Raw genomic sequence first — 57,671 nt, forward strand, 5'->3', positions numbered from 1 at the left:
GATGCTCGACGACGGCATCTTCTGGAAGTCGTTGCAGCACAGCCTGCTGTTCGCCCTGCTGCTACCGCTGGTGACGATCGGCCTGGCGCTGTTCTTCTCCTTCATGATCAATGTGGGTGGGCGGCGCCGCCGGGGAGGTCCGGCGATCTCCGGCGTCCGCGGCTCCTCGTTCTACAAGATCGTCTACTTCTTCCCACAGGTACTGTCGATCGCGATCGTGGCCCTGCTGTTCGCGTTCGCGTACAACCCGGACAGCGGCGCGATCAACTCCGTGCTGCGCGGGATCGGGCTCGGCAGCGTCCAGCCGCTGTGGCTGGGCGACCCGGGCCTGGCGCTGTGGTGCGTGATGGCGGTGCTGGTCTGGTCCACGGTCGGCTTCTTCGTGGTCCTGTTCTCCGCCGGCATGGCCTCCATCCCGGCGGACCTGTACGAGGCCGCGCTGCTGGACGGCGCCAGCCGGTTCACCACCTTCTTCCGGATCACCCTGCCGCTGCTGTGGGACACCGTGCAGTCCGGCTGGGTGTACATGGGCATCCTCGCCCTCGGGGCGGAGTCGTTCGCGGTCGTGGGGATCATGACGACCGGGCCGGGCGGCCCCGACTACTCGACCACCGTCATGGTCCTGTACGTGTACCAGAAGGCGTTCCGTGACGGTCAGGCCGCCTACGCCACCACGATCGGCGTCGCCCTGCTCGTCGTCACGCTGGCCTTCGCCGCCGCCGTGATGCGGCTGGGCCGGCGCGAGCGGCTGGAGTTCTGACGATGAAAACGACCGACACCCCCGCCCCCGTTCCGGCCGAGTCCGGAATCGGCCTCGCCACGGCCGGCGCGCCGGCCGAGAAGCCGGGCGGACGGAAGAAGGACGGCTCCGTCCTCAACGTCTTCTCGCACGGCATTCTGATCATCTGGGCGATCATGGTGGTCATGCCGCTGGTATGGGCGGTGATGACGTCCTTCAAGGACGACAACTCCATCTTCAGCTCGCCCTGGGCGCTGCCCGACAAACTCCACTTCGACAACTGGGCGCGGGCCTGGACCGACGCCAACATGAGCGAATACTTCCTCAACACCGTTCTGGTGGTGGGTGGTTCGCTCATCGGCACGCTGGTGCTCGGTTCGATGGCGGCGTATGTGCTGGCCCGTTTCGACTTTCCGGGCAACCGCTTCATCTACTACCTCTTCATCGGCGGTATGAGTTTCCCGATCATGCTGGCCCTGGTCCCGCTGTTCTACGTCGTGAACAACATGGGACTGCTGAACACCATTCACGGCCTGATCCTGGTCTACATCGCCTATTCGCTGCCGTTCACGGTGTTCTTCCTGACCGCGTTCTTCCGGACCCTGCCGACCTCGGTGGCGGAGGCAGCCTTCGTGGACGGGGCCTCGCACACCCGGACGTTCTTCCAGATCATGCTGCCGATGGCCAAGCCCGGCCTGATCAGCGTCGGGATCTTCAACTTCCTGGGGCAGTGGAACCAGTACATGCTGCCGACGGTGCTCAACACCGACCCGGACAAGCACGTGCTCACCCAGGGCCTGGTGCAGCTGGCCGTGAGCCAGGGCTACAAGGGCGACTGGTCCGGTCTCTTCGCCGGACTGGTGATGGCGATGCTGCCGGTGCTCGCCGCGTACATCGTCTTCCAGCGCCAGGTGGTGCAGGGGCTCACGGCGGGCGCCCTGAAGTAGCCCCCGGCGCTCCACCGCCGGCGCGCGCCGTCCCGTGCGTCCTGGCCGCTCCCGCTCGCCGCGCCCGGGCGTCCTGCGGCCCACGCGCGCCGTCCCGTGCGTCCTGCCGCTCCCGTGAGCCGCCTTCCGGTGCCCTGGCCGCCGGCCCGCCCCTCGCGTGCCGCGCTTGGGCCCGGCCGCCCGTGTACGCCGCTCTCGCCGCCCCCTCCGGGGCGTGCGGGGGCGGCTCACGCATGTCTGCACACGTACGCGTGCCACGGCTCCATCAGCGTGTCCAAGGACCCGGATACTGTTCAACCTCTTGACGGGAGGGGACCCGAACAGCTCAGCTTAGAGTTCACTAGTTGGACATGGACGGGGCCCCGCCGAAGCGGCCCCGCGCTCAGGAGGTCGTCGTGGAGACTCCAGGGTCGCAGTCGTCGCTGCACCGAGCCAACCTGGAGCGGGTCGTACGTGCCGTGCGTCTTGCCGGATCACTCACGCAGGCGGAGATCGCGCGGACCACGGGCCTGTCCGCGGCGACGGTCTCCAACATCGTGCGCGAGCTCAAGGACGGTGGAACGGTCCAGGTCACGCCCACTTCCGCAGGTGGGCGCCGGGCCCGCAGCGTGTCCCTGAGCGGGGACGCCGGCATCGTGATCGGCGTGGACTTCGGGCACACGCACCTGCGGGTGGCGATCGGCAACCTCGCCCACCAGGTGCTGGCCGAGGAGTCCGAGCCGCTGGACGTGGACGCCTCCTCGACGCAGGGCTTCGACCGGGCGGAGGAGCTGGTCAACCGCCTGATCACGGCCACGGGCGTCGACCGTTCCAAGATCGCCGGCGTGGGTGTCGGCGTACCCGGCCCGATCGACGTCGAGTCCGGCACCCTGGGCTCCACGGCCATCCTGCCGGGCTGGAGGGGCGTCAGGCCCGCCGAGGAGCTGCGGGGGCGCCTCGGCGTGCCGGTGCACGTGGACAACGACGCCAACCTGGGCGCTCTGGGCGAGCTGGTCTGGGGCAGCGGCCGGGGCGTGCGCGACCTGGCGTACATCAAGATCGCCAGCGGGGTCGGCGCGGGCCTGGTGATCAGCGGCAGGATCTACCGCGGCCCCGGCGGTACGGCGGGCGAGATCGGGCACATCACGCTCGACGAGTCCGGCCCGGTCTGCCGCTGCGGGAACCGCGGCTGCCTGGAGACCTTCACCGCCGCCGGGTACGTCCTCCCGCTGCTCCGGCCCAGTCACGGCACCGACCTGACCATGGAGGGCGTCGTACGGCTGGCGCGGGACGGCGATCCGGGCTGCCGCCGGGTGATCGCCGACGTCGGCCGCCACATCGGCAGCGGGGTCGCCAATCTCTGCAACCTGCTCAACCCCAGCCGAGTGGTGCTCGGTGGCGACCTCGCCGAGGCCGGTGAGCTGGTGCTGGGCCCGATCAGGGAGTCGGTCGGACGGTACGCCATCCCCAGTGCCGCGCGCCAACTCACCATTCTCCCCGGGGCACTTGGCGGCCGCGCCGAAGTGCTCGGGGCGCTCGCCCTGGCGCTCAACGAGATGGGCGATTCAACCCTTTTGGACGGCACGTTGCACGCGGCGACGCCTGCCTTCACTTAGAGAACGGATGGCACCGTTGCCATCTCGTTAAGGATTTACTTCTTGACGTCGCACGCGCGGCCGAGTTGACTTCCAGCCACCTCGGCCGCAACGACGCGGCCTCGTCAGGGAGGTTTGAAGAAGTGAACACGCGTATGCGTCGGGCGGCTTTCGCCGTTGCTGCTGGTGCCATGGCCGTCTCGCTCGCCGCCTGTGGCAGCGCCAAGGAGTCCGGTGGCGACTCCTCCAAGTCGGCCGGCAGCGAGAAGAAGGGCGACGACATCAAGGTCGGCCTGCTGCTGCCGGAGAACCAGACCGCTCGTTACGAGAAGTTCGACCGCCCGCTGATCGACAAGAAGGTCGCGGAGCTGACGAACAACAAGGGCAAGGTCGTCTACGCCAACGCCAAGCAGGACGCCACCCTGCAGAGCCAGCAGGTCGAGACCATGATCACCAACAAGGTGGACGTGCTGATCCTCGACGCCGTGGACGCCGCCGCCATCAAGAACTCGGTACAGAAGGCCAAGGACGCCGGCATCCCGGTCGTCGCCTACGACCGCCTGGCCCAGGGCCCGATCGACGCCTACACCTCGTTCGACAACGTGACGGTCGGCAAGACCCAGGGCGATGCGCTGCTCAAGGCGCTGGGCGGCAAGGCCAAGTCCGGCAAGATCGTCATGATGAACGGTTCCTCCACCGACCCGAACGCCGCGCAGTTCAAGCAGGGCGCCCACGAGGTGCTGGACGGCAAGGTGAACATCGGCAAGGAGTACGACACCAAGGAGTGGAAGCCGGAGAACGCCAACTCCAACATGGAGGGCGCCATCTCCGCCATCGGCAAGAAGAACATCGTCGGCGTCTACTCCGCCAACGACGGCATGGCCGGCGGCATCATCACCGCCCTGAAGGCCGCCGGCATCTCCGTCCCGGTCACCGGCCAGGACGCCGAACTCGCGGGTGTGCAGCGCATCGTCGCCGGTGAGCAGTACATGAGCGTCTACAAGCCGTACGCCCCCGAGGCCGACGCCGCCGCCGAGATGGCCGTCGCCCTGGCCCAGGGCAAGTCGCTGGACTCGATCGCCAAGGACAAGGTCGACAGCCCCACCACCAAGGGCGTCCCCTCGGTCCTGGTCGAGGTCACCTCGCTGACCAAGGACAACATCCAGGACACCGTCGTCAAGGACGGCGTCTACACCGTCGCCGAGATCTGCACCGCCCAGTACAAGGCGGCCTGCGACAAGATCGGTCTGAAGTAACCGGACCGGTCGGCGGCAACGCGACGCAAGCGCCTCCGGCGTCGGGGGAGTTCAGGCGAGTTCACCCCTGAATCCCCTGACGGGACGCGCCCCCAGGCTCCGCCGGCGCCCCGCGTGTCCAAGCCCCGCAAGCTCGTGCGGGGCGCCGGACGGAACAACCCCCAAACTTCTGCACAACCTCCCGCCGGGTCAGGCGGCGAAGGAGATGGTTCACTTGTCCGCTACGCCCGTGCTGGCGTTGCGCGGGGTCTCCAAGCGGTTCGGTGCCGTCCAGGCGCTCACCGACGTAGAGCTTGAGGTCCACGCCGGTGAGGTGGTCGCCCTGGTGGGCGACAACGGCGCCGGAAAGTCCACGCTGGTCAAGACGATCGCCGGCGTGCACCCCATCGATGAGGGCCGCATCGAGTGGGAAGGCCGCGCAGTCCAGATCAACAAGCCGCACGACGCCCAGAACCTCGGCATCGCGACCGTCTATCAGGACCTCGCGCTGTGCGACAACATCGACGTGGTCGGCAACCTCTACCTGGGCCGGGAGATCCGCCGCCGCGGCGTCCTGGACGAGGTCGAGATGGAGCGCCGCTCCCGCGAACTGCTGGACACGCTGTCGATTCGCATCCCCAGCGTCCGCATCCCGATCGCCTCGCTCTCCGGCGGCCAGCGCCAGGTCGTGGCCATTGCCCGTTCCATGCTCGGCGAGCCGAAGCTGGTCATCCTCGACGAGCCCACCGCCGCCCTCGGCGTGGAGCAGACCGCGCAGGTCCTCGACCTGGTCGAGCGGCTGCGTGAGCGCGGTCACGCGGTGATCCTCATCAGCCACAACATGGCCGACGTCAAAGCCGTCGCGGACAAGGTGGCCGTTCTGCGCCTGGGCCGCAACAACGGTGTGTTCGAGGTCAAGTCGACCTCCCAGGAAGAGATCATCTCCGCCATCACCGGCGCCACGGACAACGCCGTCACCCGCCGTGCGGCGCGCACCAATGGAGAGATCAAGAAGTGAGCATCGACAAGACCTCCACGCCCCCCGAGAGCAGCGCGCTGGAGAACACCGAGGCGGCGGCAGGCGCGGCGACCGTCGTGGACCCCCGGCTGCTGGTGCGCGAACAGGGCTTCGCGGGCTATGTCACCGAGTTCAAGCGCAAGATGAAGGCCGGTGACCTGGGCTCCGTCCCGGTCGTCCTCGGTCTCGTGGTCATCTGGATCATCTTCCAGAGCCTGAACTCCAACTTCCTGACCGCGGGCAACCTCTCCGACATCTCCGTCGCCATGGTCGGCACGGGCATGATCGCCGTCGGTATCGTGTTCGTCCTGCTGCTGGGCGAGATCGACCTGTCGGTCGGCTCGGTCTCCGGTGTCGCGGGCGCCACCTTCGCGGTGCTGAACATCACACACGGGATGAACGAGGTGCTGGCCCTGGTGCTGGCCATCCTCACCGGTACGGTGGCCGGCGCCCTCCACGGCTTCTTCTTCGCGCGTGTCGGAGTCCCCGCCTTCGCCGTGACCCTGGCCGGACTGCTGTTCTGGCAGGGCTTCATGCTCCAGATCCTCGGCAGCAACGGCACCATCAACCTCGACGACGGCATCGTCACCAAGCTCACCAGCTACTACTTCACCGACGTCGCCGCCGCCTACGGGCTCGCCGTCGTGGCCGTCGCCGGGTACTTCCTGACCGCGTTCCTGGGCAACCGCCGCCGGGAGGCCGCCGGGATCCCGTCCCGCCCGCTCAGCGACATCGTGGTGCGCACCGTGCTCCTGGCGGTCGTCTCCTTCGCCGTGGCGATCGTCTACAACCAGTACAAGGGTCTGCCCCTCGCCGTGGTGATCTTCCTCGCCGTGCTGGTGATCACCGACTTCGTGCTCCGCCGCACCGCCTACGGCCGCAAGGTCTTCGCGCTCGGCGGCAGCGTCGAGGCCTCGCGGCGGGCCGGCATCAACGTGGAACTGGTCCGGATCTCGGTCTTCGCGATCGCCGGCACCTTCGCCGCGATCGGCGGTCTCTTCGTCGCCTCGAAGATCGCATCGGCCAACCAGGGCGCGGGCACCGGCGAGTTCCTGATGAACGTCATCGCGGCGGCCGTGATCGGCGGTACGTCCCTGTTCGGCGGCCGCGGCCGCACCTGGAACGCGCTTCTCGGTGTGCTGGTCATCGTCTCGATCCAGTACGGCCTCGCCCTGGAGGGCATCGCCTCCCCGGTCCAGTACATGATCACCGGTGGCGTCCTGCTGGCAACGGTCGTCATCGACGCCGTGACCCGGAAGACGCAGAAGACGGCGGGCCGCGCGTAAGTTCGCCCGACCCAGGCTGTGCCCGGCACCCATGGCGGTGCTGGGCACAGTCGTGTCATGCCGGGCGCGACAGTGGGTACCGCCGTTCGCGTGACGTACGACCCCCGGCCCGGACACCGGCGGCCCGGGCGGAACATTAGACTCGACGAGCCCGGCAACAGCTCGATCAGCTCTACGCAAGGAGGCACGGGTGCCGCTGCTGACCCGCATCAGGGGACCGCGCGATCTGGACCGGCTCAGCCTGGAGGAGCTGGACCAGCTGGCGCAGGAGATCCGGACCTTCCTCGTCACCGAGGTCTCCAAAACCGGCGGCCACCTCGGCCCCAACCTCGGCGTGGTGGAGCTGACCATCGCCCTGCACCGGGTCTTCCAGTCGCCGAAGGACAAGGTGCTGTGGGACACCGGCCACCAGTCCTACGTGCACAAGCTGCTCACCGGCCGCCAGGACTTCTCCAGGCTGAAGATGAAGGGCGGCCTGTCCGGCTACCCCTCGCAGGCCGAGTCCGAGCACGACGTCATCGAGAACAGCCACGCCTCCACCGTGCTGGGCTGGGCAGACGGCATCGCCAAGGCCAACCAGCTGCTCGAGCGGGACAGCCACGTCGCCGCGGTCATCGGCGACGGCGCGCTGACCGGCGGCATGGCCTGGGAGGCGCTGAACAACATCGCCGACGCCAAGGACCGCCCGCTCGTCATCGTCGTCAACGACAACGAGCGCTCCTACGCGCCCACCATCGGCGGCCTCGCCAACCACCTGGCGACCCTGCGCACCACCGACGGCTACGAACGCTTCCTGACCCGCACCCGGGAGGTGCTGGAGCGGACCCCGGTCGTCGGCCGGCCGCTGTACGAGACCCTGCACGGCGCCAAGAAGGGCCTGAAGGACTTCATCGCCCCGCAGGGCATGTTCGAGGACCTGGGCCTGAAGTACGTCGGCCCCATCGACGGTCACGACATCGAGGCCCTGGAGTCGGCGCTGGCCCGCGCCAAGCGGTTCGGCGGTCCCGTCATCGTGCACTGCCTCACCGAGAAGGGCCGCGGCTACCAGCCCGCCCTCCAGGACGAGGCCGACCGCTTCCACGCCGTCGGCAAGATCCACCCCGACACCGGACTGCCGATCGCCACCTCCGGCGCCGACTGGACCTCCGTCTTCGGCGACGAGATGGTCAGGCTCGGCAAGGAGCGCAAGGACGTCGTCGCCATCACCGCGGCCATGCTCCAGCCGGTCGGCCTGGACAAGTTCGCCAAGGCCTTCCCCGACCGGGTCTACGACGTCGGCATCGCCGAGCAGCACGGCGCGGTCTCCGCGGCCGGCCTCGCCCACGCCGGCGTGCACCCCGTCTTCGCCGTCTACGCCACCTTCCTCAACCGCGCCTTCGACCAGGTCCTGATGGACGTGGCCCTGCACAAGTGCGGAGTCACCTTCGTCCTGGACCGGGCCGGTGTCACCGGCACCGACGGCGCCTCCCACAACGGCATGTGGGACATGTCGATCCTTCAGGTCGTCCCGGGTCTGCGGCTGGCCGCCCCGCGCGACGCCGACCAGGTCCGCGCCCAGCTGCGCGAGGCCGTCGAGGTCGACGACGCGCCGACCGTGGTCCGCTTCTCCAAGGGCGCCGTCGGTCCCGCCGTACCCGCGGTGGGCCGGGTCGGCGGCATGGACGTCCTGCGCGAGCCCGGCACCGACACCCCGGACGTCCTCCTCGTCTCCGTCGGCGCCCTCGCCCCGATGTGCCTGGAGGTGGCCACGCTCCTCGACAAGCAGGGCATCACCACGACCGTCGTCGACCCGCGCTGGGTCAAGCCCGTCGACGAGGCCATGGCGCCGCTCGCCGCACGACACCGCGTGGTCGTCACCGTCGAGGACAACTCCCGCGTCGGCGGCGTCGGCTCGGCGGTCTCCCAGGCCCTGCGGGACGCGGGCGTGGACGTGCCGCTGCGCGACTTCGGCATCCCGCCGCGCTTCCTCGACCACGCCTCCCGCGCCGAGGTGCTGGCGGAGATCGGCCTGACCGCGCCGGACATCGCCCGTCAGGTAACGGGCCTGGTCTCCAAGCTGGACGGCCGGTTCGAGCGGCCGGAGGCGGAGGTCGACGCGGAGGTCGACGCGGGGATCGACGCGGGGATCGACGCGGGGATCGACGCGGGGATCGACGCGGCGGTGCAGCCCGCGCGCGACTGAGCCGGCGGACCGCGCGGATGACGACACGGGCCGGTCGTGCCCCCTCTTACGGGTGGCGCAATCGGCCCGTCTGCGTGAACCTGCGAGTGCCGGGGCATACGCATCCCCAGCTCTCTCGATCATGTCGAGCCAATTCGGACCATGTCGAGGACGACAAGCAGGGGAGGTCACGCCGTGAGCAGCACGCTATTCAGGACAAAGAACGTCGAGCAGTCGATTCAGGACACCGAGGAACCCGAGCACGCGCTCAGAAAATCCCTGTCGGCCCTCGATCTGACCGTGTTCGGCGTCGGTGTCATCATCGGTACCGGCATCTTCGTCCTCACCGGTACGGCGGCCAGGAACAGCGCCGGCCCCGCCGTCTCCCTGTCCTTCGTCGTGGCCGGGGTGGTCTGCGCGCTCGCCGCGCTCTGCTACGCGGAGTTCGCCTCCACGGTCCCGGTGGCCGGCTCCGCCTACACCTTCTCCTACGCCTCGCTCGGCGAGTTCCCCGCCTGGATCATCGGCTGGGACCTGGTGCTGGAACTCGCGCTCGGCACCGCGGTGGTCGCCGTCGGATGGTCCGGTTACATCCACTCGCTGCTCGACAACGCGGGCTGGCACCTGCCCGAGTATCTCAGCGGCCGTGGCACCGCGACCGGCTTCGGCTTCGACATCCTCGCCGCCCTCCTGGTCCTGGCCCTCACCGTCATCCTCGTCCTCGGCATGAAGCTCTCCGCGCGGGTCACCTCGATCGTCGTCGCCGTCAAGGTGGCCGTGGTGCTCGTCGTGATCATCGCGGGCGCCTTCTTCATCAAGAGCGGCAACTACGACCCGTTCATCCCGAAGGCCCAGCCGGTGCCCGCGGGCGGCAACCTCAAGGCGCCGCTCATCCAGCTGATGTTCGGCTGGGCGCCCTCGAACTTCGGCGTCATGGGCATCTTCACCGCCGCGTCCGTCGTCTTCTTCGCCTTCATCGGCTTCGACGTCGTGGCCACCGCGGCCGAGGAGACCCGCAACCCCCAGCGCGACGTGCCGCGCGGCATCCTCGGTTCGCTGATCATCTGCACCGTGCTGTACGTCGCCGTGTCGATCGTCGTCACCGGGATGCAGAAGTACAGCGCGCTGTCCGTGGACGCGCCGCTCGCCGACGCGTTCAAGGCCACCGGGCATCCGTGGTACGCGGGGCTGATCAGCTTCGGCGCGGCCGTCGGCCTGACCACGGTGTGCATGATCCTGCTCCTGGGCCAGGCCCGGGTCTTCTTCGCGATGAGCCGGGACGGGCTGCTGCCCCGGTTCTTCTCGCACACCCACCCGCGGTTCCGCACCCCGTACCGGCCGACCATCCTGCTCGGCGTGGTCATCGCCGTCGTCGCCGGCTTCACCAGTCTGAGCGAACTCGCCGAACTCGTGAACATCGGCACCCTGTTCGCGTTCGTGGTCGTCGCGATCAGCGTGATCATCCTGCGCAACACCCGGCCCGACCTGCCCCGCGCCTTCCGCACCCCCTGGGTCCCGGTGATCCCCGTCCTCTCCGTCTGCGCCTCCCTCTGGCTGATGGTCAACCTCCCCGCCGAGACCTGGCTCCGCTTCGCCATCTGGATGGTCATCGGCTTCGTCGTGTACTTCCTCTACGGCCGCACGCACAGCAGGCTCGGCGAGCGCCAGGCCCGGCCGCGACCCCAGGGAGAGGGGCAGGGCCAGGGCTAGGGCCTCTCGTTTGATCATGCCGGGCTCGCGGGCCTTTGATCCGGCCTGATCCGAACGAAAGACCCTGGGCGTGGTGGTCCAGGGCCCCTGGGCGATCGGCGATCGCTCCGGTCGGTAATGTGCGGGGGGAGAACGGGGACGGACGGGCCACCCCGGCGGAAGTGGGCCGGAGAGGTGCACGTGACGACGACCCTGATCGCCGAGGTGGCGCTGGTCACGACGCTGGCGTCGTTCGCGCAGGCACTGAGCGGCTTCGGGTTCGCGCTGGTGGCGGTGCCGCTGCTGACCCTGCTGACCAGCCCTCAGAACGCCATCGTCGTGGTCACAGCGCTGGGCGGGGTCCTCTCGCTGGCGGTCTGCGTCCACCAGAGGGAGCACGTCAGTGTGCGCACCGCGGGGCTGGTGAGCGGAGCGGGACTTGTGGGCATGCCGCTCGGGCTGCTCGCGGTGACGTTGCTCGGCGCCCGCGCGCTGTCGGCCCTCATCGCCTGTGTGGTGCTGCTGTTCGCCGTCCTGATCGGCCGCGGCCTGACCTTCCGGCGCGGGACGGGCCCCACCATCGCGTCGGGTTTCGCCAGCGGGGCGCTGCTGACCGCGACCGGTATGAACGGACCGCCGCTGGTCGCCACCTTCCAGGCCATGGGACTGGCGCCCCGGGAGTTCCGGGCCACGCTCCAGGCCACGTTCTGCGTCCAGGACGCCCTGGCCCTCGCCGGTTTCCTCGCCGTCGGCCGGCTGACCACGGACAGCCTGCTGCTGACCGGCGCCGGTCTTCCCGGCCTGCTGGTGGGCTGGTGGCTCGGCGACCGCCTCTTCGCCCGCACGCATCCCACCCGCTTCAAACGGATCGTCCTGGGCGTCCTGGTGGCCAGCGCCTGTGTAGCGCTGTACCAGGCCACACTGAACTGAGGCAGCCCGGCCGCGGCTTTCAGTCCTGGCCGAGTCCGAGATCAACGCCCCTGTCCGGAGGCGTCCCGGTCGCCGGAGCCGGGCCGGAGCCGGAACTGGGTCCCGGGCTGGAGCCGGACTCGGAGCCGCAGCCAGGACCGGACTTGGACTCGAACCGGCTCCGGGCCGGAGGCATCCTGGTCGCCGGAGCCGGAGCCGGAGCCGGAGCCGGAGCCGGAGCCGGAGCCGGAGCCGGAGCCGGAGCCGGAGCCGGAGTCGGAGCCGGAGCCGGAGTTTGAGACGGAGTTGGAACCGGAGCTCGTGCCGGGTGCGGGGCTGTCGCCGGGCTCGGAGCGGAGCCGGGCTCGGAGCGTAGCCGGAGTTTGAGACGGAGTTGGAACCGGAGCTCGTGCCGGGTGCGGGGCTGTCGCCGGGCTCGGAGTCGGAGCCGGAGTTTGAGACGGAGTTGGAACCGGAGCTCGTGCCGGGTGCGGGGCTGTCGCCGGACTAGGAGCCGGAGCCAAACTCGGAACCGGAGCCAAACTCGGAACCGGGTCCCGAGACGGGGCCATACACAGTGCGTGGGCCCACGGTGGTGGCGCCTGTTGCGGTGACCCGTTGGCGCAGTTCGCGGTCGGCGGTGACGACCACCCGGATCCGGTCCACCGCGGCGGCGGCCAGCCGGACGATGTGGTCGTCGCCGCTGCCGGAGGCCTCCTCGACCCGTACGCCGGGCACGGACGGTACCCCCCGCGCGGCGCCCTCCAGGACCAGCACGATCTCCAGCGGACCCGGTACGCCGGGGACGCCTCCCGCGACGTACCCGGCGAGCCGGTCACGCAGGCGTTCGGCGGCGCCCCGCCGGTCGCGCCACCACCCGTCCGGGACGGAGCCGACGACGTTGGCCCCGTCGACGATCAGCAGGGCGGGGGCACGGCCCGGGTCGTGCTCCGGGGCGGGCGGCGGGGGCGGCATCCGGGGTCCTTCCGGTCGGAATCAGACGCGGGCCCAGTCCGCGGTGAGCCGCGTCCGGAGCAGCCGGCCGGCCCGCGTCGCCGAGGCCGGAGCCGGCGCACTGCCGCCGCGAACCGGCCCACGCATGGGCGAGACCCCCAGCGGGCCCGGAAGTCGTGGCCCCGGAAGGCGTCGGCCAACCCTGGCCCTTCGCGAGCGGCTTGCTCTCGTGCTGTGCAACGATATCCGCGCGCCGGGAGGGCAGGCAGGGGCCAGGCGGGGCCGCTCCGATGACCCGTGGGTCCGGGACCGAGGTGAGGAGAGCGGAGCGGCCTGGACGCCCACCTCTCTCCGGGGGACGCCGGCCCCGTTGGCAGGGTCAGCCGCCCGTCGCCGGGGACTTCTTGGCGGACTCGGGGATGGGGGAGTCGTTGCGGAGCGCCTTCCACAGTTCGGTCGCCTGGGGCTCCGCGGCCACGACGCGGTTGGGGTCGACCTTGTCGTACCTCACCGGCAGCATGATCGTCTCCATGCTGGAGGGGTCGACTCCGTTCAGGCTGCGCCCGAACTCCGCCAGCTTGGTGAGAGAGGCGAGTTCGGAGTCGGTGGTGAGGGCCGCGGTCAGCTTGTCGGCGATCTTGTACGTCTTGGTGGGGCTGCCCAGGAGGTCCTGCTTCTTGATCTCGCTCAGCAGGGCCAGCATGAACTGCTGCTGGAGGCTGATGCGTCCGAGGTCGCTGCCGTCGCCGACGCCGTGCCGGGTGCGGACGAACTGCAGGGACTGGGTGCCGTCCAGGCGGTGGGTGCCGGCGGTCAGGTCCAGGCCGCTGGACTTGTCGTGGATGTCCTGGTCCACGGTGACGGTGACCCCGCCTATCGCGTCCACCAGCCCCTTGAAGCCGGCGAAGTCGATCTCCATGTAGTGGTCCATGCGGATGCCGGACATCTGCTCCACGGTCCTCACCACACAGGCCGGGCCGACCTGTCCGTAGACGGAGTTGAACATCACGCGCTTCGCCGACGCCACCGTGGTGCCGTCGGACTTCGTGCACTCGGGCCGGGTCACCAGGGTGTCGCGGGGAATGCTGATGGCGACGGCCTCGGTGCGGCCCTCGGGTATGTGCATCACCAGCGCGGTGTCGGAGCGGGCGCCGGAGACGTGGCCGGCGTCCAGCCCGGCGTTGTCACCGGCGCGCGAGTCCGAGCCGAGGACAAGGATGTTCTGCCCGGAGGTGGGCAGTTTCTCCGGACGGTCCTTGCCGATCGCGTCGTTGATGTCGACACCCTTGATGTTGTCGTCGAGGTCGCTGTAGAGCCAGTAGGCCGTACCGCCGAGTGCGAGGACGAGGGCGAGCAGGGAGAGGAGCACGATCCGGCCGGTACGGCGCTTCTTCTTCTGAGCTCTGCGGTTGCCGCGCTTGTCGGGCGGGGAGTGATGGGCAGGCGGCACAGGGGTGCTCAGGTCGTGGCTCACGGCGGGATCCTCGCAACTCGTGCCCAGAGGGCAAGGGCAGCAGGCCGCTCCCGTGAGGGGCCGGGTCGGTGCTGCTCGTCTGACACTTGGTTGGCATTGAACTATAGACGTGTACTCGAGCACTCGTATGAGTGATGTGCCCGGTTGTTCGCCCTGGGCAGGAAGGCGAACCGCCCCGTCCCACGAGGCTCCGTCCGTTCCTGAATCCGTTGCGGAGGTCGTGATCTGAGGCTCGTGCGGCTCCGACGGAGCAGCGGGACGCTTGTTCGGAAGTGCTTATGATGTGGCGAATTCTGGAGTCATCTGTGGGCACCGGGCCTGGGGTGGGAAGGGACGGCACACATGCGCGGCAGAGGTGCGCAGGCGGTGGACCGGCGGTCCCGAGCCGGTGTCGAGGCCGAGGTGCGGCCCCAGCGGGCGTCCGTGACGGCGGTGGCCACGGGGTCGTGGCTGCTGCGCGGGAACGACGACCGCCTCGCCGTGTACGCGCTCGTCGAAGGCGGTGTGCACCGCTGGACGGAGACCGCGGTCGGCAGCGGGCGCTGGAGCAGGCCGTACTTCTTCCCCGCTGACGGGCTGACCGGTCTCGCCGTCGCCCAAGGGGCCAATCGCTACGCGCACTTCCTCGGGCGCAGGGAGAAGCGGCCGGGCGGGGCCGCGCCCCCGAAGGTCGACCTGCTCTACGCCGTGCAGTACCAGTCGGGTCGGACGCTGGGGGAGTGGCGTTCCCTGGGTAACCCGTACCGCGACCCGAAGGATGCCGCGACACTCGGCGTGCCGACAGCCGCCGTCGACGGACAGGGCACGGTCCACGTCTTCGTCTCCGGCGGCCCCGGCGGGGTCATGCTCCGGCGCGAGTCCAAGAGCGGGGCGTGGGAGGCCTGGAAGGACCTGCGCGGCGGTGCGGTCGCGGGCGGGCTGACCGCCGCGGCGAACTCCGCCGGCCTGGTGGAACTCCTCGCGCCGGGGAACCGGTCGGTCATGCGCTGGGTGCAGACGGAGCCCGGAGCGGTCCTGCGCCGGGCGCAGGACCTGATGCCCGCTCCGGTACCCGGCTCGGCCGCGCTCCTCGAGACCGCTCCCGGGGTGTTCACCGCGTACTGGTCCGAGCAGAGCGGGACAGGTGTCTACGTGCAGCGGCCCGGCGAGTGGGCCTTCCCCGCGGGCGGGGCCCCGGGAGAGGGGCCCCACGCCACGCTCCGTGCCACCGTCGACGGCTACGACTGCACGCTCCTGGCCCATCAGGGGCGTACGGGAACAGCCGTGCTCGGCGTCTGCGGCACCGGTGGGGAGTCCGGCGGACTGTGGTGGACCGACACGGGGGTGACCTGTATCGGCACTCCGGCGCTGGCGCTTGACGGGCTGGGCCGGGTCGCCATGGCGACGGTCGCCGCGGACGGCACTGTCCTGGTGAATCGGCAGCGGCCGGAACCCGGGCTCACCCTGTCCGACTGGGACCGCCTGCCGGGCAACTGAGCCGGCCCGCATCGCCACAGGTCGACGAAGCCTGACGACTTACGGCGCGTCAATACACCGAATCCTGTTGGAAGTCCAGAGCGAAAAAGGTTGTACCACTCATCGGTGATGATTGTCACGTGTCGCAATCTGTCCACGAGCTGTCTCGACCTGGACTTTTAGGAAATCATTATGTGAAAGTTTGACGGATTGCCGGTGTGTGGTGATCGCAGTGAGATCGGGGCGACGAGCCCCCTACGTCTGGTAACGCGAGCTTCTTCTCCAGGGACCACGCAGCGAGGTGTGCGACATCCTTGGAAGGCAGAGCTGCTGGGTATGGATGGTGGATGCCTCGTGGGTGGCTCGGACAACCCTGAAGCCGGAGCGCTGATTTCGGCGTACCGGTCCGCGGTCCCGGCCGGCGCGAGGCAGCGCATCGTCCGCGGGGTGCCGACCCCGGTCCGCAAGGCCGTGAAGTCCTCGCTCGCCGCCGCCGACTCCATGCGCTCCGCCACGGTGGTCTGGGCGATGGGGGGCAAGCGGAAGGCGCCCCGGCACAGTTCCGCCTACAGCCAGCGGGTCGTCCGCGTCGGCCGCCGCCACATGCGTGCGCTGATGGTCGAGGGGGCGACGGCCTGGGCGGCCTGCGCCCGCAACCTGAACATCGTCGTCTCCGTTCTGGAGGCGGCGGGCATCGACTACTTCTGCGTGCGGGGCACGAGCAGCGGACTGCCCGCTGTCGCCGTCCCCGCCGTATCCCGTCCGCTGGTCGAGGAGCTGCTCCAGCTGGCCTTCGCGCAGGCCCCGGGCTATGTGGGGCCGGCCGGCGGCAACGAGGCCCGCATGGAGCCCGGCGACGAGGAGCGGTCGTGGCGGCAGCTGCGCAAGCACAAGGTGCTGCGGGTCGCCTGGTACGTGTGCGACCCGACCCAGCAACTGGTCTTCGGCGCGGCCTCCGGATGCGATCTCGAGGTGTGGACGGAGCGGGACGGGGAGCTACGGGCTCCGCGTCCCAACCGGGTCATCGACGCGGTTCCGGCGAGCGCTCCGCGCAAGTCGGCGCCGCAGAGTCTCTTCAGCCCCATACCTCCCGCGTACCACACGGGGGACGCCAGGACGCTGGCCGAGTTCGCCGTGCCGCTCCCCGAGGACCACCGGTTCCCCATCGACGTCGTCTACACCTGGGTCGACGACTCGGACCCGGTCTGGCGGGCGTCGCGCGACGGCGTGCGCCAGTGGTTCTCCGCGGACGGGCTGCACGAGCAGGCGGCGAACGACTCGCGGTACACCAGCCGTGACGAACTGCGTTACTCGCTGCGGTCGCTCCACCAGAACGCGCCCTGGGTGCGCAACATCCACCTCGTGACGGCCGGCCAGGTCCCGTCCTGGCTCCGTGCGCAGCACGCGAACCTCCGGGTGGTGGACCACCGGGAGATCTTCTCCGACGCCGCCGCTCTGCCGACGTTCAACTCGCATGCCATCGAGAGCCAGCTGCACCATATTCCGGGACTCTCGGAGTGTTTCCTCTATTTGAACGACGACGTGTTCTTCGGCCGACCGGTGACGCCTGGGCATTTCTTCCACCCGAACGGCATCACCAAGTTCTTCACCTCGCCCGCGCTGATACCGGGCGGCGTCGTCTCCCCGACCGACCTCCCGGTCAACGCCGCGGGGAAGAACAGCCGTTGGCTCATTGCGCAGAAATTCGGTACCGCCATTTCCCAGAAGATGAAGCACACTCCGCACGCGCTCCGCAGGAGTGTGCTGCAGGAGATCGAGGAGACCTTCGCGGAGCAGCACGCCGCCACCCAGCATTCGCGTTTCCGTTCTCCTGGGGACGTGCCGATCGCCTCGTCGCTGCACCACTATTTCGCGTACCACTCCGCCCGGGCCACGGTGGGGGACATCCAGTACCGGTACATCGACCTCTCGGCCGATCTGGCCGAGCGGCGCCTGAACACACTCCTCGCCAACCGCAACATGGACACGTTCTGCCTCAACGACACGGTGGAGTCGGCCGACCCGGTAGCGCAGCGGGACATGCTTGTGCGTTTTCTCGAGGCGTATTTTCCGGTGCCCAGCCCTTATGAAGTGGCGGAAAGCGAGAATGTCCTCGAGCGGCGTGCCGATCCGGGGAGGAGTATCAATGCCGCCGACCGATGACATTCCCTTCCCCGTCGCGCCGCCTGCGAGTGAGTTCCGCCGCACATGAATTCCTATGACGTCACGCTGGTCGTGCCGGTCTACAACGTGGAGCAGTACCTCCAGGAGTGCCTGGATTCCATCGAGGCGCAGACGGTGTTCGAGCGCTGCGAGGTCATACTCGTCGACAACGGCAGTACGGACGGCTCCTACCGGCTCTGCGCGGAGTTCGCCCGCCGGCACGCCAACACCACGGTGCTGGTGCGACACGGCGGCGGCGCCGGAGCGGCCCGCAACCTCGGCATGGACCGGGCGGCCAGTCCGCGTATCACGTTCTGCGACTCCGACGACGTGCTCCCGCCCACCGCGCTCGAACGCATGCTGGACGCCTCCCTGGCGACCGGTGCCCAGGTCGTGGTGGGCGCGATGGAGACGTTCCCCAAGCCGACCAACTGGGCCTGGAAGGACCACTTCGGAAAGGGCGACCGGACGTTCGCCAGCCTTGCCGAGATACCCGAACTGGTGCACAGCGCAAGCGCCTGCAACAAGCTCTTCGACCTTTCCTACCTGCGCTCCCATGGCATCCGCTTCGCGGAAGGCGTCCACTTCGAGGACGCCTATGTCGGCGTCTGCGCGCTCGTTCTCGCGACCCGGCTCGCCCTGGTCGACGCGTGTGTCTACCAGTACCGCAAGCGCGCCGCGGGGAACTCGACCATGGACGCGATCTGGACGCGGCGGCAGAACTACTGGGACCACCTCCAGCTCGTGGAGTACCTGCACCGGCTGGGCGCGGGCCTCCCGGATTCCTCGCGAGCCGTGCTCGACCTCTTCCTGGTACGGAGCTACCAGGGCTTCGCGCTCCGGGCACCCGACCTCTTCCAGGGGGCGGAGCTGGAGGAGATCTACTCGCGGTGCCGCGCGGTCTACTGGGACGTCTCGCCCGACGTGGTCGTCAGGGCCACCGCCGATGCGCGCCATCGCGTGGCCTATCTCGCCTTCATCACCGGGGACTTCGGCCTCTTCGCGGACCGGGCGGCCAGACTGCACGGGCTCTCCGTGCGCGACGGCCGCCCGTACCTCACCGGCGTACTGCCGGACCGGCTGTCCCCGTTGGCGCAGGCCACGCCCTTCACGGCCCATCTGGAGCACGTCCGCCAGGTGCCGGGAACCGGGACGCTGCGGCTCTCCGGACGGTTCGAGGTCTGCGGCATGCCCATGGTCCGGCCCCTGGCGGGGCACCTCGGCCTGCGCGTCCGGGGAAGCCGCCTCAGCATCCCCGCCACGCAGGTCCGCCGGCGGGACATGAGGAACACGCGGCCCGACACGGAGTGGGGCGGCTTCACTGCCGACCTGCCCCTCGACGCCCTGCGGCAGGGTGTCCACGACCTCGAATTCGTCCTCGACACCGAGGGCGGCCAGGCGGTCACCCCGTGCCTGGTCGCCGCGGGCTACCTGCGCGGGGCGCGCGTCATCGAGCACGGCGGGACAAGGGTGGTGCCGCACTGGAAGGGGAAGAACCGGGCGATCCTGATGGTCTCCGGCACGGCGCGCCCGTTCGGCTGGCGCGGCAGCCTCCTCGTCAAGGACGCCAAGCACGTGCTGCGCCGTCGGCCGTTCTGGAAGCAGCGCCTGGTACGCCTGTTCACGAAGCCGCTGAAGCCGTTGTTCCTCGGCCGGGACATCTGGCTGTTCGGTGAGCGGGGCGACACCGCGCAGGACAACAGCTGGCACCTGTTCCGGCACGTGCGCACCGCCAGGAAGCGGCGCGGGGCGTACTACGTCATCCGGGCCGGCAGCCCCGACCGAGCCCACCTGGCGGGGCTCGGGCACGTCGTCGCGCACAGCTCCTGGAAGCACAAGCTGCTGATGCTGCACGCGTCCGCGCTGGTCAACGCCTATGACATCGACACCTACATGCTGCCCGACGGCTGGGACCGGACCCGCTACCTCAAGCATCTGAACTGGCGTGTGGGCGCCCGCCGGGTCTTCCTCCAGCACGGTGTGACGGACAAGGACGTCAGCAAGGGCCTGCACCGCAACCGCACGGGCGTCGACCTCATCCTCGCGGTGAGCCGGCACGAGGGGCGGTTCCTGTCGGAGGAACTCGGCTACGAGGGACAGGTGGAGGTCATCGGCTTCCCCCGCTTCGACGCGCTGGTCCCCGGCCGCGGCGGGCGCACCATCCTGTTCATGCCGACGTGGCGCGCCTATCTGACCGTCGCCTCGTACAGCCGTGACGGCGGCGGACGCGAGGCGCGGCAGGCGGTGCGCGACCGGTTCCTCGCCTCCCGCTACCGGGAATTCATGGTCCGCTTCCTGAACGACCCGGATCTGCTGGCTGCCTTGGACCGGTACGACTACACACTGGAATTCCTGCCGCACTACGAGATGCGCGCGATGGTCGGGGAGATGGTGCCGGACCAGGACCGGGTCCGGATCATCGACCAGAACGAGGTCGGTGTGCAGGAGGCCATGCGGCGCTGCGATCTCTTCATCACGGATTGGTCGTCCACCGCCTTCGACGTCGCTTACCTCGGAACTCCCTTGGTCTACGCGCAGTTCGATGCCGAGGAGTACTGGGACGGGCATTACCAGAAGGGCTACTTCGACGCCCGCCGGGATGGATTCGGGCCGGTCGGTGAAACCGTCGAAGAAGTCGTGGGTGAAGTGGTCCGCTACATGCGGGGAGGGTGTGTCAGGGAGTCTGAGTATCTGCGGCGGGTGGAAAAGTTCTTCGAGCACCGGGACCGGCAGAACAATGTGAGGGTGTCCGAAGCGATCGATCGCCTCGTTCGGGGGTTGAATCATTGATGTGGTGTGCCAGGAGGAAGTATGTCCCAAGCCAATCGTGACGTGACGGTCGTCGTGCCGTTCCGCGACGTCCAGAACTTCTTCGCCGAATTTCTGCAATCGGTGGCCGCACAGACGGCTTTCGCGCGTGCCCATGTGATTCTCGTCGACAACGGCAGCAGTGATCAGTCGGTGGCGATCGCGAGTGAATTCGCCGACCGGCACCCCAACGTCGACCTGGTCTCGCAGCCTCAGGGCCGGGCCGGCGACGCGCGCAACATGGGCATGGACATGGCCGCGACGCCGTACATCGTCTTCTGGGACGCCGACGACATCGTGCCCGAGCGATCCCTGGAAGTGCTGCGGAACACCATCGTCAAAACCAGGGCCACGGTCGTCGTGGGCCGCGAGAAGCATGTCCCGAAGCCGGTCAAGGCGCCGTGGCACAAGTACTTCGGCAAGAACGTCAAGACGGTGGGCAGCGTCGTCGACATCCCCGACCTGATCCACTCGGCCTCCTGCTGGAACAAGATCTTCGACCTCGACCTGCTGCGCTCCCAGGGCATCCGGTTCGCTACCGGCACCGCCTTCGAGGACGCCTATGTCTCGCTGCCCGCGCTGCTGCTGTCGGAGCGCATCGCGCTGGTCGACGCTCTCGTCTACGAGTACCGCAGGCGTGGCGACGGCACCTCGGTCATGGACACCATTTGGGACCTCCCGCAGAACTATGCCGACCAGCTGGTGATGCTGGAGTACCTCGCGGGCATGCGTCAGGGACTCACGCCGTACCAGCAGGAGACGCTGGAGCGTTTCCTCGTCCGCAGCATGCAGGGCTTCCTGTTGAGGGCGCCGCAGATCTTCGGCGAATCCGACTGCCGGCAGCTCTTCGAGCGCTGCCGCACGCTCTACTGGGGGATCACCTCGGAGCAGTTCGCCCGCAGCACGCACGACACCAGGCACCGCATTCCCTATCTCGCGCTGCACTTCGGGGACTTCGACCTCTTCTACCGTCCGGCTTCCGTCCTCGGCTCCGTCTTCGGCCGGGAAGGGGACCTCTACGTCGACTACCCGGGGACGTCCTGGGGGCTGCCGCTCACCAAGGTCACGTCCGTTCCGGCCCGGATCGAGGGCGTCTCCGCCGGCGAGGGCGGGACGGCGGTGGTCCACGGCAGCTTCTCGGTCAACGGGATCCCCGACGAACTGCTGGCCAAGCTCGAACTGCAGGTCTGGTTCGAACGGAGCGGCAAGACCCTTCCGGCGGTGAACCACGGGCAGGCACACGACCGGCCGGGCCAGGCGGGAGCCGTCTTCAGCGTCACCGTCGACCCCCGGGAGTTCCCGGCCGGCTCCTTCCCCGTGCGTCTGGTGCTGTGCACCCGGGGCAGGGACGTCTCGCGCCCCTGCGCTGTCTCCCCGGCCCTGGCCCAGCAAGCGCCCGTCAACGGGTTCCAGGGCCCCGCGCGCATCACCGCCGACGGCGGGAACGCCCAACTCGTCATCGAGTCCTCCCCGCACTGATCAGGATCCGCTCCAGAAATGGGGTATTCGGCAGAAAACAGGAGTCATACGTGTTCGATCCCCTCTACGACGTCGCCGTCGTCGTCCCCATATTCAACGTGGAGAGATATCTCCAGGAGTGCCTGGACTCGCTGGCCCGCCAGACGATATTCGACCGTTGCCAGGTGATCCTGGTCGACAACGGCAGTAGCGACAGCTCGCCCGCGATTGCCGCGAAATTCGCCGCGCAGCATGAGAACGTATGGGCGTTCGTGCATCCCGAGGGAAAGGCCGGCGGGGCCAGGAACGCGGGAATGGACTTGGTCAGCGCCAGCTACATCACGTTCTGCGACTCCGACGACGTATTGCCCGACGATGCCCTGGAAACCATGTGGCGGACCGCGGTCAAGGAACGTGTGCCGCTCACCATCGGACGGATGGCGACGTTCCCGGAGGAGACCAACTGGCCCTGGCTTCGCTACTTCGGGAAGCAAGTCCAGGTGCATCCCGGAATCGAGAACATCCCAGAGATGATTCACGGCGGAAGTGCCTGCCACAAGCTCTTCGACGTCGAGTTCATCCGCGCGAACAACATCCGGTTCCGCGAAGGCGTGCACTTCGAGGACGCGTTCTTCTCGGTTCCCGCCATGCTGCTCGCGGACCGCATCGCGATGGTGCCGAGCACGGTCTACCGGTACCGCAAGCGCGCCGCCGAGGACTCCACGATGGACAAGTTGTGGGAGCGCACGGCGAACTACTGGGACCACCTCCTTCTGGAGGAGTACCTGATGACGCTCCGCCGCCGCCTCTCCGGCCACCGGCAGGAGGTCCTCAACCGGTTCCTGGTGCGCAGCTACCAGGGTTTCGCCCTGCGTGCCCCGCAGGCCCTGCCCGAGGAGGAACTGTTCCGGCTCTTCCACCGGGCCCGCGCCGTCTACACGCAGGTGACGCCCGACGCGGTCCTGGCCTCCACCCACGACACCCGCCACCGGGTGCCGTTCCTGGCGATGTACATGAACTCGTACGAGCTCTTCGCCCGCCCGGAGCAGGCGATCAGCGGTGTGTACGGACGAGGCGGAGACCTCTACCTCGATGTCGCGGTGCCGAGCGCGCTGCTCCCGCTGACGAAGGTCTCCTCCACCAGCGTGCATGTGGAACGGATCCAGGCGGATCCCGAATCCGGCGGAATCCTCGTGGCCGGCCGGTTCGTGCTCAACGGACTCCCGATGAGCCGGCCCATGCGCAATCCCCTGCAGCTGTGGGTGGAGAAGAGCGGTCAGATGGTGGCCGCACGGCAGGTGTGGCGCAGTGACCTGCTGGCGACGCGTGACGATCTCGCCTGGGGCGGATTCGAGGCGGTCGTCCCGGCAGGCGCCGTCAAGGATGGTGAGTTCCCGCTGAAGCTGGTGTTCTGCACCTCCGGCCGTGATGTCTCGCGTCCGTGCATGACCACCACCGCGATGTTGCGCAGCGCCCGTCCCATGAAGGTCGCGGACCGCTGGGTCCTTCCGCTGTCGAAGGGCAAGGACAACGCTGTGCTGGTGGTCCGGGAGGCGCAGGGCCGGGACGGCGACCGGGCCTGGGAGAAGTTCCTTGAGGGCCTGGACGATGACCAGAAGAAGCGCAAGGCGCCCTTCTGGCGCGCCCGCGCCATCCGGCGGGCCACGCTCAGGTTCTTCCGCCGCAAGGAGATCTGGCTGATCGGCGAGCGCAAGGACACCGCACAGGACAACAGCCTGCACCTGTTCACGTATCTGCGCACGCACGAGCGCCGCCGCAAGGCCTACTACATCATCGAGAAGGGCAGCGCGGACCGGGCCAAGCTGAAGCGCCTGGGGAACGTGGTGGCGCACAGCTCCTGGAAGCACAAACTGCTCATGCTGCACGCGTCGCTGCTCATCAACGCCTACGACATCGACTCGTACATGCTTCCCGACGGCTGGGACCGCACGAAGTACCTCAAGCACCTCAACTGGCGCGTGGGTGCCCGGCGGGTCTTCCTCCAGCACGGGGTCACCGACGAGGACGGCAGCAAGGCCCTGCACCGCAACCGGACCGGTGTGGACCTGGTGTTCGCGACCAGTGATCGGGAGGCCCAGTACTTCTCCGAGCACATGCACTACGGAGACCAGGTCAAGGCGCTGGGCTTTCCGCGTTTCGACGCACTGCAGCCGGACCGCGGCCGACGGCGTGTCCTGCTGATGCCCACCTGGCGCAAGTACCTGACGATCCCCTCCTACCTCCAGCAGGACGGGGCCGACCAGGCCGCAGTCGACGAGATCTTCCGGGAGTCGACCTACCGGGCGTTCATGGTGCAGTTGCTGCGTCACCCGAAGCTGATGGAGGCGCTGGAGTACTACGACTACGTGCTCGACTTCCTTCCGCACTACGAGATGCGGAACATGATCGAAGGGGTCGTACCGGACCACCCCCGAGTGCAGCGCCTGGACCAGACGAAGGTCAGCGTTCAGACGGCCCTGCGCCAGTGCGACCTGTTCATCACCGACTGGTCCTCGGTCCACTTCGACATGGCCTATCTCGGCACGCCGCTCGTCTACGCCCGGTTCGACCCGGACGAGTACTGGGCGAAGCACGCCAGAAAGGGATACTTCGATGCGGCGCACGATGGGTTCGGACCGGTGTGCGGCAACGTCGAGGAAGTGGTGACCGAAGTGATCCGCTATCTCAGCAACGGGTGTGTGCGCGAGCCGGAGTACGACTACCGGGCGCGTGCGTTCTTCGCCTTCGAGGACCGCAACAACTGCGCCCGTGCAACGGCCGCGATCGCGGAGCTCGCGGCATCGGACGTGTAAGGCCCCGCCTCACCGGCTGCGGCGCAGCGTCACCGTACCGATCAGGGCATGATGCTCGGAGCAGAGACGCATGCGGCGGCAGGAGGTCGGTACCGTGAGCGAGTCCGCCGCCTACGCGCCACTGATCTGTGTGGCGCGTACGAAGAGGTAGTCGAGCCTGACGTCGGTCCGGCCCGGCCCAGGGCAGTCGGCGGGCACGGTGAAGGCCCGCTCGCCGTGACCGGTGCAGTGCCCGAGGTCCGCGCCGTCCAGTTCGCACTGCGCAAACCCAGTTGCCGTGGTGCGCCCGGGAGTTGCCGGACGACGCGTGATCCGGTCCAGGCGGGCGTGGCGCGGCTGGGCGTCGAAGTCACCGGCCACCAGAGAGGACTGGCCGGCCGTGGGCGCGGCTTTGAGCCGTGCCCGGACGGCGGCGATCCGGCGGTCGTTGGGCGACCGGCCGTTCCCCGGGGCGGCGCGGGGCGTCAGATGGGTGGTGCGGAACCGCCGCCCACGCCTTCCTCACCGAGCAGCGGCCGGCCCCGAAAGCCGACACGCCCCCTCCAGTGCTGTGACCGGAAAGGTTCACCGGCTCGCGACGCCCGGTACGGCACCTCGCCGCGTTGTCGCATCACCCGAGTACGTCCGGTACGCGGGCGACGCTCCGCCTTGCGATGCTCCCCCACTGCCTGAAGGGCGTGGGAGGTGCCCCCGGCACCGGCGCTGCGAGCTTCCCGGCAAACCTTCCCGGTCACAGCACCAGCAAATGCTCGACGCTCTCCAGGACCTGGTGACCTGCTGGACCGGCATCTGCAGCACCTGCCACCAACCCCTGCCCAGCAGGGCCACACCAAGATCAAGACAGACCCAACGGAGTCCTATGGGTCAAAAGAGGCGCGGGGAACTGCGTGACCAGCCACAGCCGATCCGCAGTCGCCCCACGCCCCTCAGGAAACAGAGCGCTTACGCGGGCACGCTCGCCACGCCCGCGTCCAGGAACCGCTTGCCGTTCACGCGTTCCGACACGCCCTCGCGGTCCAGGTACGGCGTGATGCCGCCCAGGTGGAAGGGCCAGCCGGCGCCGGTGATCAGGCAGAGGTCGATGTCCTGCGCCTCGGCGACGACGCCCTCGGCCAGCAGCAGGCCGATCTCCTGCGCGACCGCGTCGAGCACCCGCGCCCGCACCTGCTCCTCCGTCAGGACGGTGTCGCCCTGCTTCAGGAGGGCGGCGACCTCCGGGTCCAGCTCGGGCTTGCCGCTGTCGTAGACGTAGAAGCCGCGCTTGCCGGCCTCGACGACCGCCTTGAGGTTCGGGGAGACCTTGAAGCGGTCCGGGAAGGCCTGGTTGAGGGTCTCCGAGACGTGCAGGCCGATCGCCGGGCCGACCAGTTCGAGCAGGACCAGCGGGGACATGGGCAGGCCGAGCGGCTGCACCGCCCGCTCCGCCACCTCGACCGGGGTGCCCTCGTCGATCACGTTCTGGATCTCGCCCATGAAGCGCGTCAGGATGCGGTTCACGACGAACGCCGGGGCGTCCTTGACCAGGACCGCGGTCTTCTTCAGCTTCCTGGCCACCGCGAAGGCGGTCGCCAGCGAGGCGTCGTCCGTCCGCTCGCCGCGGACGATCTCCAGCAGGGGGAGGATCGCGACCGGGTTGAAGAAGTGGAAGCCGACGACCCGCTCGGGGTGCTTCAGCTTCGACGCCATCTCCGTGACGGAGAGGGAGGAGGTGTTGGTGGCGAGGATCGCGTGCGCCGGGGCGACCGCCTCGACCTCGGCGAACACCTTCTGCTTGACGCTCATCTCCTCGAACACGGCCTCGATGACGAAGTCCGCGTCCGCGAAGCCCTCCGCCTTGTCCAGGACACCGGTCACCAGTGCCCTGAGGCGGTTGGCCTTGTCCTGGTTGATCCGGCCCTTGCCGAGCAGCTTGTCGATCTCGGCGTGGACGTAGCCCACGCCCTTGTCGACGCGCTCCTGGTCGATGTCGGTCAGGACGACCGGCACCTCCAGGCGGCGCAGGAAGAGCAGGGCCAGCTGGGAGGCCATCAGGCCCGCGCCGACCACGCCCACCTTGGTCACCGGGCGCGCCAGGTTCTTGTCCGGGGCGCCGGCCGGGCGCTTGCCGCGCTTCTGCACCAGGTTGAACGCGTAGATGCCGGCGCGCAGTTCGCCGCTCATGATCAGGTCGGCGAGGGCCTGGTCCTCGGCATCGTAGCCCTGCTGGAGGTCGCCGCTCTTCGCGGCGGCGACGATGTCCAGGGCGCGGTAGGCGGCGGGGGCCGCGCCGTGCACCTTCGAGTCGGCGATGAACCGGCCGCGCGCGACGGCCTGGTCCCAGGCCTCGCCCCGGTCGATCACCGGGCGTTCGACCTCGATCTCGCCCTTGAGGACCGCCGCTGTCCAGGCCAGCGACTGCTCCAGGAAGTCGGCGCCCTCGAACAGGGCGTCGGCGATGCCGAGTTCGTGGACCTGCTTGCCCTTGAGCTGCTTGTTCTGGTTGAGGCTGTTCTCGATGATGACCGTGACGGCCTTGTCGGCGCCGATCAGGTTCGGCAGCAGCGTGCAGCCGCCCCAGCCCGGGACCAGGCCCAGGAACACCTCGGGGAGCGAGAACGCCGGGAGGGCCGCGGAGACCGTGCGGTAGGTGCAGTGCAGGCCGACCTCGACGCCGCCGCCCATCGCCGCGCCGTTGTAGTACGCGAAGGTGGGCACGGCCAGCTTCGACAGCCGCTTGAAGACCTCGTGGCCGCCCCGGCCGATGGCCAGCGCGTGCTCGCGCTCCTTGAGCAGCTCCACGCCCTTGAGGTCGGCGCCGACCGCGAAGATGAACGGTTTGCCGGTGATGCCGACGCCGACGATCTCGCCGTCCGCGGCCTCCCTCTCCACCTGGTCGATGGCGGCGTCGAGGTTGGCCAGCGAGGCCGGGCCGAAGGTGGTCGGCTTGGTGTGGTCCAGGCCGTTGTCCAGCGTGATGAGGGCGAAGCGGCCGCCCGCGGCGGAGCCGCTGCCGGATCCTGTCCGGGGCAGGTCGAAGTGGCGTACGTGCGCCTGCGTGACGACCTCGTCCGGGAACAGCTCGGCCGCGCCCTTCAACAGCTCAGCGGTGGTGCTCACTTGTCGCCTCCGTCGAAGTGCGGGTTCTCCCAGATGACCGTGGCGCCCATGCCGAAGCCGACGCACATGGTGGTCAGGCCGTAACGGACCTGTGGCCGCTCCTCGAACTGGCGGGCCAGCTGCGTCATCAGACGGACGCCGGAGGAGGCGAGCGGGTGGCCGAAGGCGATCGCGCCGCCGTACTGGTTGACGCGCGCGTCGTCGTCCGCGATGCCGTAGTGGTCGAGGAGGGCCAGGACCTGCACGGCGAAGGCCTCGTTGATCTCGAACAGGCCGATGTCGGAGATCGACAGGCCCGCCTTGGCCAGGGCCTTCTCGGTGGCCGGGATCGGGCCGTAGCCCATGACCTCCGGCTCCACGCCCGCGAAGGCGTAGGAGACCAGGCGCATCTTGACCGGCAGTCCGTGCTCGCGGGCGAACTCCTCGCTCGCGATGATCGAGGCGGTGGCGCCGTCGTTCAGACCGGCCGCGTTGCCCGCGGTGACCCGGCCGTGCACGCGGAACGGCGTCTTGAGGCTCGCCAGGTTCTCCAGGGTGGTGCCCGGACGCATCGGCTCGTCCGCCGTGACCAGACCCCAGCCGGTCTCGCCGCCCTCAGGGTTCGTGCGGCGCACGGAGATCGGCACCAGGTCGGCCTGGATGCTGCCGTTGGCGTACGCCTTGGCGGCCCTCTCCTGCGAGCGCACCGCGTACTCGTCGGCGCGCAGCTTGGTGATGTGCGGGTAGCGGTCGTGCAGGTTCTCCGCGGTCATGCCCATGAACAGGGCGGACTCGTCGACCAGCTTCTCGCTGACGAACCGCGGGTTGGGGTCCACGCCCTCGCCCATCGGGTGGCGGCCCATGTGCTCGACACCGCCCGCGATGGCGACGTCGTACGCGCCGAAGGCTACGGAGCCGGCGACCGTTGTCACGGCGGTCAGCGCGCCCGCGCACATCCGGTCGATGGAGTAGCCGGGGACCGAGGTGGGCAGGCCGGCGAGGATGCCGGCGGTGCGGCCGATGGTCAGGCCCTGGTCGCCGATCTGTGTGGTCGCGGCGATGGCGACGTCGTCGACCTGCTGCGGGTCGAGGCCGGGGTTGCGGCGCAGCAGCTCCCGGATCGCCTTCACGATGAGGTCGTCGGCGCGAGTCTCGTGGTAGATGCCCTTCGGGCCCGCCTTGCCGAACGGGGTGCGGACGCCGTCGACGAAGACGACGTCCCTGACGGTACGAGGCACGATGGCTCTCCTCCAGGGTGCGGGACGGCACTGCCGCGCAGCGCTGAGCGCGCGCTCAGTCCCATGCTACTCGTGAGTAATGTGACTGCCCAGTCCCCGCGCCCACAGCCGCGCCCACAGCGGCGAACGTCACACTGCCGGCGGTGCCGTCGGACCCCGCGGAGTCAGCACGGGAGTCGGCACGGGATGCGAGCCCGGACCGTCTTCCAGGAGGGCGCCGAACAGGGTGCGGGCCACGTCCGCGCCGAAGCCGTGCACCTCGTGGCTCATCGCGGACAGCGTCGGGTGGGTCAGCCGGCACAGCTGGGAGTCGTCCCAGGCCAGCAGGGACACGTCGGCGGGGACGCGCAGGCCCGTCCCCGCCGCCACGGACAGTCCGGCCACCGCCATGATGTCGGTGGCGTAGACGATCGCCGTGGGCCTCTCCGGCGGGGTCGCGGACAGCAGCGACCGTGTCGCCCGCGCCCTCGTCTCGCCGGAGAAGTCGGTCGCCACCTGCCACGCCCCGGCAAGCTGAAGGCTGCGCGCCGCCGCGTCGAACGCCGCCGCGCGGATCGCCGTGTGCCCGAGGGCCGCCACGCCGCCGACCCGGGCGATCCGCCGATGCCCGAGTGCCGCCGGATAGCGCACGGGCTCGGTGACCGCGGTGGCGTCGTCGGTCCACACCGATGTGAGCCCGCCGGTCAGCGACGGGTGCCCCACGGCGACCACGGGCAGTCCGATCCGCCGCGCCACGGCCGGCCGGGGATCGTCGGTGCGGAAGTCGACCAGGATCGAGCCCGCGATCTGCCGGGCCTTCCACCACGTCTCCAGCAGGCCCGCCTCCTCCCGCGGTTCGCGTACGAGCCGCAGCAGCAGCGAGCGGGAGTGCTCGGCCAGGACGCTCTCCACCCCCGATATGAACTCCAGGTAGAAGGGTTCGAGCCCGAGCAGCCGGGCCGGCCTGCAGATCGTGAGCCCGACCACGTCCACGCGCGAACCGGCCAGCGACCGGGCGGCCGGATTCGGCGCCCAGCCCAGCTCGCGCGCGGCCCGGAAGATGCGGTCGCGGGTCGCTCCGACAGACCCGGCTTGCGGTTGAAGGCCGGCGACACCGCTCCCTTGGACACCCCCGCACGGGCGGCCACGTCCTTGATGGCGACGCGGGGTGCCGTCATCGGGCGGGCTCCACGCAGTACAGGGCCGACCGGACGGCGTCGGCCGCCTCTTGGCCGTGCGGGATCTTCCAGCCGTCGACCCCGATGGTCACCCGTTCACCGGGGAGCAGGGTGACCAGCCCCTTGTCGGCCCGTGCGGCCGGGTCCAGCCGGTCGGCCTGGAGCAGCAGGTCCCGCACCAGGGTGCGGGCGGTCACGGTGACCGCGCCCGGCGCGACGGACACGTCGAACTCCGGTCGCGGACAGGGGATGTCGCGGTCCGGCACCGGGAAGTGCAGGGCGCGCAGGCCGTCCGCGTCCGCGACCAGGAACTCCTTCGGGCCGGACGGCACCAGTTCGGGCGGGACGGGGACGTGCGCGACCGTGCGTGCCGCGGCTCCCAGGTCCGTGCGCGTGGAGGCGACCACCTCGCCCGTGACGGACATCCGGCGCAGGGTGAGCTCACCCGCCCACGGCGTGGCCGACTGGTTGACCGCGGCCAGCACCAGCCCGCCGTCCCGCGCCCGGAGGGTCAGCAACCGGTCCGCGTAGAGCCGTTTCAGCTCGTGGTACAGCGGCTTCTCCCGCCCGTCGCCGTCGATCGCCGCCCAGGACGTCACCGGCCAGCAGTCGTTGAGCTGCCACACGACCGTGCCCGCGCACACGGGCCAGTGCGAGCGCCAGTGCTCGATGCCGGCGGCCACCGCCCGGGCCTGGTTGAGCTGGGTGAGATAGTGCCAGCGGCCGAAGTCCCCTTCGGGCAGGGCGAAGTGCCGGGCCAGTCCGCGCTCCAGCTTGCCGTTGCCGTCGGCGGCCTTCTGGTGGTGCAGCATGCCGGGGGAGTCCGGGGCGAGTTCCTCGCCCGGCAGGGCACGCCGCAGGGTCGCGTACGCGGGTGGCGCCTGCCAGCCGAACTCGGCCACGAAACGCGGCACGTTCAGCCGGTAGTCCGCCCAGTCGCGCCGGTTCCACACCTCCCACGAGTGGTGCGTGCCGTGCGCCGGGTCGTTGGGGTGGTGCGCCCAGGACCCGGACCAGGGGCTGCCCGCCGTGTACGGCCGGGTCGGGTCGAGTTCGGCCACCAACCGGGGCAGCAGCCCCAGGTAGTACCCCTCGCCCCACGAGTCGCCGGCCAGCTTCCGCTCCCAGCCCCAGTCCCTGAAGCCCCACAGGTTCTCGTTGTTGCCGTTCCACAGCACGAGGGAGGGATGCGGCATCAGGCGTACGACGTTCTCGCGGGCCTCGGCCTCCACCTCGCCGCGCAGCGGCTGCTCCTCGGGGTAGGCGGCGCAGGCGAACGGGAAGTCCTGCCAGACCAGCAGGCCGAGTTCGTCGCAGGCGTCGTAGAAGTCCTCGCTCTCGTAGATCCCGCCGCCCCAGACCCGGACGAGGTCCACTCCCGCCGCGGCCGCCTGGCCGAGCCGCTTCCGGTAGCGTTCGGGGGTGATCCGGGAGGGGAACACGTCGTCCGGGATCCAGTTGACGCCCCGCGCGAACAGCCGCTCCCCGTTGACCACGAGGGTGAAGCCGCTGCCGTGCGCGTCGGCGGAGGTGTCCAGCTCCACGGTCCTGAAGCCGATCCTGTGGCGCCGGACGTCCAGCGCCTCCGCACCGTGCAGCAGCGTCAACTCCAGCTCGTACAGCGGTTGTCCGCCGTACCCGCGGGGCCACCACAGGTCGGCGTCCGGCACCCGGAGCCGTACGACCCCGGCCATGCCGTCGAGAGCCGCCCGCGCCCGCACCCCTCCCACCCGGGCCTCAACGGCGAGTTCGGCCTCGGAGCCGATCCGCTCCACCTCGATGTGCACCTCGACCACGCCCGTGCCCCCTTCGACGGTGACGAGAGGGCGCACCCGGTCGATCCGGGCCGTGGACCACGACTCCAGCCGCACCGGGCGCCAGATGCCCGCCGTGACCAGGGTCGGCCCCCAGTCCCAGCCGAAGGAGCAGGCCATCTTGCGGATGTGGGCGAAGGGTTCGGCATAGGCGGCGGGCCGCTCCCCGACGCGTGCGCGCACGGCCTCCGCCTCGGTGTACGCCGAGTCGAAGCGCACCGCCAGGCGCCCCCGACGCCCCGTCACGTCGAAGCGGTACGAGCGGTGCATGTTGCGCACCCGGCTCAGCCGGCGGCCGTCCAGGGTGATCTCGGCGGCGGTGTCGAGCCCGTCGAAGACCAGGTCGGTCCGCTCGTGCTCCGAGCCGGTGTCCAACCGCCTCTCGTACGTCCACTCCCGGCGGCCCACCCATGCCACGTCCGCCTCGTTCCGTCCGAGGAAGGGATCCGGGATCAGCCCCGCGGCCAGCAGATCCGTGTGGACGCAGCCCGGCACGGCCGCCGGGAGCGCCGCACCCGCGTCGTCGGGGTGTCGCAGGATCCATCCCTCGGTGAACGGCGTGGCCCGAAGCATGCGCTCTCCCTGAACCGGTCCAACCCAACTGATCTGTGCTGTCGCAGCGTTGGCGAGATCCGGACTCTACCGGTTGAGAAAGCGCTGTCAGGGCGCCGAACCGGCCAACCCGGCCGCCCGGCCGTACCGGTCCATCCGCCCGAACGCGCCGAGAAGTACCGGTTCACCGACTTCACCACGGTCGGCGGGAAGGTCTACGGGCAGAGCCCGATCGGCGTGATGCGCCCGGAAGATCATCTTCCCGTTGCTGCAGCCCGTGATCGCTACGGTCGAGAACGTGAAAGGGATCACCGTCCACAACGACTTCTGCGTCCCCTTCCTCTACATGCCCTCCGAGGATCTTGGCGTGATCCCGACGTCCCTGTTCCGCTTCCGCGGACCCTTCGGCGCCCACCGGGAGACGATTCGGCAGGAGCGGTCCTCGTGATCCTGCCGACCTTGATCGTCTTTCTGTTCCTTCAGCGCTTCGTCCACAACGGCTTCATGAAGGGGGCGACCAGGTGGGGCACGGGCACACCCGGGTGACGAGGGAGGAGCGCCCAGCCGGACAGGCCCTACGCGCCCCGGGCCACCAGTGCCTTCACCAGCACCGGCGTGACCTGCTCCACCTGCCACGGCCGCGCACCGTACCCGGCGAGGGCGGCGCCGACCGACTCGGCGTCGGCGCCCTTCGGCGGCTCCCAGCACAGGCGCCGCACGATGTCCGGCGAAACGAGGTTCTCCTGCGGCATGTTCAGCCGCTCGGCCAGCGCCGACACCTCGGTCTTGGCGGCGGCAAGCCGTGCCGCCGCGACCGGGTCCTTGTCGGCCCACGCCCGCGGCGGCGGAGGCCCGGTCACCTGCTGCCCCTGCTGCGGCAGCGCCGACTCGGGCAGGGCCTTGGCCCGCTCCACCGCGCTCTGCCACTGCTCCAGCTGCCGGCGTCCGGTCCGGTGCCCGAAGCCGTTCAGTGTGGCGAGCGCGTGCACGTTGGCCGGCAGGGCGAGCGCGGCCTCCACGATGGCCGCGTCCGAGAGCACCTTGCCCGGCGAAACGTCCCGCCGCTGGGCGATCCGGTCCCGGGTCTGCCACAGCTCCCGCACGACGGCGAGCTGCCGCCTGCGCCGCACCTTGTGCATTCCGGAGGTGCGCCGCCAGGGATCCTTGCGCGGCTCGGCCGGCGGCGCCGAGGCGATGGCGTCGAACTCCTGGAGGGCCCACTCCAGCTTGCCCTGCCGGTCCAGCTCCTTCTCCAGGGCGTCGCGCAGGTCGACGAGCAGCTCCACGTCGAGCGCCGCGTACCGCAGCCACGGCTCGGGCAGGGGCCGGCTCGACCAGTCGACGGCGGAGTGGCCCTTCTCCAGGACGAAGCCCAGCACGCCCTCGACCATCGCGCCGAGCCCCACCCGCGGGAACCCGGCGAGCCGGCCGGCCAGCTCCGTGTCGAACAGGCCGGTCGGCAGCATGCCTATCTCGCGCAGGCACGGCAGGTCCTGGGTGGCCGCGTGCAGCACCCACTCGACGCCGGACAGCGCCCCGCCGAGTCCGGACAGGTCGGGGCAGGCGACGGGGTCGATCAGCGCGGTGCCGGCGCCCTCGCGGCGCAGCTGCACCAGGTAGGCGCGCTGGCCGTAGCGGTAGCCGGAGGCCCGTTCGGCGTCGACGGCTACGGGGCCGGAGCCGGCGGCGAACGCGGCGGTCACCTCGGCGAGCGCGTCGGCGTCGGCGATCACGGGCGGGATGCCCTCACGGGGCTCGAGCAGGGGGATCGGCGCCCCGGTGCCAGAAGATCCGCCGTCGTCCGGAGGGGCGCCTCCGGTGGTTCGCAGTGAGCTGTCTGCTGCGGTCTCTTGGGCGTCGGTCACCTGTCAAGAGTATCGGTGGATGGACGGCGCCCGCCGACGGAACGTTCCGTCGGCGGGCGCCGGGGGGTCGTAAACCGGTCAGGCAGGTGATACGTCCGGCGCACGACCGGCAGGGGCACACGCGGAGCGCGAGCGGGGGGAGGGGGCGGTTTGTCGTACCGGCGGATCGGGTGCCGAAGGTGCTGGTGGCGGGACGTGGCAGGGACGTGCGAGGGGATCGGGGACAGGGGCGGAGATTTCGAGAAAGGGGTCGGTCAGGGGGGTCAGTGGATGATGCCGGTCCGCAGGGCCACGGCGACCATGCCGGCCCGGTCGCCGGTGCCGAGCTTGCGGGCGATGCGGGCGAGGTGGCTCTTGACGGTCAGCGCGGACAGGCCCATCGAGACGCCGATCGCCTTGTTCGACTGGCCTTCCGCGACCAGCCGCAGCACCTCGACCTCGCGGCCGGACAGCTCGCGGAAACCACCCGGGTGACTCGGGGCGCCCGGGGGGCGGCGGTGCAGTCGGGCGGCCGCGGCGCCGATGGGGGCGGCGCCGGGCCGGGTGGGGAGCCCGACGTTGGTGCGGGTACCGGTGACGACATAGCCCTTGACTCCGCCGGCCAGCGCGTTGCGGACGGCGCCGATGTCGTCGGCGGCGGACAGGGCCAGGCCGTTGGGCCATCCGGCGGCGCGGGTCTCGGACAGCAGTGTGAGCCCGGAGCCGTCGGGCAGGTGGACGTCGGCTACGCAGATGTCACGCGGATTGCCGATACGGGGACGGGCCTCCGCGACGGACGACGCCTCGATGACATCACGGACTCCAAGCGCCCACAGATGACGGGTGACGGTGGAACGGACGCGCGGGTCCGCCACGACGACCATGGCGGTCGGCTTGTTCGGGCGGTAGGCGACCAGGCTTGCGGGCTGCTCGAGGAGAACGGACACCAGGCCTCCTGGGGGGTGGGGGGACGGGGCCGGCTTGTGGGGATGAAGCCGGGAAGAACCGTGCTTGCAAGGTCACAGTCGTCTTCGGCATCAAACCCGGTGTCCTTTAGAGAATGATCACGATCTGGTGAGTGACCGAGCGTTAAATTCGAACGTGTTGCCGATAGTCCGAAGGTCGAATCGGCTCGCTTGGGGTCGTTCGGGAGCGATACCTGCCTCAAAGTGGCCGTATCGACAAAGAAACGACAAGAAGCCGGTGAGGCGCCCGCACAGGTGTACGCGCGCGGGTGCCAGTCCGCCGTCAGCGTGGGTGCGGGTCCTTCGTCAGCGCGACTGCGGACCGCGCCGCTGCGGCAGCGTCACCACCGACGCGTCCCCCGGACCGGCCGGCGGCAGCCCGGCGACCTGAGCGAGCAGATCGCACCAGGACGCCAGGTGCGCCGCGGTGTCCGGCACCCCGCCCAGCCCCTCCCGGGGTGTCCAGGAGGCGCGGATCTCGATCTGCGAGGCGGCCGGGCGCGCCGACAGCCCGCCGAAGTAGTGCGAGCTCGCGCGCGTGACGGTCCCGCTCGGCTCGCCGTACGTCAGCCCGCGCGCCTGGAGCGCCCCGGTCAGCCACGACCAGCACACGTCCGGCAGCAGCGGGTCGGCGGCCATCTCCTGTTCCAGCTCCGCGCGCACCAGCGTCACCAGCCGGAACGTGCCCCGCCAGGCGTCGTGCCCGGCCGGGTCGTGCAGCAGCACCAGCCGGCCGTCGGCCAGGTCCTGCTCCCCGTCGACGACCGTGGCCTCCAGCGCGTAGGTGAACGGGGCGAGCCGCTGCGGCGGCGGGACCTGCTCGATCTCCAGCTGCGGCCGCAGCGGCGCGGCCCTCAGCGCGTCGACCGCCGCCCGGAACGGCAACGGAGCCTGAGCGGTCCTGCCCGCATCGCCGTCCCCTTCCTTCGGATCGTCCATTCCGCCAGTGCCGTCCGACAGTCGTCCCTGAGCCGCAGCCATGCCGGGAAGATTAAGGGGAACCGGGCCTTCGTGCAGGGCAAGACACCCCGCCACCGTCGGCGGCGCCGCACCGGGGCCGCACACCGGGGCCTTCGCGTCATCGGGGGGCATGCGAGACTTGCGGGCGTGAGTGCCAACCAGACGCCCGCGAGCCGGCAGCCGCAGACAGCCACCTACGACTCCGCCTTCCTGAAGGCGTGCAGGCGTGAACCCGTGCCGCACACGCCCGTGTGGTTCATGCGGCAGGCCGGGCGCTCCCTGCCGGAGTACCGCAAGGTGCGCGAGGGCATCCCGATGCTCGAGTCCTGCATGCGACCGGAGCTGGTCACCGAGATCACCCTCCAGCCGGTCCGCCGGCACAACGTGGACGCGGCGATCTACTTCAGCGACATCGTCGTGCCCCTCAAGGCCATCGGCATCGACCTGGACATCAAGCCCGGCATCGGCCCGGTCGTCGAGCGTCCGGTGCGCACCCGCGAGGACCTCGCGCGGCTGCGCGACCTGACCCCCGAGGACGTCTCCTACGTCACCGAGGCGATCGGCCTGCTCACCCGCGAACTCGGGGCCACCCCGCTCATCGGCTTCGCCGGCGCCCCCTTCACCCTCGCGAGCTACCTCGTGGAGGGCGGCCCCTCCCGTACGTACGAGAACGCCAAGGCGATGATGTACGGCGACCCCGAGCTGTGGGCCGACCTGCTCGACCGTCTCGCCGCCATCACGACCGCCTTCCTGAAGGTGCAGATCGAGGCGGGCGCGAGCGCCGTGCAGCTCTTCGACTCGTGGGCCGGCGCCCTCTCGCCCGTCGACTACCGCCGCTCGGTGCTGCCCGCCTCCGCCAAGGTCTTCGAGGCCGTCGCCGAGTACGGCGTCCCGCGCATCCACTTCGGCGTCGGCACCGGCGAGCTGCTCGGCCTGATGGGTGAGGCGGGCGCGGACGTCGTCGGCGTCGACTGGCGGGTCCCGCTCGACGAGGCCGCGCGCCGCGTCGGGCCCGGCAAGGCGCTCCAGGGCAACCTCGACCCGACCGTGGTGTTCGCCCCCCGGCAGGCCATGGAGGCCAAGGCGCGGGAGGTGCTGGACGCGGCCGCAGGCCTGGAGGGTCACATCTTCAACCTCGGCCACGGCGTCATGCCCTCGACCGACCCGGACGCGCTCACCCACCTCGTCGAGTACGTCCACACGCAGACCGCCCGCTGAGCCGCCGTCCTCCCCCCGGTGCCGTCGCACCGGGGCGAGGGCCGGGGTGGGCTCGTCGGCCGTCAGTACCGCAGGCGGGTGGCCGCCACGATGCTTTGCGGCGTCGCCCCTTCGAACCGGGCGGTCTCCGCACGGCGTACGGCGACGACCGCGTCGGACAGCGGCTCTCCGACGGGCCACCGCATCGCCGGCGGCCCCTTTTCGGCTTTTCAGCGCAACTGCTCCGTCTCCGGCCCCGGTACCAACTCCAGGCCGCTGTCCGCGGGCAGGGTCTGCCGGTAGCCGGTGTACATGTGTTCGGTCGCCAGGCGGACCAGACGGTCCTCGTCCGCCGCGGGCGGCGTCCAGGATGGCGCGGTGCTCGCTCACCATCACCGGGACGCTGCCCGGCTCGTGGACGTAGGAGCGGGTGATGCGGCGGCGCGTCCTGGGTCCGATACCCGGTTTCCTCTCGCTGTTTTCCCCGAGCGTCGCGAAACCGGATGGTGTAGGCGTGCGGGCAACGGCTGGGCTTGGAGGCACGACGCGAACTGGGCAGCAGACGATAGAGGAGTACGCCCAGACGTGGTTGCCGAGGCAGCGCAAGATAACCGAATACTCGACCGCGAAAACCCTGGCGAGCCACTTCAGGGCACAGATCAACCCGGTGATCGGATCGCGGAAGCTGAATTCGGTGACACCGACCGTGGTGGAGGACTTCCTCGATCACTTGGAGGCGGAGGGGGTGGGCCGTGGACACCAGTTGAACGTCTACCGGGCCCTGTCGGCTCTCCTCCGGGATGCGTTCGAGAAGGGGGCCATCGCTGATGACCCTCTTCGCGGAGTGCAGAAACCCGAGTACAGCCAGACCAGCCGCACCCCGCCGGCGCCGGCCCGGGCGCTCGCCTTGACCAGCACGTCGGTCCACAGCAGGCCCTTGACATGGGTCGGGGTGAGCGGCTTCGTCGGAGTGATCGTCACCGGTGCCACGACGAGTTCGGCGACGGGGGCGCCTGTCAGCTGCACGGGCACGCCGTTCGTCCGGATGGGCGGTGATTCAGGTCCCGCTGTGAGTCAAGTCCTGAGGTGAGTCAAGTCCTTTCTCGCACAAGGGACTTGAGGGACACAGGAGGCGAGGCTAACCAGGCCGGAAATGGGGCGTCCAACAAACGCCGTTCGGCTGGCACCTTGCTGCCAATTCCGCGCCGGGGGCACCCCGGACCCTGCGGAAAACCGCAGGGTCCGGGGTGGGGGGAACCGCACAAGTTCGACGGCTATCCGCATACCGGCACTGAGCTGGGATTTCTAGCGTGGTCACCGGATCGCGGCACCGGCCCGCGGCGTGCGCTTCGTATCTGGAGACTTCGAAATGGACCACATCACCCTCGCGCTGCCACAGGAGCCCGCGGACGGCATCGCGGGATGGGCCGCCGACCTGGTGGACGCCATGGGCGCGCCCGGCGCCGGCCTCGCTGTCGCCCTGGAGAACCTCTTCCCGCCGCTGCCGAGCGAGATCATCCTGCCGTTGACCGGCTTCGCCGCCGGACAGGGCGTCATCAGTCTCTTCGCGGCCCTGTTCTGGACCACGCTCGGCTCCGTGGTGGGCGCCACCGTCCTCTACTACATCGGCGCGCTGTTCGGCCGGGAGCGGATGTACGCGATCTGGGCCAGGCTGCCGCTGGTCAAGACCTCCGACCTGGAGCGGACGGAGGAGTGGTTCGCCAAGCACGGCACCAAGGCCGTCTTCCTCGGCCGCATGGTGCCGATCTTCCGCAGCCTGATCTCCGTGCCGGCCGGCCTCGAACGCATGCCGATGCCGACCTTCCTGACGCTGACCGCCATCGGCAGCCTGATGTGGAACGCCGTCCTGGTCATGTCCGGCTACTGGCTGGGCGACCAGTGGGACACCGTCGGTGACTACGTCGGCGTGATCAGCAAGGGCGTCCTGGTCCTGGTGGTCGCCGCACTGGCCTTCTACATCGTGATCCGGCTGCGCTCCCGCGGCACCGCCCAGCACCGCCGTACGTCGTGACCAGCCCCGTCCTCACACAGGCCGAACGATCTTGCCCCGGCTGCGCCGCCCGACTACGCTCGGCGAGCGTGCAGGGGGATTCGGCGGACACGACCACCCAGCCCCTCCCGACGGCGCCCGGAACCGCGCTGCCGGGAGGTGAGCCCACGGCGACGCCGACTCCGGCGCTGCCGCTCCGGGCCGCCGGAGTCATCCTCGGCTGTCTGACCGCGCTGCTGGGACTGCTGTACTTCGTCGTCGCCGGCACCCCGCTCGGCCCGCTGCTGCTGTGGCCGCGCACCCGGCGGCGGGCGTTTGTCGTCCTGACTGCCGGGGCCCGACGGCTGACGGCGCTCGAACGGTGGCGCCGCTCGGTCTTCTTCGGGGACCGCTTCCCCGACCGGCCCGTGCCCGACCAGCGCATCCTGCGCTACCTCGCCACCCGCACGTACGCCGGCCTGGTCACCGGCGTCGTGCTCGGCCTGCTCGCCTTCGGCGCCGTCCTCGCGGGCCTGCTCGTCGCGAGCCTGGTCCGGGGCACCCTCGACTGGGGGGAACTGGTCACCCAGGCCCTGCTCGGCGGGGTGCTGCTCTTCCTGGACGTGCAGGGCCTGTTCTCGCTGGAGGCGCTCGACGCGCGGCTGGCCCGCGAGTGCTTCGGCCCCTCGGAGCGCGAGCTGATGCAGCAGCGCATCGACGAACTGGCCACCAGCCGGGCGGCGGTGCTCCAGGCCGTCGACACCGAGCGTCGGCGCATCGAGCGGGACCTGCACGACGGGGTGCAGCAGCGTCTGGTGGCGCTGGCCATGCTCCTCGGACGGGCCCGTCGCGGCGGCCGTACGCCCGAGCAGGCGCGCAGTCTGCTGGAGCAGGCCCACAAGGAGTCGCAGGACGTCCTGACGGAGCTGCGGGAAGTGGCCTGGCGGGTGTATCCGACGGCGCTGGACAACCTGGGGCTCCAGGAGGCGCTGGCCGGGGTGTCGGAGCGGTGCAGCATCCCCATCCGGACGGACTTCGCGCTCGCCAAGCCGCTGCCCGCCTCCGTCGAGACCGCCGCGTACTTCGTCGTGTCGGAGTCGGTGACCAACGCCGCCAAGCACTCCGCCGCCACGGAGATCCAGGTGAGGGTCCGCACGTACGGGCCGGTCCTCGTCATCCGGGTCGAGGACAATGGCGTCGGCGGCGCGAGACCGGAGGGCAGCGGGCTGACCGGGCTGCGCAGCCGGGTCGGTGCCCTGGACGGCCGACTGCACGTCCACAGCCCCTCCGGGGGGCCCACCACGATCACCGCGGAGCTGCCGTGCGCGTAATGCTGGCCGAGGACTCGACCCTGCTGCGAGAGGGGCTGGTCCGGCTGCTCACCGAGGAGGGCCACGAGGTCCTCGCCGCGGTGGGTGATGCCGTCGCCCTGCTGCGGGAGGTCGAGGCCCAGCCGCCGGACATGGTCGTGGTGGACATCCGGATGCCCCCCACCCACACGGACGAGGGGCTGCGGGCCGCGCTGGAGATCCGCAAGCGGTGGCCCGGGGTCGGGGTCCTCGTGCTGTCCCAGCACATAGAGCGCAACTACGCGGCGCAGCTGCTGACGTCGAACGCGGAGCGGGTCGGCTATCTGCTGAAGGACCGGGTCGCCCAGGTGGAGGAGTTCCTCGACGCGCTGGAGCGGATCCAGGCGGGCGGCGCCGCCATCGACCCGGAGGTCGTACGGCAGCTGGTGATCCGTACGACGCACAGCGACCCGCTGGCCCGGCTGACCCCCCGCGAGCGCAGCGTCCTGGAGACCCTGGCCCAGGGGCACACCAACGCGGCCATCTCGGAGAAGCTGCACATCTCCATGAGCACGGTGGAGAAGAACCTCAACACGATCTTCGACAAGCTCGAACTCGCGCACACCACCGGCTACAACCGCCGCATCCTGGCCGTACTGCGCTATCTGGAGTCCTGACGCACGACGTGCCGGGCGGCGGGGATCCCCCGTCGCCCGGCATGCACGCCGTGGTCACTCGCCGGACCCACCCGTCACCGGAATTCCGTCACTGGAACGAGTACGGGTTCAGCGCGTCGTCCGGCAGGTGCTCGATCTGGATCCGGTCGCCGATTCCGGCCTCCTCGGCGAGTTCGAGCAGCACGTCGAGGGCCACATGGTCCTCCAGCCCGAAGCCCGTCGAGTCGAAGATCGTCACGGAGTCCCGGTGCCGGGCCGCCGTCTCCGGGTCGGCGCACAGGGCCATCAGGTCGGGCCCGATGTCGCCCTCCTCCAGCTGCTGGCACTCTCCCTCCCGCAGCGCCTGCGCCCGGTGGTCCGGCGTCACCAACGCCGACTTCAGCACCGCCTCGGGCACCTCGAACTTGCCGATGAGGTCGGCCCTGATGGCGTTGATGTGCACGTGCGGCCGCAGGTTGGTGCCGCTCAGCACCGGCCCGTCGCCGACGCCGACCGACGTGACGGTGCAGATGATGTCCGACGCCGCCTCCAGCTCGGCGAGCTCCACGACCCGGACGTCGATGTCGAGGAAGTCCACCCGGTCCGCGAAGGAACGCGCGTGGGCCGGCTCGATGTCGTACATCAGGATCTGCTCCAGCGGGAACACCCGGCTGAGGGCGTGCGCCTGGGTCACCGCCTGGGCGCCGGCGCCGACCAGGCCGAGGACCCGGCTGTCGGGACGGGCCAGCAGCCGGCTGGCGATCGCCGAGGCGGCACCGGTACGGATCGCGGTGGGCAGGATTCCGTCGCACACCGCCAGCAGACGGCCCGTCACGTCGTCGTAGCGCGTGAGGGATCCGATGATGGTGGGCAGCTGGAACGTGCTGGGGTTGGACGGCGTGTAGGCCACCGTCTTGATCGTTATGGAACGTCCCGGATCATGGTGCGGCATCCACTCGGCGATGGCTGTGTTGTCCGGGCCGCGCAGAAAACCGTCCCGGGTGGGGCTCACGCCTTTGTCCGGAGCGGTGAACGCCTCCTGGAGTCGGACGATCATCCGGTCCATGAAGCGATCGTTGCCGCTCTCCTTGACGAGTTTGGCAACATGCTGCCGGGTGAGGACCGTGGTCTCCATTTTCTCCCCTCGACTGCAGTCGCGCCTCGGCAACTAATTGCCAAGGAATGTACGTCCGCCATTCAATGAGCTACGATCCGCGATCGGCCGACCTTTCGTGCAGGAAGCTATTGCACAGCCTTTTGCGGGTGCCGCCCAATTCGCGCTCCGAACGTAACGGTCCGGCTTTTGGTGGTCAAGGATTCCCAGGGGCGGTACGGTTTCCCGCAGGTTTCTGCCTGCGGTTTCCCGCAGGGCGGCACCTGCGGTTTTCCGTATGTTGAACCTGCGGAAAGCAACGGTCACCACGACGGTTTACCTCGTATCCACCCCGCTGCCGGCGCATCTAGCGTTTTCCACGTCGAGATCCGACCGACTTCCCGGGCCGGACCTGCAGCAACGGAAGGAAGCAAGGTGCGAAAGAAACCGGCAACGGTACGGATTGCGCGATGGAGTGCCACGCATCCGTGGTCCGCCATCGGCCTGTGGGTCGTGTTCGTCGCCGCGTGCCTCTTCCTGGGCGGAGCGGCCGGTACGAACGCGATCAGCGACGAGGAGTCGGGGGTCCGCGAGTCGGGCCGGGCCGGCAAGATCGTGCACTCCGGTGACTTCCCCGAGAAGGCCGAGGAGAACGTACTGATCACCGCCGAGAACGGCGGGAAGCTCGACCCGGCGGCCGGCCGGGAAGCGGCGGCGGACGTCGTGGAGCGGATGAAGGCGCTCGACGAGGTGGAGAGCGTCGGCGACCCGGTCCCCTCGCCCGACGGCAAGGCGGTGCTGGTCCCCGTCACCATGAAGGGCGACACGGAGAACGCCGACCAGCGGGTGCAGCCACTGCTCGACGTCAGCGCGTCGGTCCAGGAGGACCACGACGGCCTGCGGGTCGACGAGGTGGGCACCGGTTCGACGGCCAAGGGACTGTCGGAGACGCTCGGCGATGACTTCAAGAAGGCCGAGCTGATCAGCCTGCCGCTGACCCTGCTGATCCTGCTCGTCGTCTTCGGCGCGATCATCGCGGCCGGCGTGCCCGTGGTGCTGGCCCTCTCGTGCGTCGGCGCCGCCATCGGACTGTCCACAGTCGCCTCCCACGTACTGCCCGAGACCAGCGCGGTCAGCAACGTCATCCTGCTCATGGGCATGGCCGTCGGCGTGGACTACTCGCTCTTCTACCTCAAGCGGGAGCGGGAGGAGCGCCGCGCGGGGAAGTCCCACGTCGACGCGATCGAGGTCGCCGCGGAGACCTCCGGGCACACCGTCGTGGTGTCCGGCACCACGGTCATCGTGGCGATGGCCGGCCTCTACCTGGCCAACGAGGCGACCTTCGCCTCCCTGGCCACCGGCTCGATCATCGTCGTGGCGGTCGCCGTACTGGCCTCGCTGACCGTGCTGCCCGCCCTGCTCGCCAAGCTGGGACGCTGGGTCGACAAGCCCAGGGTGCCGTTCCTGTGGCGGCTCACCATGCGCTCCGGCGAGTCGAGGGTGTGGCCCGCGCTGCTGCGTCCGGCGCTGTCCAAGCCGGTCATCACGCTGGTGGTGTCCGTGGGCGCGCTGCTGCTGCTGGCCGTGCCGGCCCTCGACATGAAGCTCAAGCAGCCGGGCTCCGACGACCTGTCCCGGGACATCCCCGTGGTGCAGGCGATGGACCGGCTCACCGAGTCCTTCCCCAGCAAGGGCACCGTGCACCAGGTCGCCGTCCGGGCGCCCGCCGACCGGGCCGACGAGGTGAAGTCCGCGCTTCAGGGCCTGCTGGAGCGCACCGCGGAGGACGACCTGTTCGCCCACGACTCCACACCGACGATCAAGGAGTCGGCGGACCACCGGGTCCACACCGTGGACGTGGGCACGCCGTACCAGCCGAAGAGCGACGAGGCCCGCGAGTCCCTGGACCTGCTGCGCGACTGGGTGCCGCAGGCCATGGCCGACGTGCCCGACGCCGAGAGCGCGGTCGGCGGCAAGGTGGCGCAGGGCGTGGACTTCACGGGCCACCTCGAGGAACGCATGCCCTGGGTGGTGGGCTTCGTCCTGCTGCTGACCTTCGTCACCATGGTGATGATCTTCCGGTCGCTGGCCGTGGCGCTCTCCGCGATCCTGCTGAACCTGCTCTCCGCGGCGGCCTCGTTCGGTGTGCTGGTTGCCGTCTTCCAGAACACCTGGGCCGAGGGCATCCTCGACTTCCACAGCTCGGGCGCGGTCGTCTCGTGGTTGCCGCTGTTCTTGTTCGTGGTGCTGTTCGGGCTGTCGATGGACTACCACGTCTTCGTGGTCAGCCGGATCCGCGAGGCCGCGCTCGAGGGCGTCACGACCAAGGTCGCCGTCCGTGAGGGCATCACCCGCTCCGCGGGCGTAGTGACCAGCGCCGCGATCGTCATGGTCGGTGTGTTCGCGATCTTCGGCACCCTGAGCATGGTCGAGTTCAAGCAGCTGGGTGTGGGTCTCGCGGCGGCCATCCTGCTGGACGCCGTGATCATCCGGATCTACGTGCTGCCGGCGCTGATGACGGCCCTGGGCAAGTGGAACTGGTGGCCCGGCAAGGTCTCCGGCGGCACGGGTGGACCGGCCCCCGTCCCGGACCAGGCCGAGCCCACCCGCCACCACTCCGAGGAGCAGCCCCAGTACGCACGGTTCGCCTCCCCGCAGCAGCAGTACGGTCAGCCCTACCAGCAGGACGGGTATCAGGAGCCGTACCAGCAGGGCGGTTACCAGCAAGGCGGTCATCCGCAGCAGGAGACGCGGCCCGGCCAGCACCGCCGTGATACCTCGCGACCTGACTACTACCAGCCGTAGAGCCAGGTCCCTCCGCCGAGGAGGGAGGGTCGCCCGTCACCCCCGGACGGAGACGACCCTCCCTCCTCTCCTTTTTTGCGCCCCCGCGCGCATTCCCTCCCGGCAACCAGCTGCCAACCGGGCCCGCCCGGCCCGGTGCTGCGGCGACGGTGGAGGTGCAGCAACCGACCTCGACGGGAGCCAGCATGCGGATCAAACAGAGACCCACCCACCGGTTACGGGCCGCGCTGTACACGCTGGGAGCACTGCTCCTGGCGCTCGTGACCGGCCTGACCACCGCCACCCAGTCCCACGCCGCCACGGGATGGCAGCCGGTGCCGCCCCCGGCACCGGCCGGACTCAGCTCCTACGTGCCCTTCGACGCGACGTCGGCCGTGGCACGCAGCACCGTGCAGACCACCAGCACCTGTCTGCCCTGCGAGTACGAGCACACGCTGTGGACCCGGCAGGCCGGCACCTGGCGCAGCCTGCCCATGCCCCCCGACGGCGCCTCCACCGACGTCCTCACCGGCACCGCGCGCGACGACGTGTGAGCCCTCGGGCGCGGTCAGTGCAGCTTTTCCCCGCAGCCGCCGAGGAGCGTGCCGCACCAGAAACGGTCAGTGCTGAACTGACGACGGAACTCGTCCAGGTTGTGCGGTTCCTCGGGGAGGATGACGGGCTGGTCCGAGTCCCGTCCCCCGATGACTGCGGTCTGGACGAGACGGGTGTCGATCTGCGGCACCTTCGCCCCCCGAAGTGGATGTACGACAACCTGCTGGAACAGCAGGTGAATTGAGGATGGACTCCCCCATGCGAGCGCACAACATGCGACAAGTGCGACTTGAAGACCCAGCGGATCGGACGGAGTCACTTGCTGCCGAGGTACGTCATGTCGAGTGCACGGCCGACAAGCGGCGTAGCGGCGATGCACCGCCCCTCCTGATCTCACATGCCTGCCTGCCAGTTCCGGATGGACTGGTCAAGGTGCGAACGCAGCCGAGCCGCCGCGTCCTTGCCCGGCAACAACTCGTCGTACGTCTCGCTGGGCTTGTTCGCGATGAGCGCGGCCAGGTTGGACGAGCTCTTCGACGGAAACACCAGGGAGCAGCGTTTCTGGCCAAGTTCCGTGGACAACCCCAGAAACGCGCGGCCGATCCCGAGGCCGGGTGAGGTGCTGTAGTTCTTCGCCTCGATCGAGGCGATCAGCCCCCTGCTGTGGCGGGCATGGACCGCACCCCGGCGGCTACGTTCTGCCTCCAGGTGGTCGATGACGGCTACATCACATTCATGCGCGACCCGCGAGCTGCCGAGGACGTACACGCCGAGGTGGATCTCCAGCTGCTTCTGCAGACCGGGGAAGGTCACCAGCGCGTAGGTGAAGTCGCCCGACCACAGGTTCCCCGGGGCTCGGCGGAACCGGAGGGCCGAGGCGGGGGTGTTGCCATCCTGCGTCAGCAGCACCGTGCCCCCGGCGGACTGTGCCGCCTCCAGGGACAGAACCAGCAGCGAAGCCTCATAGAGGTCGGACTCGTCCGCGTCGTTCCTGTAGACCTGGCTCAGGACACCGATCGCCTTCTCAATGGCGAGGATGAGGTCGCCCTGCTCATCGGGCACCCTCCGGCTGCATCTCGTCGATGCCCTCGGAGAGGAGGTCACGCACGGTCGCCAACACGGCCCGGGCATGCTCCGTTTCCTCAGCAAGGTGGATGAAGGACGGGTTCTCCTCCTCGGGGTCACCGAATCGGATCTCCTGCTCCGTGCCACGCTCCATGGTCAGTTTCAGGGCCGCCTGTCGAGAGGCGTACATGGTCTCGGCAAGGGTGAGGAGCGCCTCCCGGATCAGTTCGACGCGTTCCTCCCCGCTGTACGGAATCACGGCGACGTCGGTCTTCCCGAGAGCCGGCAGATGAGCTTCCTCCAGTCGGCTGGCCCTCTCGTGCCTCTCCTCACGCCGGAGCTTCTGGCCGGACACCGCACGGCCCCGTTTGAGTTCCTGGTCCAACTGGGTTGCCAGGTCTGGGAAGTCAGCCTTCAGCCGCTCCATGACGAATGCGTACTGCTCGCTCTCGACGCTCACTTCTCTCCTTACTCACCGTCCCGCGCGGTACGGCAGTTTCGTCGGACACGTTGTCCGTGCTGGGGAACCTCGGCATCTCGCCGTTCGGACGGAAGACGTCCGTCAGCGTGTGATCGCGACGACCTCGGCATGGGGTGCTCGGGGGCCCCGTCGGGCTCAGCTGGGAGCCCTTGGGGGCCTCCACCCCGAGCTGCGATGGATGGGCTCGGTGCGACCCTCACGGGGACGCTTCTTGTCTGACGAGGCGTCAGAGAAGTCAGCAATGGGTCAGCATGAGCCCTGCCAGAGGCTCAAAGATCTGGCAAAACATGCGGATGGTTGAATCGTTCAATGACTGACGGCTAGCCTGAGAATGCAAATGTCGCTTATCCAAAGCTATCCGGATTTTCCCTGCGCTGCCCGGCCCCTGGCCCTACCAGGCCCGTCGCGTCTGCCGTCCGAAGAGGATGCCGCCCGGTTCGGGCGGTGGGGGAGTGCCCGGCTTGAACGGCCAGGCGAGCAGCATGCCCGCGACGAAACCGACCACGTGGGCCAGGTACGCCACGGTGCCCGTCTCGGCGACGGCCTGGCCGGAGGAGTAGAACGCCTGGAGCACGAACCAGGAGCCCAGCACCACCCAGGCCGGCAGCCGCAACGGCAGGAAGATCAGGAAGGGGACGAGCACCCACACGCGTGCCTTCGGGTAGAGCAGCAGGTAGGCGCCGAGGACACCGGCGATGGCTCCCGAGGCGCCGATCAGCGGAGTGGTCGACTGGGAGTTCATGAGAGCAAATCCGTATGCGGCCGCGTACCCGCAGACCACGTAGAACAGCAGGTACCGCACATGGCCCATGCGGTCCTCGATGTTGTTGCCGAAGATGAGGAGGAACAGCATGTTGCCCAGCAGGTGCAGCCAGCTGCCGTGCAGGAACATCGCCGTGAGGACCGACAGTACGGGCGACTTGTCGTAGGTGGGCGGCCCCATCACGCAGCCCGGCCCATGCACGCCCAGCCCGACGGCGCCCGTCGGGACCAGCGACGGCATCTGATGGTGGATCAACTCTCCGGGCACCAGCGCGTACTGCTCCGTGAAGGCCTGCAGATGGCACAGCTGCGCCAGCGTGCTGCTGCCCGTGACGGATCCGGAGATGCCGGGCGTGAGCAGGAACACGACGAAGTTCGCGGCGATCAGGGCGTACGTCACCCAGGGGGTGCGTCGCGCCGGGTTCACATCATGGACGGGAATGACCACAGAAAAGTACTGCCCGCGATGCGCTCGCCGAACCGGTGAACGCCGCCGTCCGCGTGTGCGTATGTCTTCTCGACCGCCCGCGGCCCGGGGAAGCCGGGCCGCGGGGACGACGTGAGGAACAGGCGATGAACGACCGAGTCACTCCTGCGGTGCGCGCGCTGCCCGACGGCGAGGCCGAGTTCACCCTGGTGGTGCGGCTGTCCGGGGAGGACATCGCCCGGCTCGGCCAGGAGGCCGGTCGGCCGGCGTCCCAGATGCAGCGTCCGGTGACGCTGGACGAGGCCGTCGGCCACCGGCTGCGCTCGACCCGGGCCGCGGCCGCGCACGCCAGGCCGGCCGGGGAACAGCCGGCCGCGACGGCGTCGGCGGTGGCGTCCAGCGGCTCGGTCTCCTCCCTGCCGAGGCTGAACGGAACGGCGTAGGGCTCACGGCGTGCTGTCACGGACCTTCGCCGCGGCCTTCCGGGCCGCCACGAGCACCGGATCCCACACCGGGGAGAACGGCGGTGCGTAACCCAGGTCCAGGGCCGTCATCTGCTCCACCGTCAGACCGGCCGTGAGGGCGACCGCGGCGATGTCGACCCGCTTCCCCGCGCCCTCACGGCCGACGATCTGCACGCCCAGCAGGCGGCCGGTACGGCGTTCGGCGATCATCTTGACGGTCATCGGGGAGGCGCCGGGGTAGTAGCCCGCGCGGCTGGTCGACTCGATGGTGACCGTCTCGAACTTCAGGCCCACCCGGCGGGCGTCCTTCTCGCGCAGCCCGGTGCGCGCGATCTCCAGGTCGCACACCTTGCTCACCGCGGTGCCGACCACGCCCGGGAAGGTGGCGTAGCCGCCGGCGGCGTTGGTGCCGATGATCTGGCCGTGCTTGTTGGCGTGGGTGCCCAGCGGGACGTGGCGCAGCTGTCCGGAGACCAGGTCCAGGACCTCCACGCAGTCACCGCCGGCCCAGATGTTCTCGTGGCCGCGCACCCGCATCGCCCGGTCGGTGAGCAGGCCGCCGTGCGCGCCGAGCGGGAGTCCGGCCGCCCGCGCGAGCGCGGTCTCCGGGCGCACTCCGATGCCCAGCACGACCACGTCCGCCGGGTACTCGGCGTCCGCGGTGGCCACCGCCCTGACCCCGCCTCCCCCAAGCTCTCCGCTTCGCACGAGCCGGGAGGGACCCCCATCGCCGGTGAGCACCTCGGTCACCTCGGCGTCGTCGACCATGGTGATGCCCAGGCCCGACATGGCCCGGTGCACCAGGCGGCCCATGTCGGGGTCGAGCGTGGACATCGGCTCGCGGCCGCGGTTGACGACCGTCACCTCGTAGCCGCGCTTGATGAGCGCCTCGGCCATCTCCACCCCGATGTAGCCCGCGCCGATCACCACCGCCCGGCGGCCACGCGCGCGTGCGAGGCTGTCCAGCAGGGCCTGGCCGTCGTCGAGGGTCTGCACCCCGTGCACGCCGGGCGCGTCGGCGCCGGGCATGTCGGGCCGGACGGGACGGGCCCCGGTCGCGATCACGAGCTTGTCGTACGACGTCCAGGACTCCGCGCCGGAGTCGAGGTCCCGCGCGCGCACCCGGCCGGCGGCCACGTCGATCTCCGTCACCTCGGTGCGCATCCGCAGGTCGATGTCCCGCGCGCGGTGCTCCTCGGGCGTGCGGGCGATCAGCTGGTCCCGCTCGTCGACGTCGCCGCCCACCCAGTACGGGATGCCGCACGCCGAGAACGAGGTGAAGTGGCCGCGTTCGAACGCCACGATCTCCAGCTCGTCCGGCCCGCGCAGCCGGCGTGCCTGCGACGCCGCGGACATCCCCGCGGCGTCGCCGCCGATCACGACAAGGCGTTCCCTCGTACCCCGGTCATCCCGCGCAGCGCTCACGTCCATGCGAACACGCTACGGGGACGGGTCGTCAGGGGACGGGTCGTCTCAGTCCTGAGAGTCCGGTTCAGTCCTGAGAGTCCGGTTCGCCGCCGGGCTCCGCGGCCGGGGGCGCGGGTGCCCGCCGGGAGTCCGGGAGCGCGCCCGGCGCGGTCGTGGCGGTCGTGTCGGCGACGGGGCGCTGGGGCAGCCGGGGCCGTACGACCCGCAGCCACAGCGCCGCGACGAGGGCCGCCGCCGCGGCGAAGGGGAGCAGCGCCCCGATGGCCAGGGCGATCCAGCGGAGCACGGTGACGAACACGTGCCAGCCGCCCGCCAGCGCGTCCACGAACCCGGGCTGATCGTCCTCGGGTACCGCCGTCGGCGCCGGTGTCCGGGACAGCGACAGGGTGATGGTGGCCAGGCTCGTGCGGTCCTTCAGCGACGCCTGCTGGGCCAGCAGCGCCTCCAGGTCGGACTCGCGGCGGCTCAACTCGCCCTCCAGGCTGACCACGTCGCTGAGCCGGGTCGCCCGGTCCATCAGCTCGCGCACCCGTGCCACACTCGCGCGCTGCGACTTGATGCGGCTGTCCACGTCGACGACCTGGTCGGTGACGTCCTGCGCCTTCGCCGTGCGCTCGATCAGCTTGCCGGTGCCCTCCAGGCCACTGAGGACCTCGTCGTACCTGTCGGCGGGAACGCGCAGCACCACGCGTGTGCGTTCGTGACCGTCCTCGTCGCGGCTGGTGCTCTCGTCGCCGACGTAGCCCCCGGCGGTCTCGACGGTGGTGCGGGCCGTGTCGAGGGCCTTCGGCACGTCCTTGACCTGCACGGTGAGCGAGGCGGTGCGGATGATGTGGCTCGCGGTGACCCGGGACGGCGCGGTGGCCCTCGCCTCGGAGGCCCGGCCGCCGCCGCTGCCCGGCGCGCCCTTCTGGTCCTCGTCACCGGCCGCGCCCACGGCGGACTTGGCGGAGGAACCGCCGCTGTCGCCCGCGCTGCACCCGGTGAGTGAAAGAGCGGCTGCGAGCAGGAGCCCGGCCAGGGCGGAAGCGGGCCGGACGGAACGTCGTGTGCGCATGTGGCATACCCCCGAGGGTCCTCGTGACCACTGACGCTTCTTCGACTCACGGGCCGCGCCAGACGTTGGCCGGAAACGGTTCCGATGCGGTCACGTTCACGACTCGGGCCGGACACCGGGGCGCGGGAGGAGCACCGGAGCGGTCTGAGAGAGTGGGCTCATGAGCGCAACGGGTACGGGCACGGGCCATGTCGTCGTCATCGGGGCCGGGATCGCGGGGCTGGCCGCCGCGCACCGGCTGTTGCAGCACGGGGCGCGGGTGACCGTGCTGGAAGCGGCGGAGCGGGTCGGCGGCAAGTTGCTGCCGGGCGAGATCGCGGGCGTCCGTGTCGACCTGGGCGCCGAGTCGCTGCTGGCCCGCCGGCCCGAGGCCGTGACCCTCGCGCGCGAGACGGGACTCGCCGGCCACCTCCAGCCGCCCGCCACGGCGAGCGCCTCGATCTGGACCCGCGGCGCCCTGCGCCCCATGCCGAAGGGACACGTCATGGGCGTCCCCGGCGCCGCCTCCGCGCTGGCCGGCGTGCTGTCCGGGGAGGGCCTCGCCCGCATCGAGCGCGACGCCGAGCTGCCCCGCACGGAGGTCGGCGACGACGTGGCGGTCGGCGAGTACGTGGCGGCCCGCCTGGGCCGCGAAGTCGTCGACCGCCTGGTCGAGCCCCTGCTCGGCGGCGTCTACGCCGGTGACGCCTACCGCATCTCGATGCGCTCGGCCGTGCCCCAGCTCTTCCGGGCCGCGCAGACCCATGACTCGCTGCTGGAAGGGGTCCGCGAGATCCAGGCCGACGCGGCCGCCGCGCAGCAGACCGGGCCGGTGTTCATGGGCATCGAGGGCGGTGTGGGCCGGCTGCCGCTCGCGGTCGCGGAGTCGGTGCGGGCCCGCGGCGGCGAGATCCTGACCGGGACCCCGGTGACGGAGCTGCGCAGGCAGGACGGTACGTCCTGGCGGGTGGCCGCCGGTGACCGCGTGCTGCACGCGGACGCGGTGGTCGTCGCCGTGCCCGCGCCCGTCGCCGCCGGGCTGCTGCGCGCCGAGTCCCCGGAGGCCGCCGCCGAGCTGCGGGCCGTCGAGTACGCCTCCATGGCCCTGATCACGCTGGCCTACCGCCGCGCCGACGCCGCCCTGCCCGAGGGCAGCGGCTTCCTGGTGCCCCCCGTCGACGGCCGCACCATCAAGGCGTCCACCTTCGCCTCCCGGAAGTGGGGCTGGATCGCCGAGGAGGACCCGGACGTGGTCGTGCTGCGCACCTCCGTGGGGCGGTACGGGGAGACGGAGATCCTCCAGCGCGATGACGCCGACCTCGTCGAGGTCTCCCGGCACGACCTGCGCGAGGCGACCGGCCTGGACGCCGCGCCCCTGGAGACCCGTGTCACCCGCTGGACCGACGGCCTGCCCCAGTACCCCGTCGGCCACCACGCGCGCGTGGCCCGCATTCGCGAGCACGTCGGCAAGCTGCCCGGTCTGGTGGTGTGCGGCGCGGTGTACGACGGGGTGGGCATCCCCGCGTGCGTCGCGAGCGCGTACGCGGCCGTGGACCAGCTGCGGGGCGACCTGCGGGCCGGGCGGGAGCTCACCGCGGCCCCGGTGCAGAGTCTGCACGGCGGAGCGGGAGAATAGCCCCATGAGTGACGACGCCCCCACCACCGAGTCCGGCAGGATCCCGAACAAGGGCAAGCTGGCCAAGGACCTCAACGAGGTCATCCGCTACACGCTGTGGTCCGTCTTCAAGCTGAAGGACCTGCTTCCCGAGGACCGCGCGGGCTACGCGGACGAGGTCAAGGAACTGTTCGACCAGCTCGCCGCCAAGGACGTGACCATCCGCGGCACGTACGACCTCTCGGGCCTGCGTGCCGACGCCGACCTGATGATCTGGTGGCACGCCGAGACCAGCGACCAGCTCCAGGAGGCGTACAACCTCTTCCGTCGCACGAGGCTCGGCCGCGCCATGGAGCCGGTGTGGTCGAACATGGCGCTGCACCGCCCCGCCGAGTTCAACCGCTCGCACATCCCGGCGTTCCTCGCCGACGAGACGCCGCGCGACTACGTCAGCGTCTACCCGTTCGTGCGCTCCTACGACTGGTACCTGCTGCCCGACGAGGACCGCCGCCGCATGCTCGCCGACCACGGCAAGATGGCCCGCGGCTTCCCGGACGTGCGCGCCAACACGGTCGCGTCCTTCTCCCTCGGCGACTACGAGTGGATCCTCGCCTTCGAGGCCGACGAGCTGGACCGCATCGTCGACCTCATGCGCCACCTGCGCGGCTCCGAGGCGCGCCGGCACGTCCGCGAGGAGATCCCGTTCTTCACCGGGCGCCGCAAGGACATCACCGAGCTGGTGGCGGGTCTGGCCTGACCCCCCGCCGTGTCCGGGGGCGGGCCGGCCCCGGGACACGGCCGGTCAGCGGGTGGCTGTGGGCCGGCCACGTCGGGGTCCGCGTAGTCGAGGGGCACCAGGACCGTGCCGCACTCCATGGTGCGGGGCGGGTCCCGTGCCTTCGGGCGCGCGCCGCGGCCACGACGGTGCCGCGCAGTTCCGCCGCGGTTCCGGGAACCCGCGCGATGCCCGGGGCCGGGGCGCCGGTGAGGGCGGTGAGGACCAGGGACCCGGCGGCCGTCCGGACGGCGGCGACGCGCATCGCGTGTCCCTTTCGGTGCACGGCCGCGGCGGAAGGGATGTTTCGTTCGCCCCGGAGGGAAGGGCAGGCACCGTCCCGCCGGTGTCGGCGCCGATGCGCCCCGCGCGAGCGCCCGTGCCGGGCGTGCGCTCCGGCACGCGCCGCCGCCCGTACGCCCGTCGGTCCCGGCCGGCGCCGGTCGCGGGCTACTGGTCCCGGAAGGCTTGGCCGTGCGGCGGTCGGCCGCGCGAGGGCCGGTCGCGCGAGGGCCGGCCGCGGTGGGCGAAGGCCGCGCGCAGGTTCGGTTCGCCGATCGCGCTGATGCCGCGTACGGCCACGGACGCCAGGTACGTACGCTCGTCACCGGCGCCGTTCACACGCCGGGTCAGCGCGCCGAGCAGGCGCTGTCCGGCGGGGGAGGCCCAACGCGAGTACGGGTGGACCTCGAAGCGGGCGATGGCCAGGCAGCTCAGGGCGAGCGCCAGCGGCAGCGCGAACCAGAGGGCGATCAGCCCGCGGGGCATCCCGGTCGGGCCGGGCAGCAGCAGCGCGGTCGTGCCCAGGGCGAGGACGGCCAGCACGGCGGCGCGCACCCGGCGGACCCCGGCCGCGATCGTGGACCCGTCCCCGTCCGGAACGGCGAGCCCGGCGCTGACGAGCCGGTCGGCGAGGCCGCGCACCGCGTCCGCGGTGGCCGCGGCCGCGCGCACCGGCGCGATCCGGGACTGCCCCTCCGGGCCGATCGCCCCTATGACGGAGCGCTCCATCTCGTCCCGCCCGCGCGGATCGACGACCGTCGCCCAGCCGGTGTGCGCGAGCAGCAGCCGCCGCTGGCGCGCCATGGAGACCAGGGTCAGATCGGCGACCCGCGCGGGTCCGCCCGAGAGGAACGCCGCCTCATAGAGCGTCAGGTCGCGGCCACCGCCCGCGTCCACGTCGACGGCAGCGGCGCGTACGGCGGCCAGGCACAGCCGCAGGCACGCCGTGCCCGCGAAGGCCCAGGCCAGAAGCAGGAGAAGGACCCAGAACATGACGCGTTTCTATGCCAGAGGTCTGGGAAACGCCATGCCTTGTTCGCCATCCGGACAGAGTGTTGCCGGTATGTGACGTTCCGTTTGTTTCCCGAGGTCAGGGCGTCAGGTCCGGGCTCAGCGGCGCAGCAGCACCCTCTGTGCCGCGCGGGCCACCCGTGCCACTGGCCGGCGCGACCGCGGCGCCGGTCCCGAGCGGTCCAGCCACCACTCCCGCAGCTCCCGCCGGATCCCCGCGTCAAGAGGCCGACCGGCGAGCAGCAGGGACTCCGCGAACTCCAGCGCGTCCTGCCGGTAGCCCCCGGCCATCGGGTGCTTCTGCGCGTACGCGAGGAACGCGGCCCGGTAGCCCTCGCCGAGCAGCACCGGCAGTTCCGGCGCCACCTTGGCCACGACATCCGCCCGTTTCGCGGCCAGCGAGCGTGCCTGCACGCCGATGCGCACCCGGTCGAAGCCCTCCGGCGCGGGCGTCCCGGCGACCAGCGCCGACAGGAGCGCGGTCTGCGCGAGGGCGAGCCGCTGCCGTGCGGGCTCGGTGCCGGCCGTCCGCCGGTCCGGTCCGGGCGCCTCGCGGCCGCCGTCGGGGGCAGGTGCGGTGTCGGCCGCCCGTCGGGCCGCCGTACACCCCGACTCCACCGCTGTTCCGATGGCTGCCAACTCCCGCTCCAGCTCGACCGGTTCGGGAAAGTTCTCGTCGCGCTCCAGCAGGACCCCCGGCGGGACGACGCGTGAGGCGAGGTCGGCCAGGATGTCGAGGACCGGCCGCGGCACCGGGTGGGCGTGGCTGTCGTGCCAGACGCCGTCACGTTCGAAGCCGCCTGCGACATGGACGTACGCGAGGGCTTCGAGGGGGAGTTCGGCCAGTGCCCGGGCCGGGTCCTCTTTCCGGTTGATGTGGTTGGTGTGCAGATTGGCCACGTCGATCAGCAGCTTCACACCCGTGCGGTCGGCCAGCTCGTAGAGGAACTGACCCTCCGTCAGTTCCTCGTGCGGCCAGGCCAGCAGCGCGGCGATGTTCTCCACGGCGAGCGGCACGGGCAGCGCCTCCTGCGCGATCCGGACGTTCTCGCACAGCACGTCGAGGGCGTCGCGGGTGCGCGGTACGGGCAGCAGATGCCCGGCTTCCAGCCGCGGGGAGGCGGTCAGCGCGCCGCCCGCGCGGACGAACGCGATGTGCTCGCTCACCAGTGGCGAGCCGAGCGCCTGCGCCCGCTCGGCGAGGGCGGTCAGCCGGCCCTCGTCCGGTCGGTCGGCCCCGCCGAGGCCGAGCGAGACCCCGTGCGGCACCACGGTCACCCCGCGGCGGCGCAGGCGCAGCAGCGACTCGGGGAGATGCTCGGGGCACACGTTCTCCGCGACGACCTCGACCCAGTCGACGCCTGGCATGTCCTCCACGGCGTCCGCGATCTCCGGCCGCCACCCGATCCCCGTCCCGAGCCGCTCCATCGTGCCCTCGCCCCCTTTTGCCTCCATACCGGTGCACGTGACGGGGGTTATGGCCCGGGCGCCGGGCCCCGAACCCCGCCGCCCGCACCTTCAGAGCAACATTTGAGCTGGGCCCCGCTGGGAGACCTAGGTGTTCTGTCCACGGAGGTTGGTGACAGCGATCACTGACGTGTGATCTTGAAATGGGTGAGGGCCCTCTGGCTCGGTGTGGATTGCCACATCTGCACCGGCGACCAGAAAGGCCCTCATGCCGCACCGTAACGCACCGCTGACCGAGACCGGACGCCTGCGCCTGGCCCGCTGCGTCGTGGACGACGGCTGGCCTCTGCGGCGGGCTGCGGAACGCTTCCAGGTCTCTGTGACCACGGCCCAGCGGTGGGCCGACCGCTACCGGCTGTTCGGTGAGGCGGGCATGGCCGACCGCTCCAGCCGTCCCCGCACCAGCCCACGGCGGACCCCGACGCGCACCGAGCGGCGGATCATCAAGGTCCGCGTGCTGCGCCGCTGGGGACCGGCCCGCATCGCCGGCCTGCTGCGGCTGGTGCCCTCCGCCGTGCACCGGGTGCTGACCCGTTACGGCCTGGCCCGCCTCGCGCACCTGGACCGGGCCACCGGCCGTGTCATCCGCCGCTACGAACGCGACAAGCCCGGCGAGCTGGTGCATGTGGACATCAAGAAGCTCGGCAACATCCCCGACGGCGGCGGCCACAAGGCCCTGGGCCGCCCAGCGGGCCGCAAGAACCGCTCGGGCGCCGGCTACAGCTACATCCATACCGCCGTCGACGACCACTCCCGCCTCGCCTACAGCGAGATCCTCGGCGACGAGAAGAAGGAGACCGCCACCGCCTTCTGGAGCCGGGCCCAGGCGTTCTTCACCCAGGCCGGGATCACCGTCGAACGCGTACTGACCGACAACGGCTCCTGCTACCGCTCACGCGACTGGCGAGACCTGCTGGCAGCAGCCGGGATCGCCCACAAGCGCACCCGGCCCTACCGGCCCCAGACCAACGGCAAGGTCGAACGCCTCAACCGCACCCTGCTCGAC

The 57,671-nt window shown here is 70.3% G+C and carries 44 protein-coding genes and 2 pseudogenes (2 of these 46 running past the window's edge); 26 read left to right on the forward strand and 20 right to left on the reverse strand.

Annotated features, from left to right (window positions below):
* The 9 genes from ACFY4A_RS04605 to ACFY4A_RS04645 form a co-directional block, all read left to right on the forward strand.
* Nucleotides 1-760: the 3' portion of a carbohydrate ABC transporter permease gene (locus ACFY4A_RS04605; protein ID WP_390827897.1), read on the forward strand. The gene continues 167 nt to the left of window position 1, outside the view; the window shows 760 of its 927 coding nt (coding positions 168-927); its start codon lies beyond the left edge, outside the window; its stop codon occupies nucleotides 758-760.
* A gap of 2 nt (nucleotides 761-762) precedes the next feature.
* Nucleotides 763-1,686, forward strand: a complete 924-nt coding sequence (locus tag ACFY4A_RS04610; protein WP_390827898.1) for a carbohydrate ABC transporter permease — start codon at nucleotides 763-765, stop codon at nucleotides 1,684-1,686.
* A 395-nt stretch (nucleotides 1,687-2,081) separates the two neighbouring features.
* Nucleotides 2,082-3,281, forward strand: coding sequence for an ROK family protein (locus ACFY4A_RS04615; protein WP_390827899.1), 1,200 nt, complete (start codon nucleotides 2,082-2,084; stop codon nucleotides 3,279-3,281).
* A gap of 134 nt (nucleotides 3,282-3,415) precedes the next feature.
* On the forward strand, nucleotides 3,416-4,516 hold the full coding sequence (locus ACFY4A_RS04620; RefSeq protein ID WP_390827900.1) for a substrate-binding domain-containing protein: 1,101 nt from the start codon (nucleotides 3,416-3,418) through the stop codon (nucleotides 4,514-4,516).
* Nucleotides 4,517-4,721: 205 nt separating this feature from the next.
* Nucleotides 4,722-5,513, forward strand: a complete 792-nt coding sequence (locus ACFY4A_RS04625; protein ID WP_390827901.1) for an ATP-binding cassette domain-containing protein — start codon at nucleotides 4,722-4,724, stop codon at nucleotides 5,511-5,513.
* Nucleotides 5,510-6,799, forward strand: a complete 1,290-nt coding sequence (locus ACFY4A_RS04630; RefSeq protein WP_390827902.1) for a sugar ABC transporter permease — start codon at nucleotides 5,510-5,512, stop codon at nucleotides 6,797-6,799. The genes ACFY4A_RS04625 and ACFY4A_RS04630 overlap by 4 nt, the downstream gene beginning before the upstream one ends.
* Before the next feature lie 190 nt (nucleotides 6,800-6,989).
* Entirely contained in the window at nucleotides 6,990-8,981 is a 1,992-nt protein-coding gene (dxs, locus tag ACFY4A_RS04635) for a 1-deoxy-D-xylulose-5-phosphate synthase (RefSeq protein WP_390827903.1), read from the forward strand.
* A 174-nt stretch (nucleotides 8,982-9,155) separates the two neighbouring features.
* The gene (locus tag ACFY4A_RS04640) at nucleotides 9,156-10,670 is read left to right on the forward strand and encodes an amino acid permease (RefSeq protein ID WP_390827904.1); all 1,515 of its coding nucleotides are present in this window, start codon (nucleotides 9,156-9,158) and stop codon (nucleotides 10,668-10,670) included.
* 180 nt (nucleotides 10,671-10,850) lie between these two features.
* A complete protein-coding gene (locus ACFY4A_RS04645) occupies nucleotides 10,851-11,579 on the forward strand; it encodes a sulfite exporter TauE/SafE family protein (protein WP_390827905.1) in 729 nt (242 codons plus the stop codon).
* Between the two features lie 486 nt (nucleotides 11,580-12,065).
* On the opposite strand, the gene ACFY4A_RS04650 is transcribed toward ACFY4A_RS04645, so the two are convergent.
* Together ACFY4A_RS04650 and ACFY4A_RS04655 are read right to left on the reverse strand one after the other, a co-directional pair.
* Nucleotides 12,066-12,533 (reverse strand): NTP pyrophosphohydrolase, encoded by a 468-nt coding sequence (locus ACFY4A_RS04650; RefSeq protein ID WP_390827906.1) that lies wholly within the window; start codon nucleotides 12,531-12,533, stop codon nucleotides 12,066-12,068.
* A gap of 358 nt (nucleotides 12,534-12,891) precedes the next feature.
* Nucleotides 12,892-13,986, reverse strand: a complete 1,095-nt coding sequence (locus tag ACFY4A_RS04655) for an LCP family protein (RefSeq protein ID WP_390827907.1) — start codon at nucleotides 13,984-13,986, stop codon at nucleotides 12,892-12,894.
* Between the two features lie 342 nt (nucleotides 13,987-14,328).
* On the opposite strand from ACFY4A_RS04655, the gene ACFY4A_RS04660 reads away from it, so the two are divergent.
* The 5 genes from ACFY4A_RS04660 to ACFY4A_RS04680 all read left to right on the forward strand — a co-directional run bounded on the left by ACFY4A_RS04660 (nucleotide 14,329) and on the right by ACFY4A_RS04680 (nucleotide 24,683).
* Nucleotides 14,329-15,462, forward strand: coding sequence for a hypothetical protein (locus tag ACFY4A_RS04660; protein WP_390827908.1), 1,134 nt, complete (start codon nucleotides 14,329-14,331; stop codon nucleotides 15,460-15,462).
* Between the two features lie 315 nt (nucleotides 15,463-15,777).
* Complete coding sequence (locus ACFY4A_RS04665) at nucleotides 15,778-17,604, forward strand: stealth family protein (protein ID WP_390827909.1); 1,827 nt, start codon at nucleotides 15,778-15,780, stop codon at nucleotides 17,602-17,604.
* Between the two features lie 45 nt (nucleotides 17,605-17,649).
* Complete coding sequence (locus ACFY4A_RS04670; RefSeq protein WP_390827910.1) at nucleotides 17,650-20,394, forward strand: glycosyltransferase; 2,745 nt, start codon at nucleotides 17,650-17,652, stop codon at nucleotides 20,392-20,394.
* A gap of 21 nt (nucleotides 20,395-20,415) precedes the next feature.
* Nucleotides 20,416-21,891 (forward strand): glycosyltransferase family 2 protein, encoded by a 1,476-nt coding sequence (locus tag ACFY4A_RS04675; protein ID WP_390827911.1) that lies wholly within the window; start codon nucleotides 20,416-20,418, stop codon nucleotides 21,889-21,891.
* Nucleotides 21,892-21,941: 50 nt separating this feature from the next.
* Nucleotides 21,942-24,683, forward strand: coding sequence for a CDP-glycerol glycerophosphotransferase family protein (locus ACFY4A_RS04680; RefSeq protein ID WP_390827912.1), 2,742 nt, complete (start codon nucleotides 21,942-21,944; stop codon nucleotides 24,681-24,683).
* Between the two features lie 111 nt (nucleotides 24,684-24,794).
* Here the strand turns inward: ACFY4A_RS04680 and ACFY4A_RS04685 are convergent, their stop codons facing one another.
* The 5 genes and pseudogenes from ACFY4A_RS04685 to ACFY4A_RS04705 all read right to left on the reverse strand — a co-directional run bounded on the left by ACFY4A_RS04685 (nucleotide 24,795) and on the right by ACFY4A_RS04705 (nucleotide 32,540).
* Nucleotides 24,795-25,043: a hypothetical protein gene (locus ACFY4A_RS04685; protein WP_390827913.1), complete on the reverse strand. Its 249-nt coding sequence runs from the start codon at nucleotides 25,041-25,043 to the stop codon at nucleotides 24,795-24,797.
* 582 nt (nucleotides 25,044-25,625) lie between these two features.
* The gene (locus ACFY4A_RS04690; RefSeq protein ID WP_390827914.1) at nucleotides 25,626-27,779 is read right to left on the reverse strand and encodes a 3-hydroxyacyl-CoA dehydrogenase NAD-binding domain-containing protein; all 2,154 of its coding nucleotides are present in this window, start codon (nucleotides 27,777-27,779) and stop codon (nucleotides 25,626-25,628) included.
* The gene (locus ACFY4A_RS04695) at nucleotides 27,776-28,996 is read right to left on the reverse strand and encodes a thiolase family protein (protein ID WP_390827915.1); all 1,221 of its coding nucleotides are present in this window, start codon (nucleotides 28,994-28,996) and stop codon (nucleotides 27,776-27,778) included. The genes ACFY4A_RS04690 and ACFY4A_RS04695 overlap by 4 nt, the downstream gene beginning before the upstream one ends.
* 129 nt (nucleotides 28,997-29,125) lie before the next feature.
* Nucleotides 29,126-30,153: pseudogene (locus ACFY4A_RS04700) on the reverse strand (LacI family DNA-binding transcriptional regulator).
* Nucleotides 30,150-32,540: a glycoside hydrolase family 2 protein gene (locus tag ACFY4A_RS04705; RefSeq protein ID WP_390827916.1), complete on the reverse strand. Its 2,391-nt coding sequence runs from the start codon at nucleotides 32,538-32,540 to the stop codon at nucleotides 30,150-30,152. Before ACFY4A_RS04705 ends, ACFY4A_RS04700 begins: the two are co-directional and overlap by 4 nt.
* A gap of 226 nt (nucleotides 32,541-32,766) precedes the next feature.
* Between ACFY4A_RS04705 and ACFY4A_RS04710 the strand changes: the two are divergent.
* Nucleotides 32,767-33,065: pseudogene (locus ACFY4A_RS04710) on the forward strand (carbohydrate ABC transporter permease); the annotation flags it as partial.
* A 29-nt stretch (nucleotides 33,066-33,094) separates the two neighbouring features.
* On the opposite strand, the gene ACFY4A_RS04715 reads toward ACFY4A_RS04710, so the two are convergent.
* The 3 genes from ACFY4A_RS04715 to ACFY4A_RS04725 form a co-directional block, all read right to left on the reverse strand.
* Nucleotides 33,095-34,384, reverse strand: coding sequence for a ribonuclease D (locus tag ACFY4A_RS04715; protein WP_390827918.1), 1,290 nt, complete (start codon nucleotides 34,382-34,384; stop codon nucleotides 33,095-33,097).
* 263 nt (nucleotides 34,385-34,647) lie between these two features.
* The gene (locus tag ACFY4A_RS04720; RefSeq protein WP_100572546.1) at nucleotides 34,648-35,310 is read right to left on the reverse strand and encodes a response regulator transcription factor; all 663 of its coding nucleotides are present in this window, start codon (nucleotides 35,308-35,310) and stop codon (nucleotides 34,648-34,650) included.
* 324 nt (nucleotides 35,311-35,634) lie between these two features.
* Nucleotides 35,635-36,309 carry a DUF3000 domain-containing protein gene (locus ACFY4A_RS04725; protein ID WP_390827919.1) on the reverse strand — a complete coding sequence of 225 codons (675 nt, stop codon included), beginning with the start codon at nucleotides 36,307-36,309 and terminating at the stop codon, nucleotides 35,635-35,637.
* 126 nt (nucleotides 36,310-36,435) lie between these two features.
* Here ACFY4A_RS04725 and hemE point away from each other — a divergent pair, with 126 nt between their 5' ends.
* Nucleotides 36,436-37,506, forward strand: a complete 1,071-nt coding sequence (gene hemE / locus ACFY4A_RS04730; protein ID WP_390827920.1) for a uroporphyrinogen decarboxylase — start codon at nucleotides 36,436-36,438, stop codon at nucleotides 37,504-37,506.
* Nucleotides 37,507-37,568: 62 nt separating this feature from the next.
* Here hemE and ACFY4A_RS04735 read toward each other — a convergent pair whose 3' ends face one another.
* Nucleotides 37,569-37,691, reverse strand: a complete 123-nt coding sequence (locus ACFY4A_RS04735) for a hypothetical protein (protein ID WP_390827922.1) — start codon at nucleotides 37,689-37,691, stop codon at nucleotides 37,569-37,571.
* Nucleotides 37,692-37,918: 227 nt separating this feature from the next.
* On the opposite strand from ACFY4A_RS04735, the gene ACFY4A_RS04740 reads away from it, so the two are divergent.
* The 4 genes from ACFY4A_RS04740 to ACFY4A_RS04755 all read left to right on the forward strand — a co-directional run bounded on the left by ACFY4A_RS04740 (nucleotide 37,919) and on the right by ACFY4A_RS04755 (nucleotide 41,441).
* Nucleotides 37,919-38,575 (forward strand): hypothetical protein, encoded by a 657-nt coding sequence (locus ACFY4A_RS04740; RefSeq protein WP_390827923.1) that lies wholly within the window; start codon nucleotides 37,919-37,921, stop codon nucleotides 38,573-38,575.
* 279 nt (nucleotides 38,576-38,854) lie between these two features.
* Nucleotides 38,855-39,517, forward strand: coding sequence for a DedA family protein (locus ACFY4A_RS04745; protein ID WP_390827924.1), 663 nt, complete (start codon nucleotides 38,855-38,857; stop codon nucleotides 39,515-39,517).
* Between the two features lie 68 nt (nucleotides 39,518-39,585).
* Nucleotides 39,586-40,806: a sensor histidine kinase gene (locus ACFY4A_RS04750; RefSeq protein ID WP_390827927.1), complete on the forward strand. Its 1,221-nt coding sequence runs from the start codon at nucleotides 39,586-39,588 to the stop codon at nucleotides 40,804-40,806.
* Nucleotides 40,806-41,441, forward strand: coding sequence for a response regulator (locus ACFY4A_RS04755; RefSeq protein ID WP_390827954.1), 636 nt, complete (start codon nucleotides 40,806-40,808; stop codon nucleotides 41,439-41,441). The genes ACFY4A_RS04750 and ACFY4A_RS04755 overlap by 1 nt, the downstream gene beginning before the upstream one ends.
* 88 nt (nucleotides 41,442-41,529) lie before the next feature.
* Here the strand turns inward: ACFY4A_RS04755 and ACFY4A_RS04760 are convergent, their stop codons facing one another.
* Nucleotides 41,530-42,555 (reverse strand): ornithine cyclodeaminase family protein, encoded by a 1,026-nt coding sequence (locus tag ACFY4A_RS04760; RefSeq protein ID WP_390827928.1) that lies wholly within the window; start codon nucleotides 42,553-42,555, stop codon nucleotides 41,530-41,532.
* Nucleotides 42,556-42,948: 393 nt separating this feature from the next.
* Here ACFY4A_RS04760 and ACFY4A_RS04765 point away from each other — a divergent pair, with 393 nt between their 5' ends.
* Nucleotides 42,949-45,318, forward strand: coding sequence for an MMPL family transporter (locus ACFY4A_RS04765; RefSeq protein WP_390827929.1), 2,370 nt, complete (start codon nucleotides 42,949-42,951; stop codon nucleotides 45,316-45,318).
* 185 nt (nucleotides 45,319-45,503) lie between these two features.
* Nucleotides 45,504-45,851, forward strand: a complete 348-nt coding sequence (locus ACFY4A_RS04770) for a hypothetical protein (protein WP_390827930.1) — start codon at nucleotides 45,504-45,506, stop codon at nucleotides 45,849-45,851.
* A gap of 14 nt (nucleotides 45,852-45,865) precedes the next feature.
* Here ACFY4A_RS04770 and ACFY4A_RS04775 read toward each other — a convergent pair whose 3' ends face one another.
* From ACFY4A_RS04775 to ACFY4A_RS04790, 4 genes are all read right to left on the reverse strand, one after another.
* Nucleotides 45,866-46,042 (reverse strand): hypothetical protein, encoded by a 177-nt coding sequence (locus tag ACFY4A_RS04775; protein ID WP_390827931.1) that lies wholly within the window; start codon nucleotides 46,040-46,042, stop codon nucleotides 45,866-45,868.
* A gap of 203 nt (nucleotides 46,043-46,245) precedes the next feature.
* On the reverse strand, nucleotides 46,246-46,914 hold the full coding sequence (locus ACFY4A_RS04780; protein WP_390827932.1) for a hypothetical protein: 669 nt from the start codon (nucleotides 46,912-46,914) through the stop codon (nucleotides 46,246-46,248).
* Nucleotides 46,904-47,377 carry a hypothetical protein gene (locus ACFY4A_RS04785; protein ID WP_390827933.1) on the reverse strand — a complete coding sequence of 158 codons (474 nt, stop codon included), beginning with the start codon at nucleotides 47,375-47,377 and terminating at the stop codon, nucleotides 46,904-46,906. Before ACFY4A_RS04785 ends, ACFY4A_RS04780 begins: the two co-directional genes overlap by 11 nt.
* 412 nt (nucleotides 47,378-47,789) lie before the next feature.
* Nucleotides 47,790-48,608: a rhomboid family intramembrane serine protease gene (locus ACFY4A_RS04790; protein ID WP_390827934.1), complete on the reverse strand. Its 819-nt coding sequence runs from the start codon at nucleotides 48,606-48,608 to the stop codon at nucleotides 47,790-47,792.
* Between the two features lie 125 nt (nucleotides 48,609-48,733).
* Here ACFY4A_RS04790 and ACFY4A_RS04795 point away from each other — a divergent pair, with 125 nt between their 5' ends.
* Complete coding sequence (locus tag ACFY4A_RS04795) at nucleotides 48,734-49,030, forward strand: hypothetical protein (RefSeq protein WP_390827935.1); 297 nt, start codon at nucleotides 48,734-48,736, stop codon at nucleotides 49,028-49,030.
* A 3-nt stretch (nucleotides 49,031-49,033) separates the two neighbouring features.
* Here the strand turns inward: ACFY4A_RS04795 and ACFY4A_RS04800 are convergent, their stop codons facing one another.
* Nucleotides 49,034-50,482 (reverse strand): FAD-dependent oxidoreductase, encoded by a 1,449-nt coding sequence (locus tag ACFY4A_RS04800; RefSeq protein ID WP_390827936.1) that lies wholly within the window; start codon nucleotides 50,480-50,482, stop codon nucleotides 49,034-49,036.
* 61 nt (nucleotides 50,483-50,543) lie between these two features.
* Nucleotides 50,544-51,536: a DUF4349 domain-containing protein gene (locus ACFY4A_RS04805; RefSeq protein WP_390827937.1), complete on the reverse strand. Its 993-nt coding sequence runs from the start codon at nucleotides 51,534-51,536 to the stop codon at nucleotides 50,544-50,546.
* A gap of 160 nt (nucleotides 51,537-51,696) precedes the next feature.
* Here ACFY4A_RS04805 and hemG point away from each other — a divergent pair, with 160 nt between their 5' ends.
* Together hemG and hemQ are read left to right on the forward strand one after the other, a co-directional pair.
* Nucleotides 51,697-53,151: a protoporphyrinogen oxidase gene (hemG, locus tag ACFY4A_RS04810; RefSeq protein WP_390827938.1), complete on the forward strand. Its 1,455-nt coding sequence runs from the start codon at nucleotides 51,697-51,699 to the stop codon at nucleotides 53,149-53,151.
* A gap of 4 nt (nucleotides 53,152-53,155) precedes the next feature.
* Nucleotides 53,156-53,887 (forward strand): hydrogen peroxide-dependent heme synthase, encoded by a 732-nt coding sequence (gene hemQ, locus ACFY4A_RS04815; RefSeq protein ID WP_390827939.1) that lies wholly within the window; start codon nucleotides 53,156-53,158, stop codon nucleotides 53,885-53,887.
* A 468-nt stretch (nucleotides 53,888-54,355) separates the two neighbouring features.
* Here the strand turns inward: hemQ and ACFY4A_RS04820 are convergent, their stop codons facing one another.
* Entirely contained in the window at nucleotides 54,356-55,180 is an 825-nt protein-coding gene (locus ACFY4A_RS04820; RefSeq protein WP_390827940.1) for a TIGR04222 domain-containing membrane protein, read from the reverse strand.
* Nucleotides 55,181-55,297: 117 nt separating this feature from the next.
* A complete protein-coding gene (locus ACFY4A_RS04825; protein WP_390827955.1) occupies nucleotides 55,298-56,626 on the reverse strand; it encodes a DUF692 domain-containing protein in 1,329 nt (442 codons plus the stop codon).
* A 247-nt stretch (nucleotides 56,627-56,873) separates the two neighbouring features.
* Between ACFY4A_RS04825 and ACFY4A_RS04830 the strand changes: the two genes are divergently transcribed.
* Nucleotides 56,874-57,671, forward strand: partial view of an IS481 family transposase gene (locus ACFY4A_RS04830; protein ID WP_390827941.1) — the 5' portion only. Its footprint extends 156 nt past the window's final position; the window shows 798 of its 954 coding nt (coding positions 1-798); it begins with the start codon at nucleotides 56,874-56,876; its stop codon lies beyond the right edge, outside the window.

It is taken from the genome of Streptomyces sp. NPDC001292 (assembly GCF_042896465.1).
In the GTDB taxonomy this organism is placed as follows: domain Bacteria; phylum Actinomycetota; class Actinomycetes; order Streptomycetales; family Streptomycetaceae; genus Streptomyces.

Bases quoted from the DNA above. Each gene is read 5' to 3' on its own strand.
- ACFY4A_RS04610 (WP_390827898.1), top strand. From the start codon at position 763: ATGAAAACGACCGACACCCCCGCCCCCGTTCCGGCCGAGTCCGGAATC.
- ACFY4A_RS04620 (WP_390827900.1), top strand. From the start codon at position 3,416: ATGCGTCGGGCGGCTTTCGCCGTTGCTGCTGGTGCCATGGCCGTCTCG.
- ACFY4A_RS04625 (WP_390827901.1), top strand. From the start codon at position 4,722: ATGGTTCACTTGTCCGCTACGCCCGTGCTGGCGTTGCGCGGGGTCTCC.
- ACFY4A_RS04650 (WP_390827906.1), bottom strand. From the start codon at position 12,533: ATGCCGCCCCCGCCGCCCGCCCCGGAGCACGACCCGGGCCGTGCCCCC.
- ACFY4A_RS04660 (WP_390827908.1), top strand. From the start codon at position 14,329: ATGCGCGGCAGAGGTGCGCAGGCGGTGGACCGGCGGTCCCGAGCCGGT.
- ACFY4A_RS04665 (WP_390827909.1), top strand. From the start codon at position 15,778: ATGGATGGTGGATGCCTCGTGGGTGGCTCGGACAACCCTGAAGCCGGA.
- ACFY4A_RS04670 (WP_390827910.1), top strand. From the start codon at position 17,650: ATGAATTCCTATGACGTCACGCTGGTCGTGCCGGTCTACAACGTGGAG.
- ACFY4A_RS04675 (WP_390827911.1), top strand. From the start codon at position 20,416: ATGTCCCAAGCCAATCGTGACGTGACGGTCGTCGTGCCGTTCCGCGAC.
- ACFY4A_RS04705 (WP_390827916.1), bottom strand. From the start codon at position 32,540: ATGCTTCGGGCCACGCCGTTCACCGAGGGATGGATCCTGCGACACCCC.
- ACFY4A_RS04725 (WP_390827919.1), bottom strand. From the start codon at position 36,309: ATGGCTGCGGCTCAGGGACGACTGTCGGACGGCACTGGCGGAATGGAC.
- ACFY4A_RS04735 (WP_390827922.1), bottom strand. From the start codon at position 37,691: ATGCGGTGGCCCGTCGGAGAGCCGCTGTCCGACGCGGTCGTCGCCGTA.
- ACFY4A_RS04740 (WP_390827923.1), top strand. From the start codon at position 37,919: ATGCGGCGGCGCGTCCTGGGTCCGATACCCGGTTTCCTCTCGCTGTTT.
- ACFY4A_RS04745 (WP_390827924.1), top strand. From the start codon at position 38,855: ATGGACCACATCACCCTCGCGCTGCCACAGGAGCCCGCGGACGGCATC.
- ACFY4A_RS04755 (WP_390827954.1), top strand. From the start codon at position 40,806: ATGCTGGCCGAGGACTCGACCCTGCTGCGAGAGGGGCTGGTCCGGCTG.
- ACFY4A_RS04760 (WP_390827928.1), bottom strand. From the start codon at position 42,555: ATGGAGACCACGGTCCTCACCCGGCAGCATGTTGCCAAACTCGTCAAG.
- ACFY4A_RS04770 (WP_390827930.1), top strand. From the start codon at position 45,504: ATGCGGATCAAACAGAGACCCACCCACCGGTTACGGGCCGCGCTGTAC.
- ACFY4A_RS04795 (WP_390827935.1), top strand. From the start codon at position 48,734: ATGAACGACCGAGTCACTCCTGCGGTGCGCGCGCTGCCCGACGGCGAG.
- ACFY4A_RS04800 (WP_390827936.1), bottom strand. From the start codon at position 50,482: ATGGACGTGAGCGCTGCGCGGGATGACCGGGGTACGAGGGAACGCCTT.
- ACFY4A_RS04805 (WP_390827937.1), bottom strand. From the start codon at position 51,536: ATGCGCACACGACGTTCCGTCCGGCCCGCTTCCGCCCTGGCCGGGCTC.
- hemG (WP_390827938.1), top strand. From the start codon at position 51,697: ATGAGCGCAACGGGTACGGGCACGGGCCATGTCGTCGTCATCGGGGCC.
- hemQ (WP_390827939.1), top strand. From the start codon at position 53,156: ATGAGTGACGACGCCCCCACCACCGAGTCCGGCAGGATCCCGAACAAG.
- ACFY4A_RS04820 (WP_390827940.1), bottom strand. From the start codon at position 55,180: ATGTTCTGGGTCCTTCTCCTGCTTCTGGCCTGGGCCTTCGCGGGCACG.
- ACFY4A_RS04825 (WP_390827955.1), bottom strand. From the start codon at position 56,626: ATGGAGCGGCTCGGGACGGGGATCGGGTGGCGGCCGGAGATCGCGGAC.